Consider the following 57,671-nt stretch of genomic DNA (forward strand, 5'->3'; position numbering starts at 1 on the left):
AGATATGGGGTTGATTATGATGGAAGTGGTTCATTTGCCGCAGCTGATGTAAATGAAAATGTTAAAGTAGTTGTAAATTCTTCAGGAGCTTTTTCTATCACTAATGTTAATGAAAGTTCAAATAGTCCAACACTTGTTACAGGGGGTCAAGGAGCATTACAATTTGGACCTCACAATATGAATTTTAATATCACTGCTTATACAGATGAGAAAGGAACTGTAAGCACTAATGATGCTTTCACAAAGATCTTTAAAGGACTTGATGGTTCTTTTCCTGCTGGAAATCAAGTAAAACAAAGTGAGCTTTTAAAACTTAGCGCTTTTTCAGCTGGACTTGAAATTTATGACTCTTTAGGTTCAAAACACACTTTAGAAGTGCAATTTGTAAAACAAAGCACAACTCAAGATGGGGGTAATGAATGGCAAATGATTATCCGTGTTCCTGAGCCTGCTGAGATCAATACCACAGGAGAGGGTCCAAACAATATCATCGTAGGAACAGCAAGATTTAACAATGATGGTTCTTTATCAAACTATAATCCAAGAACAATCAACTTTTCACCAAATAATGGTGCAGCACCAAATCAACAAATCAAACTTAGCTTTGGAACAAGTGGAAGTAATGATGGTCTAGTAAGCTCAAACTCAGCTTCAACCTTAACTTCTCAAGCAACTGATGGTTATACTTCAGGAAACTTAAAACCTGATGCGATACGCGTTGATGATAAAGGTAATATCTTAGGTGAATTTACAAATGGAAAAACTTTTGCAGTAGCAAAAATCGCTATGGCTTCAGTGGCTAATAACTCAGGTCTTGAAGAAATCGGTGGAAATCTTTTTAAAGTAACAGCAAATAGTGGTTCTATAGTAGTAGGTGAAGCTGGAACAGGCGGACGCGGTGAGATGAAAACCTCAGCACTTGAAATGTCAAATGTGGATTTAAGTCGTTCTTTAACTGAACTTATCATTATACAAAGAGGTTATCAAGCAAACTCTAAAACAATTTCAACTAGCGATCAAATGCTCCAAACTTTGATCCAATTAAAACAATAATCAAGCTTTATCTTTTTTTGGATAAAGCCTTTATCCAAGTTTTCTTGGATAAACTAAATCTTGCTTTGCAAGCCTACTTTTAGTGGTTTTACAATACAAGATTTATACGTAGGCTTGATGCCTTCAATTATTGCTAACTCACCTCTTGGTGAGTTGCAATTTAATTGATACTTTTTTAAGTTAATTAAAAAATATAAAAAGTAAATAACTACAAAAAACCTGCCTTTTAGTTTAAATTTAAACAAATAAAGCAAAAATTAATCTTTTATAAGTATGATAAAAGATTTAATACTTTTTAAGGAAATTATATGCTCTTAAGTAATCCCATTATTATAAGTGTTATCTTAATGACTTTACTTTGTATTTTTCGTTTTAATGTTTTGCTTAGTCTTTTAATCTCTGCTTTAGCAGCTGGAATGCTTGCTCATTTGTCTATGGTGGAGACTATGGATATTTTAATAAGCGGTATGAAAGAAAATTTAAAAACTGCTTTAAGTTATATTTTACTAGGAGCCATTGCCGCTGCTATTTCCAAAACAAATTTAACTGCTTATTTGATTAAAATCGTAAGCCACTTTATTTCGCATAAAAAATACTTTTTGCTAATTTCTTTAACTATTATTTCTTGCTTTTCACAAAATTTAGTGCCTATACATGTGGCTTTTATACCACTTTTAATACCGCCACTTTTAAGTCTTTTTAATCGCTTAAAAATTGATCGTAGAGCGGTAGCTTGTGCTTTAACTTTTGGACTTACCACTCCTTATATGGTGCTACCTGTAGGCTTTGGACTTACTTTCCAAGATCTAATAAAAGATAATATCGCTTCTAATGGAGTGAATGTAAGCTTAAGTGATGTTACCAATACGATGTATTTGGCTGCTTTTTGTATGATACTAGGACTTTTTTTAGCTCTTTTTGTTTTTTATAGAAAACCAAGAGAATATAAAGAGATAGAAATTTCCAAAGTAGATTTTGACAATCTTAAAATGACACGTAAAGAATGGGGTGTTTTAGCAGGACTTATAGTAACTTTAATCTGCCAAATTGCTACTATGAATTTACCTTTATCTGGACTTTTAGGTTTTGTTTTAATGGTAATTTTAGGAGGAGTTGAATACAAAAAAATTGATTTGATTTTTGATGATGGTTTAAAGATGATGGGTTTTATAGCCTTTGTTATACTCGTAGCGGCTGGATATGGAGAAGTTTTAAAACAAAGCGGTGCTGTTAGTGAGCTTGTAAATTCTGTTGTTCCTTTTATGCAAGAGAGTAAATTTCTAGCTATTTTTATAATGCTTTTAATAGGACTTTTAATCACAATGGGTATAGGAACTTCTTTTGGAACTATACCTATTATCACCACTCTTTTTGTTCCTATTTGTTTGGAGTTAAATTTCTCTCTTGCTTTAATAGTCTTTATAATAGGAGTTGCAGGTGCACTAGGCGATGCAGGAAGTCCAGCAAGTGAAACTACAATGGGTGTTAGTGTAGGACTTAATGCTGATAAACAACACGATCACATTAAAGATACTTGTATCCCTACTTTTATCTTTTATAATGGAACTTTATTATTTATTGGAAGCGTGATAGCATTATTTTTATAAAAATTTTTTAAAACTTTTTATAATGGGTATAGGAACTTCTTTTGGAACTATACCTATTATCACCACTCTTTTTGTTCCTATTTGTTTGGAGTTAAATTTCTCTCTTGCTTTAATAGTCTTTATAATAGGAGTTGCAGGTGCACTAGGCGATGCAGGAAGTCCAGCAAGTGAAACTACAATGGGTGTTAGTGTAGGACTTAATGCTGATAAACAACACGATCACATTAAAGATAAATGAAACTTTTTATTTGCTTAGAAGTGTGATAACTATTTTAGGAATTTTAATGCTTTTAATTAAAAGCATTAATTATTCTCTTCCTTATATAAACAATGCTCAAATATAAATTTATGATCATCTGGCAAAGCTTTAAATAAAGCATTAGCTAAATTTCTTATCTCCCAAAGAGCTGATTTTGAACTTCTAAGAGTGATAAAATTTTGCAAGCTTCTTGCATTGATACTTAAAGTAAGCTCTGTTTTATAGCTTTCTGGTAGGCAATATTTAGCAATATCTAAGCTAATACTCTTTTGCAAAATAAGACGTAAATTTTCTAAAGCCTTTATACTAGCATTATCTACCTCTTCGTTGCCACAAAGCACGAGATAACGGCTTGCATTTTCAAAATCTCCTATTTTAAATTCATCTTCATTTCTAAGTTCTTTTAAAGTATAGCGTGTGCTTTTCACACTAGGACTAGTATGACGATGGCGTGCAACCTCTTGCAAACAAGCTCTAGAAATCCCTTGTATATAAAAAGTATAGTTTAAATGCTCTAAAGTAGAAGAATGTTTAAATTGATTGCCTACACGATCGATTAATTCTTTATCTTTTTCTCCTCCACAATCACCTTTTTCAAAACTTTGCCAACAGGTTCTAGTGGCATGAGAGCACACAAAAAGTGGGGTATGATGAAGTAAAGTAATTTGCATAAAAACTCCTTATTTTTTGGAATTTTAACATATATTATCTTTTATTTTTACAATTTTATTTTCAAAACCTCTTTTTATAAGTTCATTCTCTAATGCAAAAATACATTTTAAAAAACTTTGTTTTTGAAGACTTAATAAACCCTCAACCAATCTAAAATACTCCATATATTCTCTAATAAAAAGTAAATTTTTACTCAAAAGTTCTTCTTCATTTTTAACATTTATCACAGAAATTTTAGCCAAACTAAGTTCAAGTTGAAAAGAACTAGGTTGTAAAAGCTCTAAAAGATCTTTAAAATTAAATAATTCTTGTTTTAAATTTTCTAAATCTTTGATTATCTTTTTCGCACATTCTAAATCAATATTATTTTGTTCTATGTGATTTATCTTTTGATTGATTTTATCAATAAATTTTTTACAATTTTTTATACTTTTTATAATTTTTACAAAAGCTTTCAACAAAAACTCACTTTGTTTAGCAAAACTTAATACACCCAAAGGCAAATAAGGTTTTTTTGCATCTTTTAAAAGCTCTTTAATACATAAAGCAAAAGGTTTTTCTATGCTTCCTTCTATCCTTAATCCACCCTCAGTAGCATTATAAACTTCTATACCATAACTTTTTGCTTCATTGATCATTTGTTCTAAAACTTGCTTAAAATAAACCCACGCCTCTTGGGTTTTAGCCTGTGTTTTTCCACCATAAGCTAAGGCTTTTAAACCCCGATAATAACCACTTTCATATTTTGCAGAATGTTTATAATCTTTTGGATGAGAATCCCCTTCATCATTAAAAGCTAAATCTTGACCTATAAAAATAATATTTTTAAAAGCTAAATTTAAAGCTATCACAAAAGATAAATGCGCCACACTAACAGAATAAAAAGCATAAGAAAAAGGTTTTAAATCAAGATAAAAAGCAAAAAGATAATCTCTTGGTATAAGCATAAATGAACGATTATTTTTTTCTAAAAATTCACAAGCCTTAGGAGATACTACTCCTGCTAAAATAAAAGTTATATCTTTATCAAATTCTTTAAAATCATTGTTAAAAAATTCAGCCGTAAAATCAGTTCTTTCTACCATACAAACATAATCAGGCTTAATACCCTCTTTAGCCAAAATAGGATAAGCACTATCAGCACAAAAAATTACAGCTTTTTTGGCATTTTCTTTAAGCAAAGGAAGTTGTTTTGTTAAACTAGGTCCGGTTGATACTATAATAGCATTTTCAAAAAACTTAAAACGTTCTTTAGTGAGATTTTTAAAACTAGGATGTGTGATCATTTTAGGCAAATTAATTATAAAATTTTCTAAACCCATTAAAACATCTTTTGGATCATTTCCATTGGTTAAAATCTCTTTTTTTAAATAAGACATTATAGTTTCATTGACTTTTAAAATATCTTCTTGAAATTTAAAATAATACGCGCTCATTAATTCTAAATGATAAACCTTTGCATATCTTATAAAAATAGGAATAGAATAAAAATTAGCATAATCATTTGCACTCATTTTATTAGTATAAAAAATGATTAATCTTTGCTCTTTTAAAAAATTTGAAAAATCAAATAAATGAAATGCTATATAAAGAATTTCTAATTCTTTTTCAAAAACGATAATATGCTTATGATTTAAATTTTGAAGCAAAGCTTGGAGCAAAACCCCATTTCCAAAACCATAAAAATAAAGTATAGGATAAAGTGCAAAATGATTTTGATATTTTAAAAGCTTTTCATTAATTTCGCTTAAAACATTTTTATAAAGACTCTCACCCCCCCCCCATAAGGTTGATATCTAAATTATGCTCTCCTAAAACAATCTTAAATTTAGAAACTTTAAGCTGGTTTAAATCTTGTTTTAAAATAGGATTTTGCAAAGCTTTTAGATTTTTATTAAAAAGGGCTTTTTGGGTATTTGTAAATTTCATATTTTACCTTAAAAAATTATAAATTCTTACACAAAATTACTTTATAAATAATAAAACAAAAAGTTTTTTTGGGTTATAATAAAACAAAAAATTAAGGTAAATGAATGAAGCTAAAACAAACAAAATATATCTTTGTAACAGGGGGAGTTCTTAGCTCTTTAGGCAAGGGTATAGCCGCAGCATCCATTGGAACACTCTTAAAAAATTCAGGACTTAATATAGGAATTTTAAAAGCTGATCCTTATATCAATGTAGATCCTGGAACAATGAGTCCTTTTGAACACGGAGAGGTTTTTGTCACAGATGATGGAGCTGAAACCGATCTTGATTTAGGACATTATGAGCGTTTTTTAGATGAAAGTTTGTCTCAAAGTAATAATTTTACAACAGGACGTGTTTATCAAAGCGTGATAGAAAAAGAAAGACGCGGGGAATATCTTGGAAAAACTATACAAGTAATTCCTCATATAGTAGATGAAATCAAAGATAGAATAAAAAATGCAGGGAAAAATAAAGATATACTCATTGTAGAGATCGGAGGAACCGTTGGAGATATAGAAGGATTGCCTTTTTTAGAAGCCATACGCGCATTAAAGCTTGAAGTAGGCAAAAATAATGCTATGAATATTCATCTTACTCTTGTACCTTTTATCAAAGCTTCTGGAGAACTTAAAACAAAACCTACTCAGCATAGCGTGGGAGAATTGCGTCGTATAGGTATAAGTCCTGATATGATTATTTGCCGTAGCGAAAAACCTCTTGATAAAGATTTAAAAAATAAAATAGCTATTTCTTGTGGAGTTGAAAAAAATTGCGTTATAGAAAGCATTGATGCTACAAGCATTTATCAAATCCCACTTAATTTTTTAAAACAAGATATTTTAAGTGCTATTGCAAACATTTTAGATCTTAAAAATTTAAAACCTGATATGGAAAATTGGAATAATCTTGTTAAAAGAGTGATTGCTCCAAGTAATGAAGTAAAAATTGCTTTTGTTGGAAAATACATTGATCTTAAAGAAAGCTATAAAAGTTTAACAGAAGCACTAATCCACGCTGGAGCAGCACTTGATACTAAGGTTAATATCAAATGGATAGATAGTGAGAAATTGCAAAATTTAGATTCTTTAGAAGATTTAAAAGATGTAAATGGAATTTTAGTCGCTGGTGGATTTGGTTATAGAGGGGTTGAAGGCAAAATAAAAGCAATAAATTATGCAAGAGAACATAATATCCCTTTTTTAGGAATTTGTCTTGGAATGCAACTTGCCCTAATTGAATTTGCAAGAAATGTTTTAAAATTACAAGATGCTAATTCAAGCGAATTTGATGAAAAATGTCAAAATCCTATTGTTTATTTGATCGATGAATTTATTGATTCTAATGGAACCAAACAAATTAGAACAAGCAAAACTCCATTAGGCGGAACTATGCGTCTTGGTTCTTATGAATGTGAGATAAAAAAAGATAGCTTATTAAGCAAAATTTACAATAATGCTAAATCAGTCAAAGAAAGACATAGGCATCGTTATGAAGCTAATCCAAAATATAAAAAAATGTATGAGGATAAAGGACTTATTATATGTGGTGAAAACAAAGGACTTATTGAAGCTATAGAGCTTAAAAATCATCCTTTCTTTTTAGCAGTGCAATTTCATCCTGAATTTACTTCAAGGCTTGAAAATGCAAATCCCGTAATTTGTGGATTTATAAAAGCAGCATTAAGCAATGAATACAATTAATAAAGAAGATATAAAAAGAATTTTAAAACTGCGTTTTGAAAATGATATGCATAAGAAATTATGCGATTTGCCCTTGCCTTCTTGTTTAAAAGATATTTATAAAGGGGCAAATCGTATCAAAGAAGCTATAGAAAAAAATCAAAAAGTTGCTATAGTAGGTGATTATGATGTCGATGGAATTATTTCTTGTGTAATACTATCTGAATTTTTTGATGATCTTGGTTTTGATTATATGGTCAAAATTCCCAATCGTTTTAAAGATGGTTATGGACTTAATGAAGAAATCATTAAAGAATTAGATTGTGATTTAATTATAACCGTTGATAATGGTATAGCTGCTATTGATGCCGCCAAACTTTGTAAAGAAAAAAATATTGATTTAATCATAACCGATCATCACACGCCTTTACAAACTCTACCTGATGCCTTTGCTATCATAAATCCAAAACAAAAAGATTGCGAATTCCCTAAAATAGAAATTTGTGGCGCACAAGTAGCTTGGTATCTAGTTGCAGCCTTAAAAGAAGTTTGCAAAATAAAATATGATTTATCTAAATTTATAGAACTTCTAGCTATCGCAATTATTGCTGATATGATGGAACTTAGAGATTTAAATCGTGCTCTTGTTAGAAAAGGAATAAAATATATAAACAAATCAAATAGAGCTGCCTTTAAAGCGATAAAACTTTACTATCAAAAAGATAAATTTGGACTTGATAATATAAGTTTTTTAATAGCACCCCTTATCAATAGCGCTGGAAGAATGGATGATGCTAGCATTTCTTATCATTTTTTACATACTAAAAAATTACAAGAAGCGCAAAATTATTTAGAACAAATTGTTAATTTCAATGAAAACAGAAAAGATGAAGAAAAACAGCTTTTTGAAGAATCTCTAAAACAAATTGATGAAAAAGATGCTTGCATCATAGTAGGAGGGGCAAACTGGCACGAAGGGGTGTTAGGGATAGTTGCTAGTCGTCTTGCTAAACATTTTAAAAAACCAGCCTTTGTATTTTCAAAAAATGAAAATAAACTCAAAGGTAGTGCTAGAAGCGTTGGAAAAATAGATATTTTATCTTTAATCACAAAAGTAAATTTCTTGCTTGAAAGCTATGGAGGACACAAAGGTGCAGCTGGATTTAGCCTTGATTTTAAGCATTTAAATGAATTTAGAACTTTAATCTTTGAAGAATGTCTTAAAATTCCCAAAAATGAATTTAATGATGCAGATGAAATTTTAGGAATTTTAGATCCTTTTGAAATTGATTTTGAAATGCTTGAAATTTTAGAATCTTTTGAGCCTTTTGGATATAAAAATCCAAGACCTTTTTTCATTTTAGAAAATTTAAATGTTAAAAATAAAAAACTAATAGGAAAAGAAGAAAAACATTTAAAACTTATATTAAATAAAAACAACAAAACATTGGAAGCTTTATTTTTTAATTTTGACAAAGAACCAAATTTAAATGAAAAAATTACCTTAGTTGGAAGTATTTCAAAGAATGAATACAGAGGTTTAATAGTTCCTCAATTTATCATTAAAGAAATTTTTTAATTTAACTTTTATTTATTATTTGTTAATATAGTCTAATATACTTAACAAATAAGAAAGGAGAGTTAATGAGAAATATTATTTTTATAATAATGTTTTTACTTTTAGGAGTAAGTATGCTAGAAGCAAAACCAAAAATCGTTATACTAGCTACAGGTGGAACTATAGCTGGATCTATAGATAATGAGTTAGAGACAACAGGATATAAAGCAGGGGTATTAGGAATTGAAACTTTAATCAAAGCTGTACCACAAATTAAAGATTTGGCACAAGTTAGTGGGGAACAAATTGCAAATATTGATAGCTCTAATATGGATGATGAAATTTGGCTAAAACTTGCTAAAAAAGCTAATGAACTTCTTAAAAAAGATGTTGATGGCATAGTAATCACCCATGGAACTGATACTATGGAAGAAACTGCTTATTTTTTAAATTTAACTATTAAAAGTGATAAGCCTGTAGTTTTAGTAGGCGCTATGCGTCCTGCAAGTGCTATGAGTGCAGATGGTCCTAAAAATCTTTATAATGCTGTGGCTCTAGCTGCAAACAAAGAAGCCAAAAACAAAGGCGTAATGATAGCAATGAATGATAAAATTCAAGGCGCAAGAGATGTGAGTAAAACTCATACTTTAAATGTCGATGCTTTTTCTTCTCCTAACTATGGAAATTTAGGATATATTGTAGATGGAAAAGTATTTTTTTATAATACAAATTTAAAAGAACATACCAAAAAAACTCCTTTTGATGTGAGTAAATTAAATACTTTGCCAAAAGTTGATATACTTTATACTTATTCTAATGATGGCAACGCTGTTGCTGCTAAAGCTTTATTTGACAATGGAACAAAAGGTTTGGTTATAGCAGGAAGCGGAGCTGGAAGCATCCATCAAAATCAAAAAGAAATGTTAAAAGAACTTATGAAACAAGGTTTAAAAGTTGCTATAAGTTCAAGAGTAGCAGCAGGATCTGTTGCTGTAAGTAAAGAAGATAAAGATTTAGGCTTTATTGATACACAAGGTTTAAATCCACAAAAAGCAAGAGTCCTTTTAATGTTAGCTCTTACCAAAACAAACGATATAAATACTATACAAAAATATTTTGAAAAATACTAAAAAATTTAAAGCCTTTTTTGAAGGCTTTAATATTTAATATTATTAAGCTTTAAAAAATCTCTTAATTTTTCGTATTCTCCTCTTTCCAAAAAGCGGTATTTTCCTGCTTTTAAAACTCCTAAATCAAGCGCTCCAAAAGCCACTCTTTTAAGATCCATCACTTCTAAGTCAAAATGGGCAAAAAAACGTCTTAGCTCTCTATTTTTACCTTCATTAATAACAACTCTAAGCTTAGTATAACCTCCACTTGAGCCAAAAATTTCAAATTCTAAAAAAGGAGCAAAACTCATAGAAGTAATTTTTGTTTTCGCGTGAGCTCCTTTTTTTTCATTTTTAATTTCAAGTCCATTTTGCATAGCCTCTATCACATTTTTACCCACTACGCCTTTAACTTTTAAATAATACTCTCTTTCTAAATCACTATGCATTAAATAAGAAGCTATCACAGGAGAATCGGTGAGTAAAAGCAAACCTTCGCTAGCAAAATCAAGCCTACCAACACTTAAATAATTGCGAAATTGCTTTGGTAAAGTATCATAAATGATTTTTCTGCCTCTATCATCTTTTTTAGAAACAATTTCGCCTTTTTGTTTATGATAGATAATCACACTAAAGCTTGTTCTTTTTTGAAGTTTTTTGCCTTTAATAAAAACTTTATCATCAAATTTTACCTCATCGCTTAAAAGGGCTATTTTGTTATTTATTTTTACTAAACCTTGTTTAATAAGTTCATCTGCCTCACGACGCGAATAATGGCTATTGTGTGATATGAATTTGTTGATTCTCATTTTTTACCTTATTTTATAAAACTTAATCTATAATTTTAACATTTTTATTATTCGCGTTTGCTTTTCGCAATAAAAATCTAAAAAATTAGTAAAAAAATCATTTATTGAATATTAAATATGAAAATATAAAAAACTAACTTATTTGATAAATTACATCTTTTCTTAAATAATAATATAGCCAAAAGTTAAAGAATTGTATTTTGACGTATTAATAAAATTGCAATATGAACTATATTATTTCAATGATTACTCTAAAATAAAAAATATAAACTTTGAAATAAATCATATTTTAATAATTTTTCATATATAAAATTTATTTTAAATAATACAAAAACTATTGTTATTAATTAAAGTAGAAAAAACAAATTATATTTATATAATACAAAAATCATATACCAAAACTATCAAAAAATTGACATTAAATTAGCAAAATAATATTTTATTTCTCTTGATTAAGAACGAAACAGAAAAATTAAGACAATTTAAATCGTTGAAAATATAAAAAATAAATAATACAAATTTGTATCATAATTAATAATTTTAAACTAATCTAAAAATCTCAATAAAAATAATTTAATGGACTTTCTTTTAAGAAGAAAAAAACAAAAGCATAAAATACTTCCAATATAAAAAGCTAAATTACATGAAAAGAATTTATAAAAATAAATCATTAAATTTTAGCAAAATATAAGCTGTAAAAACAAAAATTCAAAGCTCTAAAAAGCTTTGAATAAATTTACATCACAAAAATAGTTGGAACTATAGTTGGGTATTTTTTGATCTTTCTAAAAATATGCTTTCTTAATACCTGTCTGATTTGATTTTCTAAAAATCTTGGATCATTTAAAACCTCATCTTTAACATTACTAAAGAACTGAGCTAAAACTTCAGCCATTTCTTTTGAAAATGCGTGATCTTGTCTATCAGCTACTAATCCATAACTAAAAACTCTAGGCTTATTAACAAGTGTTTTTGAAGCTTTATCAAGTTGAGCTATGATAACAACTATTCCATTATCAGCTAAATTTTGACGATCGATTACTACATCATCAGCGATTTGTTTATTGATTTGATTATCTACAAAAACTTTTCCTGTTTTAACTGTTTTTACACGTTTAATATATTTTTGACAAATCTCAACCTGATCTCCATCACTCATAAGATAAATATTTCTTTCAGGAACTCCGCACTTCATAGCTGTTTCTTTATGCTTGGTGATATGATTGTATTCTCCATGAACAGGTAAGAAAAATTTTGGTTTTATTAGCGTTAGCATAAGTTTTTGCTCTTCTATACTTGCATGGCCACTTACGTGAATTTCGCTAAATTCTTGATATGCCACCTTAGCACCCGCTTTAAGTAAATAATCAAGCACTGCAGAAACATTTGCCTCGTTACCTGGAATGGCTTTAGCTGAAATGATAATTTGATCACTTGGTTTAATTTTTATAAATTTATGCTCATCTGTTGCCATTCTATATAAAGCGCTCATTGTTTCACCTTGGCTTCCTGTAGTTACAATCAAAACTTCATTATCTTTATATTTATTTACCTCATCTGCATCAATAAAAATTTTTCTATCTAGTTTGATATAACCAAGTTCCATTGTGGTATAGAGATTTCTCTCCATAGAACGACCTATAACACAAACTTTTCTACCATATTTTAAACCATAAGTGATAGCTTGATAAACGCGGTGAATATTAGAGCTAAAAGTGCTCATTATCACTCTACCTTTAGTCTTTGAAAAAATTTGATCAAAAGTAGGGCCAACCGAACTTTCACTTTTTGTATAGCCCTCTTTATAAGAATTTGTGCTATCACTTAAAAGACATAAAACTCCATTTTCTCCATATTGTGCTAAACGTCCTAAATCACTAGGATAACCATCAATTGGAGTTTGATCTATTTTAAAATCTCCTGTGTGTATAATAGTTCCTGCTTTAGTTTTTATAGCTAACGCAGAAGCATCAATGATAGAGTGGGTAATATGAATCCATTCTATATCAAACTCACCTATTTCATAAATTTTTCTCTTTTCTACAGGTCTAAACCATTTTCTTTCACTTTTTAAGCCGTGTTCTTCAAATTTATTTGAAATCATTCCCAAAGCCAAAGGAGTTGCATAAATTGGAAATTGAAATTCTTTAAAAAAGTAAGGCACAGCTCCTATATGATCTTCGTGTGCGTGAGTAATAATAATAGCTTTAATTTTGTCTTTAATCTTTCTAACATAGGAGAAATCAGGTATGATAATATCCACTCCGTGCATAGTTCCATCAGGAAAACTCATACCTATATCTACAATAATAGCTTCATTATTTGTCTCAAAAATGGTGATATTACCGCCAATTTCACCCAAACCTCCAAGAGGAGTTATGCGGATTTTATGTTCGCTTGAATTATTATATTTAAGAGGATTTAAACGATTTTCGTGAGAAATACGATTTGCCTCTATACATTCAGCAAGAGCAATCTGCCAATCTTCATTTCCGCTTAATTTAGAAGGAAGATTTTTTCTTTTTTTCTTTTTTTCTTCTTGATTATTTTGAGTACTGACATTTGAGTTTTCTGAATTTTGAATATTTTTTTTCTTTTTATTTCTATATTTATAATGCTTGTTGTTTTTAGAGTTAAAATTTATTTTTTGTTCTTGATTTTCTTGACTATTTTCGCTCATATTCATCCTTTAATTTTTCATAAATTTTAAGGTATGAATCAACGCAAATTTCGTGGGGTCTAGCATTTTCTTTTATATTAAGACTATTTAAAATTTCTAAAACCTTATTTCTATGAAGACTTAAATTTTTAAGAAGTTGTTTTCTTGGAAATTTAAAACAATCTTTTAAAAAAACTTTAAAATCTTCTATATTACAAAGCTCCCTAAATTCTTTCTCCTTTATCAAACTCATCACAGATGAGATAACCTTTGGCTCAGGATCAAAACATTTAGGATCTACATCAAAAAGTATTTTTCTTTTGCAAATCAAAGCACTTAAAACCCCCAAAGAAGAAAATTCTTTCTCTCCTTCTTTAGCACAAAATTTAAGAGCCATTTCTTTTTGTACCATAACGATAAGCCCTAAACAATTCTCATCTTCTAAGGCTTTTAAAACTAAACAACTTGCTATATAATAAGGCAAATTGGCAATCAAAAAATACTTATTTTCATCAAAACTTCCTTTAACCTCACTTGCGTTTTGATGCAATAATCTTAATTTTCCACATTCGATTTCTTTTTGAAATTTCTTTTGCAAAAGTGGTATAAGATCTTTATCAATCTCATATGCCTTAACAAAGGAAATTTTTAAAAGCTCTTGCGTTAAATCACCTAAGCCAGGCCCAATCTCAACAATATTATTTGTTTCTTTGGGTATGGCTTGGATGATTTTATAAACTATTTCTTTACTATTTAAAAAATTTTGTCCGTAATGTTTTTTCGCTTTAATCATAAAAAATTATTTTATCTAAAAATTCTTAATTAAGTCTTTTTAGATAAAATTCTAAAAATAAATTAAGAAAGGATTAAATGATAATTTGTGCTGGAGGTAATGAAAACTTTTCATTTGCCAAAGCTATAGGTATAGGCCTAGTAGAAGCAAGTTGCAATTTAACTAAAATTTGCCAAACTTATAATCCATCAAATCTAGTATTTATAGGAACTTGTGGTTTATATGAAAAAGGTAAAATTTTAGAAATTTATAAAAGCTCTTATGCTTGTAATATTGAATTTTCAAAAATTTCAAATAATTTTTATACACCTGCACAAAATGAAATTTATCTTAAAAATGAAAATGTTTCTCGTGAAACAATTAAAATAAATTCTTCAAATTATATTTGCCAAGATAAAAAAGCCGCTAAAGAATTTGCTAAATTAGGTTTTTTTGCTGAAAATATGGAAGCTTTTGCGGTTTTAAGTGTGGCTAAAAATTTTAATATTTTTGCAGAATGTATTTTATGTGCAACCAATTTTTGTGATGAAAATGCACATAATGACTTTATAGCAAATCACCAAAAAGCTAAAGAAAATTTAATACAATATTTAAAAAAATATAATTATCTTTAAAATTCAAGGAATAAATTTTGAAAGAAACTATAAATATTTTAGATCTTTTGCCCGAAGAATTAGAAGAAAGCATCAAACCAATGTTTCGCGTGAAACAAATTTATCAATGGATATATCAAAAATATGCTAATAATTTTTTAGAAATGAGTTCTTTACCAAAAAATCTAAGAGAAGAAATGAATGAAAAATATTATTTTAATCCTCTTAAAACAATCTATAAAGAACAAAGTAAAGATGGAAGTATAAAATATCTTTTTGAACTCAAAGATGGCTTAAGAATAGAAAGTGTGCTTTTGCCAATGAAAGAAGAAAAATTTAATGAAAAAGGTATAAAAATTGCCAATGCTAAATATACTATTTGCGTTTCTTCTCAAGTAGGATGTAAAAGTGGTTGTAGTTTTTGCTTAACAGCAAAAGGTGGCTTAAAAAGAAATTTAAGTGCTGGGGAAATAGTAGCACAAATTCTTTGCATCAAAAAAGATAATCAAATTCCTTATGAAAGACGTGTTAATATAGTATATATGGGGATGGGAGAACCTCTTGATAATCTTAATAATGTTTCAAAAGCCATTAAAATACTATCTCATAACAATGGATTATGCATAAGTCCTAGACGCCAAACTATAAGCACAAGTGGTTTGGCAAATCAAATCAAAAAATTAGGAGAAATGAATTTAGGAGTACTACTTGCTATATCCTTACACGCTGTAAATGATACTTTACGCAACGAACTGATGCCTATAAACAAAGCTTATAATATAGCTTCTATTATGCAAGCTGTACGTGAATTTCCTATAGATCAAAGAAAAAGAGTTATGTTTGAATATCTTTTGATTGATAATATTAATGATAAAATTGATCATGCAAAAGAACTTGTTAGACTTTTAAATGGTATTAAAGCTAAAGTAAATTTAATACTTTTTAATCCGCACGAAGGAAGCTTTTATAAGCGTCCGAATTTAGAAAATGCTATCAAATTTCAAGATTATATAAGCTCAAAAGGAATAACTTGTACCATAAGAGAGAGCAAAGGACTTGATATTTCAGCAGCTTGCGGACAATTAAAAGAAAGAAAGAAAGAAAAATGAGTTGGCTTGATATTATAGAACTTATTTTTATATCTTTGGTTATTATAATAGGTTTTTGTGGAATGGTTTGGGTAATTGTAAAAGATAATAAAAATTAGTTTTTAATATGATTTTTGCAGTATAATAAGCAAAAAAGGTTTATTATGCCAATAAAACAATATAAATTTCATCCCGATGATACTAAATTTGATAAAAAAATGGTTGAAATTACAGAAAAAAAAGGTTTTAAAACTGCTGTATTTTCAATGGCTGCAATGACAATGCTAGGAAGTGTTGTTATTTCTTCAGCTCTTCCTGCCATTAATAAACATTTTGATATACTTTTAAAAAATCAAAGCGGAATTTTAACAGAATTTACGCTTGCTCATCTTGATATTTTAACACGTCTTGTTTTAACAATACCGGCTATTTTTGTAGTAATACTTTCTCCAATTGCTGGAATATTAATGGATAAATTTGGAAAACTTAAATTTATTTTTCCAGCTATGATAATTTGGACAATTTCAGGAGTAGCTGGATTTTTCTTAAATGATATTTATGCCATTCTTATTTCAAGAGCCGTATTTGGAATTGCAACGGCTTTTATAATGACAGGAGCATCAGCTTTGCTTGGAGATTATTATAGTAGGGGTGGATTTAATCGTCGCGAAAACGCTCTTTCTTGGCAAGGATTTTTTTGTGCTGCTGGAGGAGCCATTTTTATTTCTATCGCGGGTTATGTTTCTAGCTATTCTTGGCGTTATCCTTTTTTGGTTTATGGACTTGGAATTTTAATCACAATTTTAGCTTATATGTATCTATTTGAACCTAAAAAATTTAAATTTTATAATCATAGTAAAATAGAAGCAAAAATAAATTATTGGCAATTTTTTCCTATATATTTTATAGGATTTTTTATTATGGTAATTTATTATATATCTCCAACCCAACTTCCTTATTATATAGAAGATCACTTAGGGCTTGATCCAAAATATATAGGAATTTCTATGTCAGTTTCTGCCCTTTTTTATGGACTATTTTCTTTAAGTTATAAATATTTGATGAAATTTATAAATATAAAACAAATTTATATCTTAACTCTTTTCATCGTAGGAAGCTCCTTTATGCTTTTATATTTTATCCATTCCTTTAGTGCAGTAATGCTTGCTTTAGCACTACTTGGAACAGGTGGAGGAATTATGCTTGTTAATAATACAGCTTATTTATTTTCTATTTGTCCATCAAATGCTAGGGCTAGGGCTTATGGAATTTTAGCAAGTTTTATATTTTTAGGACAATTTTTAAGCCCTATAATCTCTCAACCTATAGTAAGACAAATAGGACTCATTGATGCATTTTTAGTATGGGCTATTGTAATTTATTTTGTAGCTATTTTATTTTTATTTTTTAAACAAAAAAGAGAAGTGGCATAAAAATATATTTACAATAATAAGAAGTTGATACATTTTTTTAAGTTATATTGACTAAAAAATGTATTATACATATTAAAAACCTTCAATACTTTTCACCAATCATTACTTTCACTGATAACTTAAAGAATATCTTTAAGTTTTAAAAAGAAAAAATAATAAAACTACTAAAATCTAAAAACTTTATCTTATAAAATCATACTTAAGCAAGAAAACATTTTAAAATAACTATAATTTTATTTGATACAATAGAATAAAACTACCATTTAAAAACCTTTAATACTAGCAAAAAAGATTATACCAAGTTTATTAAAGTATCCCTACTATATAGCTAACCAAAAAGATTTTAAAATTAGAAAAAGATTAAAGATATTTTTCTAATTTTTTAATAATATCCATAATAATTTATTGCTTTTCATCTTCACTTAAATTATCTTTGGTATTTTTAATAAAATATAATCTTATTATATATTGGTCAAAGTACTTCATTATCTCCTAATATGGGTAAAGCGCAATGCTAAAAACCTTCAAATTTGCAGCAAGATGAATAGTGTCGTACTAGGGCTTATTACACAATTGATTTTAATAAGCTTTGCTAATTAAAATATCATCATTATTTTTAAAATTACAATTTCCTTGGATAAATTTTTATCATATCCATAAAATTCGTTTATAAAATGATCATAAACCAAATCGTAATTAGGCATTACAATATAATGTCTTAATAAATTTGTTTAAATTTTTTGCTAATTTTAAAAAAGGAATAGTATCTAAAGTGGTATTTTTAAAGCAATACTAAAAGGATTAAACACTATAAAACGTTTAATTTTATTTTGATTTAAAAAATTCTTAATTAAATTTTTATGTGCTATTTTGGTTTTATCTATGTTTTAAATTCTAAATTTTTAATCTTTTTATCAAAAATTCTAGTGTTTATTTTCCTAGCATAAAAAACCAACCTATCTCTTTTGTTCTTTTATTAAAGACGTTTAAGAAGTTTTATCCAAAGTGTTTTGATTTTAAGTATTGTATAACTTTTAGTATTACTTTTGATAAAAAATCAGTTAAAAAAGCATTTGCTTTATATGAAATATATAATCTAAACTATATCGATTAATTTTTTCTAAATTTTCTTATTTTATGGGATTTTCTAAAATTTCAATATAATTGACAAATTCCAAACTCTTTAAAAGAAATAAAGTGTTATTTCTTGCAAAAACAATAATTTGTGCATTATAAATATATTTAAAGCATATCTAAACTTGCTATCATAAGACATCGGGTTTTAATGACACCTCTCCCCATTGAAATCTTTTTCATTATCACTCCTTTAAGATAACTTAAGCTAAAAATTTTAGCTTAAAACCAAAAACTACAATAGAATTCAAATTTCAAAATCTTAGAAATTTAATTTATTATTATTTTAAATCTAAGACTTATAAATATCTTTTTAATTTTAAAAGTATTTCGTTTATAATCTCTAAAATATCATATGTACTCAATTCTTCTTTAGTTTTATTTAGCAAAACATAATCCTTGTTAAAAGTTTCCCAAAAAATTATATCTTTTTCACTAAATAAACCTATGCTTGATTTTTCCAAATTTGAAGCAAGATGAATCACTCCTGTACTAGGAGATATAACACATTTTGTTCTTTTGATAAGCTCGCAAATATTTAAAATATTGTCATCATTTTTAAAGATATAAATTCTTTGTGGATTTTCTTTAAAAAATGTCTTAAATTCTCGTATAAAATCTTTATGAACAGCTTCATAGCTTGGTATAATTATATAAATATCTTTGAATTTAGAAATAATTTCTTGGCAAAGCCTTAAATAATCTACTAATTTTAAAGTATAAAAAGCTGAAATAGAAAAAGGGTTAAGAAGTATTAAATTTTTATCTTTTATATTATTTTGATCTAAAAAATTATTTATGATATTTTTATTATAAATATTTGTTTTAATTTTTATATCAAAATTTAAATTTTTAATTTCTTTATCAAATAATTTAGGATTTATTTTTCTTGCATAATAAAGCATTTTAAATTCATCGTTTCTATTTTTATAAAATCTTTTAATAAAAGAAACAAAGACACACTTGCATTTTAAAGAAAAAATAGAAATAGGACGATTTCTAGTAATCACTTTTTTAGCATTAGTATTTATCAAAAATTTAAGTATAAAAGTTTTAGCATGAAAAGAAATAATAAAATCTAAATTATACTTATTAATTTTCTCTTTTATGATAGGATTTTCACTAGAAGTTAATGAAGGAATTTCTTCAAATTCATCAATAAAATCAAAACAAGATATTAAATCTTTTAAATTACTTTTTCCAAAAAAACTATTTCCGCCCTATAAATATGTTTTATCACATATAAAGCTTTTAAAGAAATTAAACTATCTCCTATACCATAAGGACAAAAAAATCCTATTACCCCCCCCCGTTAGTTTATTTTTCATTTCAACTCCTTAATTATTAAAATATAATTTCTTATAAGTTTTAATTATAAAAAATTTAAAAATTCTTTTTTCATATCTTTTTTGGAGATTATATCAAAAAATTTATTTTTGTATTTGAATTTCAAACGATAAGAATGCAAAAGCAAACGCTTAGCTCCGCAAAATTCTATCCTTTCTTTTTCTTCCATTTTTTTATCTAAAATTCTTTCAATTTGATCTTTGTTTAATCCGTATAAAGGGTCTCCTAAAATTTTATGTTTCACGTGAAACAAATGAAGTCTTATTTGATGTTGTCTTCCTGTAAAAGGCTTACAAAGTAAAAGAGTTGCATTAAATTCTGGATAGAATTCTAAAATTTCAAATTTAGTAAAAGAATGCTTTCCATTTTCACAAATGCACATTCTAGTTTTTACATCATCATAATTTTTAACCAAATCCATTTTTGTATCAACACTGAAATTTTTATTTATTAATCCTTGTGCTAAAGCTAAATATTCTTTTTGAATTTCTTTTTTTTCAAACATAGTTTTAAAATCTATTTGAGAATTTTTATGTTTTGCTACAAGTATAAGTCCGCTTGTTTCTTTATCAAGTCTATGGGCTACACAAGCTTTATTACCCCACAAATGCCAAATTTCATCACTTAGGCTATACTCACAATGCCTACCATTAGGATGAGTTAATACTCCACTTGGTTTTTCAAGTACGGCAAAATCTTCATTTTCAAAAACAATTTCTATACCTCTTGGTTTATTTTCATAAACTATAAGTTCAATTTCGCCATTTAAAAATTCATTTTTTTTATTAACCAAATTTCCATTACAAAAAAGTCTTTTTTTATCTATAAGTTTTTGAGCTTCATTTATAGAAATTTTTAAGTTTTCCATAAGAACTTCAAATGCCTTTTTTCCATTATTTGATAGCTTAATTTTCGTATAAGGCAACTTTAACCTTTTTTAAATTTTTTTAGATAAAATCATATTTTTTTATTAATAAAATTATAACCAAAAAGGTTTAAAATGGTTCAAAGATATAGCAGAGAAATAATGGCTAAAAAATGGGACTTAAGGGCTAAATATGACGCTTGGCTTAAGGTAGAATTAGCCGCAGTTAAAGCTTGGAATAAGCTTGGAATTATAAATGATGTAGATTGTAAAAAAATTTTAGAAAATGCTAAATTTGATATTAATAGAATTGATGAAATCGAAAAGACTACCAAACACGATGTCATAGCTTTTCTTACAAATGTTAGTGAAAATTTGGGAGAAGAAGGTCGTTTTTTACATTATGCAATGACAAGTTCTGATTGTATTGATACTGCTGTAGCTTTACAAATAAAAGAGAGTTTAGAAATAATTTTAGAAGATTTAGAACAACTTTTAGATGCAATTAAAAAACGTGCCTTAGAGCATAAAAACACTCTAATGGTAGGAAGAAGTCACGGAATTCACGGCGAACCTATAACTTTTGGTTTAGTAATGGCAATTTGGTATGATGAAATAAAAAATGCAAAAGATCTCTTGCTTCACGCAAAAGAAGTAATTAGTTATGGAAAAATTAGTGGAGCTATGGGAAATTTTGCTCACGCTCCTTTGGAATTTGAAGAAGAGGTTTGTAAAATTTTAAATTTAAAACCAGCCCCTGTTTCAAATCAAATAATTCAAAGAGATCGTTACGCACAAGTAATTTCAGCTATAGCAATTTTAGCCTCAAGCTGTGAGCAAATTGCTGTAGCAATTAGACATTTTCAAAGAACAGAAGTTTATGAAGCTGAAGAATATTTTTCACAAGGACAAAAAGGAAGCTCAGCTATGCCACATAAAAGAAACCCTGTTTTAAGTGAAAATATTACAGGACTTTGTAGGATTTTAAGATCCTTTGTAACACCAGCTTTAGAAAATGTTGCTCTTTGGCATGAAAGAGATATAAGCCATTCAAGTGTAGAAAGATTTATCTTACCTGATGCTTTTATTACTGCTGATTTTATGTTAAATAGACTAAAAGATTTGATTAATAATCTTTTAGTTTACCCTAAAAATATGATGAAAAATTTAAATCTTACAGGTGGATTAGTTTTTTCAGGAAGAGTTCTTTTGGAATTACCACTTAAAGGTTTAAGTCGTGAAGAAGCTTATAAGATTGTCCAAAGAAATGCAATGAAAGTTTGGAATGATTTACAAGATGGAAAATCTGCTCTCAATGAAAAAAATGAAAGTTTATTTTTAATTGCTCTTTTAAATGATAAAGATTTAAGATCAAAACTCAATGAAGAAGATATTAGAAAATGTTTTGATTATTCTTATTACACAAAAAATATTGATGCAATTTTTGCAAGAACATTTAAATAATTTTAAAGGTTGATTATGAAAGTTATTAAAAGAAATGGACGCACCGAGGAATTAGATATCTCAAAAATTAAAAAATGTACTTCTGATGCTGTTAAAAATTTAGAAGGGGTAAATCTAAGCGAATTAGAACTTGATGCAAAAATTCAATTCCGCGATGGAATAACTACTGAGGAAATACAAAAAACTTTAATTAAAACAGCAGTAGATAAAATAGATATTGATTGTCCTAATTGGACTTTCGTTGCAGCTAGACTTTTTTTATTTGATCTTTATAAAAAAGTAAATGGCATGAATCGCTACAATCATTTAAGAGAATACTTTGAAAAAGGAGAAAAAGAAGGTAGAATCTTACTGGGACTTAAAGAAAAATATGATCTTGATGATTTAAATGATTATATAAAACCTGAAAGAGATATGCAATTTACTTATCTTGGTATTAAAACCCTTTATGATAGATATCTAATAAAAGATAGCAAAGGTATGCCTATAGAACTACCTCAACAAATGTTTATGGCTATTGCAATGTTTTTAGCTCAAAATGAATTTAATCCTACAGAATGGGCAAAGAAATTTTATGATCTTATTTCTAAATTTGAAGTAATGCTAGCTACTCCTACTCTTTCAAATGCTAGAACCACACGTCATCAACTTAGCTCTTGTTATATAGGAAGCACACCTGATAATATAGAAGGAATATTTGACTCTTATCAAGAAATGGCTTTGCTTTCTAAATTTGGTGGTGGTATAGGCTGGGATTGGTCTAAGGTACGTGCTATGGGTGGAAGCATAGATGGGCACAAAAATGCAGCTGGCGGAATCATACCTTTTTTAAAAATTACTAATGATATAGCAGTGGCGGTTGATCAACTAGGAACTAGAAAAGGAGCAATTGCAGTTTATATAGAACCTTGGCATATGGACATTAGTGATTTTATAGATTTACGTAAAAATTCTGGAGAAGAAAGAAGAAGAGCACATGAACTTTTTCCTGCATTATGGATTAACGATCTTTTTATGAAAAGAGTCAGAGCCAATGATAAATGGACTCTTTTTGATCCTGCTGATACTGCTGATTTATGTGATTTATATGGGGAAGAATTTGAAAAAAGATATGAAGAATATGAAAAAGATGAAAGCATTGTTAAAGAAATCATAGAAGCAAAAGAACTTTGGAAAAAAATATTACTTAATTATTTTGAAACAGGTATGCCTTTTTTATGTTTTAAAGATAACGCCAATAAAGCCAACCCAAATGCGCACTCAGGTATTATTAGAAGTTCAAATTTATGCACAGAAATCTTTCAAAACACTGAACCAAACTATTATCAAATTAAAGTTGTTTTCGAAAATGGTAAAGAAAAATATTTTCATGAAGAAGAAATAGTTACTGTCAATGGAAATTATCAAAAACCGGCTAAAAAAATAAGTACTTTAGATAACATAGATGGTGATAAAGTTTATATAGTTGAAAAATTTAAAAATGATGGCAAAACAGCAGTTTGTAATCTAGCAAGTATAAATTTAAGTAAAGTTTATACACAAGAAGATATAAAACGTGTTGTTCCAACTGCTATAAGAATGCTTGATAATGTAATTGATCTTAATTTTTATCCACATAGAAAAGTAAAAGATACAAATTTAAAATCTCGTGCCATAGGACTTGGAGTAATGGGAGAAGCTCAAATGCTCGCAGAATCTAAAATTTATTGGGGAAGTGATGAGCATTTCAATAAAATTGATGAAATAATGGAACAAATTAGTTATGAAGCAATTAATACAAGTTCAAATTTGGCCATAGAAAAAGGAGTTTATCCTGAATTTAAAGGATCAAATTGGAGCAAAGGAATTTTTCCAATAGATCTAGCAAATCCAAAGGCCAAAGCCTTAACACTAAAAGAAGGATTATTTGATCAAAGTATGTGTAATTGGGATAAATTGAGAGAAAAAGTTAAAAAAGATGGAATGAGAAATGGATATTTAATGGCTATTGCTCCTACTTCTTCAATCTCTATTCTAGTAGGAACAACGCAAACTATAGAACCTGTTTATAAAAGAAAATGGTTTGAGCAAAATTTAAGCGGAATGATACCTGTAGTTGTTCCAAATTTAAATTTAGAAACTTGGCAATATTATACTCCAGCTTATGAACTTGATCAAAAAATTCTAGTAAAAGCTGCTGCTATACGAGGAAAATGGATAGATCAAGGACAAAGTCTTAATATATTCTTGTCTCTTGATAAAGCAAGTGGTGGATATCTTAATGAAATTTATCAATTAGCTTGGGAATTAGGGATTAAATCAACTTATTATCTAAGAAGTGAAAGCCCTGACAGTGAAAAAGTTAATGTTGCAGATAGAAGCATAGAGTGCGAAGGTTGTCAATAATGGCTTAAAGCCATTATTGTTCTGATGAGCAAGTAGCATTGAAGTCTTGCATAGCATCATTATTAATATCTTTCATAGGATAATTGCAACTTATTCTAATCTTTCCTTTAGTATCTTCCATATTTTGATCAGCAAAAGCATTAAATATAAAAATACTTGATAAAACTAAAAAAGAAATTAAAAATTTCATTTTATTCTCCTTATTTATGTATTAAGTGTTATTTATATTATAAAATTAATTTTTATAATTTATGTAGTTTTAATTATTTAAACTATCATAATAGTTACCAAATGAAACATACTAATATTTGATTTATTTACTATTCATTCAAAAGTTAACACATATTTTAAAAAGCTCTAAGCTTTTTTTTTGTATCTTTATTATTTTTAAAAATCAAAAGGATGAAAATGTTAAATTCTATACAATTAAAAAACGAGATAAAAAATGTATAAAAATAACTCACTTGCGGAACTAACTTTTAGAGGAATGCTTCTAGGAAGTATTTTAACCATTATTTTTACAGCTTCTAATGTTTATTTAGGTCTTAAAGTAGGACTTACTTTTTCATCTTCAATTCCCGCTGTAGTAATATCTATGGCAGTATTAAGTTTTTTTAAAAATTCAAATATTTTAGAAAATAATATGGTTCAAACTCAAGCTTCTGCAGCCGGAACTTTATCTTCTGTTATATTTGTTATACCTGGGCTTTTTATGTGTGGTTATTGGACCGAATTTCCACTTTGGCAAACTTTTTTAATTTGTCTTTGCGGAGGAGGTTTAGGAGTTTTATTTACCATACCTTTAAGAAGAGCTATGGTAACTAAAAGCAAACTAGTATATCCGGAAGGAAGAGCAGCAGCTGAAATTTTAAAAGTAGTCAATCAAGATCAAAGCAATAAAAAAAGCAAAAACGGCGTAAAAGAAATAATTTCAGGTTCTTTTATTGCAGCTTTTGTTAGTCTTTTAAGTAGTGGTTTTAAGATATTAGCTACTGAAAGTAATTTTTCATTTATATGGAATAAAATGGCTTTTGGTTTTTCTACTGGTTATTCTTTAGCACTTTTAGGGGCTGGATACCTTGTAGGACTAGCAGGGGCATTGGCACTTTTTTTAGGAATGTTTTTAGCTTGGGGAGTTTTTACGCCTTATCTTTCAAATTTAGATTTCGATAGTGCTAAAAGTGCAACAGAATTGGCTACAAGTGTTTGGTCAGCAAAAGTAAGACTTATAGGAACAGGAGCTATAGCAATAGCCGCACTTTGGACTTTAATAGAACTTTTAGATCCTGTAATAAAAGGATTAAAAGAAATTATCAAAAACACCAAAATTTCTAATACTCAAAGCCTTGATCCTAAAGATACTGATCTCTCTTTAAAAAGTATTTTTATCCTATTTATTCTTATGACTATAGGACTTTTTATTGCTTTTTATAATTTCGTAACTGATGCAAATTTAAGTCTTTCAAATCATATTATTTTTGCTATATCTGGAACTTTAATTGCAATTTTAATTGGTTTTTTTGTTGCGGCAGCTTGCGGCTATATGGCAGGACTTGTAGGATCTTCATCTAGCCCTATTTCAGGAATTGGACTTATAGGTATAATTGTTTCTTCTTTGGTAATTTTATTTTTAGGATCACAAGAGAAAATTTTTACAGATGCATCATTATCTAAATTTGCTATTGCTTTAGCTATTTTTACAACTAGTGCGATTTTAGCAACAGCTGCTATATCAAACGATAACTTACAAGATCTAAAAACAGGACATTTGGTTGGAGCTACTCCTTGGAAACAACAAGTTTCTTTACTTATAGGATGTATATTTGGGGCTTTAGCTATAGTTCCTGTGTTAAATTTATTATATCAAGCTTATGGTTTTAAAGGTGCTATGCCAAGACCTGATATGGATATTTCTGCTGCTTTAGCTGCTCCTCAAGCTAATTTAATGAGTACAATAGCACAAGGAATTTTTAATCATAATATAGCGTGGAATTACATTATATTTGGAGCTTTAATTGGTGTTGCTATTATAATTATTGATAAAATTTTAAAAAAATATCAAAAATCTCTACCTCCTTTAGCAGTAGGTATAGGTATTTATCTGCCCCCAGAAGCAATCATACCACTTATAGTAGGTGGGATTTTAAATTATTATGTAATGAAATATCTTAAGAAAAAATATGCACACAATTCTCACAAAGAAGAAAAAATTGCAAAATGCGAGCAAAAAGGAATTTTATTTGCTTCAGGACTTATAGTTGGAGAAAGTATTTTTGGAGTTATCATAGCAGGTATTACAGTTTTTTCTGTAAGCAATCAAGGAAGCGAAGAACCTTTGGCTCTGAATTTAGGTTTCACAGATAATGGAATTTTAGCATCTATTGTTTTTATAGCTGTTATGTTATATTTTGTAAAACGTATAGTAAAAAAGGACTAAGATGGAAAATCTTCACGCTTTAATACTTGGAATCATAGAAGGTTTAACCGAATTTTTACCTATATCCTCAACAGGACATATGATTTTGGGAACTACTATATTAGGATTAGAGCAAAATGAATTTTTAAGAAGTTTTTTAATTATAATTCAACTTGGTTCTATCCTTGCTGTTTTATTTGTATTTTGGAATAACCTTTTTCAAAATATTAAACTATGGGTTAAACTTGCTGTAGGATTTTTTCCTACTGGAGCTATTGGATTTTTTCTTGTCAAGCATTTAGATCTTTTGTTTAATGGCTATGTAGTTGTCATAATGCTAATACTTGGAGGTATAGTATTTATTATTATAGAAAGATTACATAAAAATAAAAATTATCAAATTAACTCCTTAGATGAAATATCTTTTAAACAAGCTTTTTGTATTGGGCTTTTTCAATCTTTAGCTATGATTCCTGGCACCTCAAGAAGTGGGGCAAGTATTATTGGAGGGCTTTTATTAGGATTTAATCGTAAAATCGCAGCTGAATTTAGTTTTTTGCTTGCAATTCCAACCATGATCATAGCTACAGCTTATAGTATTTACAAAGAACCTCACATTTTTAACACTAATGAGACTTTAATTCCTTTAATCATAGGATTTATAACAGCGTTTTTTGTTGCTATTTTTGTTATAAAAATCTTTTTGAAATTTATTTCAAAATTTAGTTTTATTTCTTTTGGAATTTATAGAATTTTTTTAGGATTTATATTTTTATATTTATATTATTTTGGAATTTTAGATGCTCAAAGCCATTTCTAATTTTTTAAAAATAAACTTAATTTTAAAAAATATTAAGCTTTATAAAGTTAAAATTAAGTTTTTAATCAAAACTTACAGAGTAAGTAAGCAAAGGCAATAAATGGAACAAGAAATCATCGCTTTTTTACAACAGGATAAAATCATTGATACACAAAGTACAAATTGCAAAGATTTAAAAGCTATATATTTTGATAATTCTAATGAAAGTTTAGAAGTAATACGTCACTCTTGTGCACATTTAATGGCTCAAGCGATTAAAAGTCTATATCCTGAAGCTAAATTTTTCGTAGGACCTGTAATAGAAGATGGTTTTTATTATGATTTTCGCGTAGAAAATAAAATCAGTGAAGAAGATTTGATAAAAATAGAAAATAAAATGAAAGAACTAGCAAATTTAAAGCTAGATATTACAAAATATGAAATCTCTAAAAAAGAAGCTTTAATTAAATTTAAAGATGATGATCTTAAACAAGAAGTTTTATCAAAAATCCCAAATGAAATTGTAAGTATTTATAAACAGGGCGAATTCGAAGATCTATGTCGTGGTCCTCATTTGCCAAATACTAAATTTCTTAAATTCTTTAAATTAACAAGAATCGCAGGGGCTTATTTAGGTGGCGATGAAAAAAAAGAAATGCTAACACGCATTTATGGAACTGCTTTTGCAGATAAAGAAAGCTTAAAAGAATATTTGCATATTATAGAAGAAGCTAAAAAAAGAGATCATAGAAAACTAGGAAGCGAACTTAAACTTTTTACTTTTGATGATGAAATAGGTGGAGGGCTTCCTATTTGGCTTAGTAATGGAGCAAGACTTAGAAGCAAATTAGAACAAATACTTTATAAAGCTCATCGTTTAAGAGGATATGAACCTGTGCGTGGTCCTGAACTTTTAAAAGCAGATGCTTGGAAAATTAGCGGACATTATGATAATTATAAAGAAAATATGTATTTTACTCAAATTGATGAACAAGAATATGGAATAAAACCTATGAATTGTGTAGGACATATTAAAGTTTATCAAAGTGAAGTTAGAAGCTATAGAGATTTGCCTTTAAAATTTTTTGAATATGGCGTTGTACATCGTCATGAAAAAAGCGGGGTTTTACACGGATTATTAAGAGTTAGAGAATTTACTCAAGATGATGCACATATTTTTTGTATGCCAAGCCAAATCAAAGAACAAGTACTTGAAATTTTAAATTTTGTTGATAAGCTAATGCAACTCTTTAATTTTTCTTATGAAATGGAAATTTCAACCAAGCCTGAAAAAGCTATCGGTGATGATGAAATTTGGGAAATCGCAACAAAAGCTTTAAAAGAAGCTTTAGATGAACAAGGTTTAAAATACAATATCGATGAAGGTGGCGGAGCATTCTATGGTCCAAAAATTGATATTAAAATTACTGATGCCTTAAAAAGAAAATGGCAATGTGGAACCATACAAGTTGATTTTAATCTACCTAATCGTTTTAAATTAGAATATACAAATCACGAAAATGAGAAAAAACAGCCCGTAATGCTTCATCGTGCAATTTTAGGATCTTTTGAAAGATTTATAGGAATTTTAACCGAACATTGTGGAGGAGAATTCCCATTTTTCATAGCACCAACTGCAGTAGGTATAATACCAATTTCAGATAATCACAAAGCTTATGCTAAAGAAATTTATAAAATGCTTTTAGAATTAGGTATAGATAGTGAAATTTATGAAAAAAATGAAAGTTTAAGTAAAAAAATTCGCACTGCTGAGAAACAAAAATTACCAATGATTTTAGTTTTAGGAGATGATGAGGTCTCAAAAAGAAGTGTTGCTCTAAGAGATAGAAGAACCAAAGAACAAAAGAATTTAAGTTTAGATGAATTTATAAATTTAATCAAGGAGAAAATAAGTGAGGTATATTTTTGAGTAAAGAAAAAGAAATATTGCTCAATGATGAGATAAGAGCAGATGAAATAAGATGTATAGGTGATGATGGAAAAGTTTATGGGATAATTAGTAGCGATGAAGCCTTAGAAATAGCAAATCGCTTAGGGCTTGATCTTGTTATGATAGCTCCAGATGCAAAACCACCAGTTTGCAAAATAATGGATTTTGGAAAATTTCGCTATCAACAAGAAAAAAAACAAAAAGAAGCAAAGAAAAAACAAAAAATTATTGATATAAAAGAAATTAAACTTTCAGTAAAAATCGCTCAAAATGATATTAATTATAAAGTTAAACATGCTCTTGAGTTTTTATCACAAGGAAAACACGTAAGATTTCGTGTATTTTTAAAAGGACGTGAGATGTCAAGTCCCGAAGCTGGTATTACTCTACTTGAAAAAATTTGGACTATGGTAGAAAATGTAGCTAACCGCGATAAAGAGCCAAATTTTGAAGGTCGTTATGTAAATATGCTTGTAACACCAAAGAAATCTTAATGGTTTTTTAAATGCCAAGAAAAAATTTAATAGAAAATAAAAATCAACATAAAGCAAAGAATTTATATTCAAAAAAAGATAACTTAAATATAAACTTAGCTATGCAAAAAACTAAAGAATATTTAGAAAAAAATTTTCATTAAATAGATATGAGAGGGGGTTGCGAATTTTATAGATGGTAAATATTATTTTGAAATAGAGAAAAAAATAGAAATTTCTTTTATGATTAATAATATTAAATCAACAAAAATTCGCGTCCAATTTGATATGAATTTTATAGATAATACTATAAAACCAGATGGTGGAGTATTATTTTTATGATGAGAATTATAAAAAAGTTCTATTGATTACAGAAGCTAAAAGACAAGGAGCTAATGATACTAGAAAAAAGAAGGCAAAAGCAAACAAGTTGCTGGAAATGCTATAGAAAGACTAGGAAAAAATTTAATAGGTATTAAAGCCATGTTAAATCATGAAAAAATAACTCCTTTTGTATGTTTTGGCTGGGGATGTGATTTCGCAAGCAGTGAAAAATCCGTTTTAGCAAAATTAAATGTTTTAAATGAATTTTACTATCTAAATAAAACTTATATTTTTAAAGCAGATGGCAATAGTGATCATAATTATTTTTCTCCTGTTAGTATGTATTTTATAGAAAATAAGTGGGAAGTAAATGAAATGTTTGAAATTATGAAAGAAATTGCTAAAACATCTTTAAGGTATTATATCTTTTAATATGGCTACTGAAAACCCTAACTTTTTAAAAGAGCAAATCATTACTTATCTTGGTAATAAAAGAGCACTTTTAGGCTTTTTAGAACAAGGATTTAATTTTGCTAAAAAAGAATTAAAAAAAGATAAATTTAGCTTTTGTGATATCTTTAGTGGTTCAGGTATAGTCAGTCGTTTTGCAAAAGCACACTCAAATTTTATTATAGCTAATGATTTAGAAAATTATTCAAGAATTATTAATGAATGCTATCTTAGCAATAAAGATGAAAATTTAAATAAAACTATAAAAAAATATCATAAAAATCTAACTCAAAACTTAAGACTTCAAAAAGGTTTTATTAGTAAGCTTTATGCTCCAAAAGATGAAAATTTTATCCAAAAAGATGAAAGAGTTTTTTATACTATTAAAAATGCAATGTATTTAGATACTTTAAGAGCAAAAATTGATAATGATATTCCAAAAGAATTTAGACATTTTTTTATAGCACCTTTAATCTATGAAGCAAGTGTTCATTCTAATACAAGTGGAGTTTTTAAGGGTTTTTATAAAGGAAAAAATGGTATAGGAAAATTTGGAGGAGAAGCTGGCAATGCTTTAAAACGAATTAAAGGTGAAATAGAACTTAAAATGCCTATTTTTTCAAATTTTTCTTGTGAATTTAAGGTTACACAAAAAGATGCAAATATACTTGCAAAAGAACTTGATAATATAGATGTAATTTATCTTGATCCCCCTTATAATCAACACCCTTATAGCTCTAATTATTTTATGCTAAATTTAATTGCAAATTATAAAGAACCCAAAGAAATTTCAAATATAAGTGGAATTCCAAAAGATTGGAATCGTAGTGTTTATAATAGTCAAAAAAATGCTGAAAATGCTTTATTTGATCTAATTTATAATTTAAAAGCTAAAATCATTTTATTATCTTATAATTGTGAAGGCTTTGTAAAAAAAGAAAATTTTTTAAAACGTTTACAAAATCTTGGAAAATGCTTTTTATTGGAACAAAAATATAATACTTTTAGAGCTAGTAGAAATCTTAAAAATCGCTCTATTTATGTCAATGAGCAACTTTATATTTTAGTTAAAAATTAATATTTCATCCTTAAATTTGCTCCGTGTGTTAAAGCTATAGCAATAGCATCTGTAATATCTAAAGGTTTAATATCTTTTGAAATTCCTAAAAGTCTTTTTACCATAAAAGCAACTTGTTCTTTTGTCGCTTTTGCTTTTCCTGTTATTGCTTTTTTAATTTGTAAAGGAGTATATTCTTTAAATTCACCATGAATTTGTAAAATTTTTAAACTTAAAGCTCCACGAAATTGTGCAAGTTTTAAAACTGTTTTTGGATTATAAGCAAAAAATATATCCTCTATAGCTACCTCATCAAATTGATGATTTTTAAAGATTAAATCTAGTCCTTCACAAAGCTCTGTAATTTGATATTGAAGTGTAGAAGGTTTAATCTTTATAAGTCCTGCTTCTATAAGAGTATTTTTATTTTTATCACTTTCTATAATAGCATAACCACAAAAACGAGTTCCTGGATCAATTCCTAAAATTTTCAAAATAAACCTTAAAAATGTGAAATTCTTTTCTAAAGATGTGAATAATTTTAACCTTTTTTTATAAAATTAAAGATAAAATTTAAAAAATATATTAGATAGGATTCAATGGATATAAATAAAATACTTGATTTTTTAAAAAAAGAACTTTCAGAAAATGAGTATGAAAATTATATTTTACCTCTTAAATTAAATGAAAAACAAAGCAAAGCAGATCTTTTAGTTTTTAATGCTTCAAATGAATTTCTAGCTAAATTTACTCAAACAAAATACGCTCAAAAAATTTCTTATTTTTATGAAGTACAAACTGGTATCAAAGCAAAAGTTATTATTCAAACACAAAATACAAAAACCCATTCTAAAGCTAGTAAAATAGATATAATGCAAATTAAAACACAAAGCACTATATTAAATCCCTCTTTTACCTTTGATAGTTTTGTTGTAGGAGATTCGAATGAATATGCCTATGTAACCTGTAAAGCTGTAGCTAACAAAGATAAATTAGGAAAACTTTATAATCCTATTTTTATTTATGGAGCAACTGGGCTTGGTAAAACTCATTTACTCCAAGCTGTTGGCAATACTTGTTTAGAACTTGGCAAAAAAGTTATTTATGCTACAAGTGCAAATTTTGTTAATGATTTTACTTCTCATCTAAGCAATAAAACTATGGAAAAATTCCACGAAAAGTATAGAAATTGTGATGTATTACTCATTGATGATGTTCAATTTTTAGGAAAAACAGATAAAATTCAAGAAGAATTTTTTTTCACTTTTAATGAAATTAAAGATAGATTAGGTCAAATTATTATGACTTCAGATAATCCACCAAATATGTTAAAAGGTATCACAGAAAGATTAAAAAGTCGTTTTGCAAATGGAATAATTGCTGATATTACACCGCCTGAACTTGATACAAAAATGACAATTATAAGAAAAAAATGTGAATTTAATGAAGTAAATTTAAATAATGAAGTTATTAATTATATTGCAACTTCTATGGGAGATAATATAAGAGAAATTGAAGGTATGATTACAAATCTAAATGCTTATTCAAGACTTATTAACCAAGAAATAACTTTAGATATAGCAAAAAGTTTAATGAAAGATCATATCAAAGAGAAAAAAGAAAATATTACTATAGAAGATATACTTAATATTGTTTGTAAAGAATTTAATATAAAACCAAGTGATATAAAATCAAACAGAAAAACAAAAAATATAGTAACTATAAGACGCATTGTGATTTTTTTAGCAAGAGAGCTTACAACTATGTCTATGCCTCAACTTGCAATGTTTTTTGAAATGAAAGATCACACAGCAATTTCACATAATATTAAAAAAATTAATGAACTTTTTTTAGAAAATTTAGAACTTAAAAATAAAATTGAAGAACTTAAAAATAAAATTTTAACAAAAAGTCAAAGTTAAGTGAAAAAATGTGAATAAAAATGAAAAATTAAAAAAGAAAAAACTATGATAAAATAAATTTTTAAAACACTTTTTCACATTTTCAATATGCTTATTATTATGATGAAATTAAATTAAAAAGGAGAAAAAATGAAATTAAGTATAAATAAAAATACTTTAGAATCTGCTATTATTTTATGTAATGCTTATGTAGAAAAGAAAGATTCTAGTACTATCACTTCTCATTTACTTTTTGAAGCAAATGAAGATAAACTTACAATCAAAGCAACTGATTTTGAAATAGGAATAAATTATAAAATCAGAAAAATTCGTATAGAATCTTCTGGTTTTGCAACAGCAAATGCAAAAAGCATTGTTGATGTAATCAAAAACTTAAACAATGAAGAAGTTACACTTGAAACTATCGATAATTTTTTATTTATAAGACAAAAAAGCACAAAATATAAATTACCAATGTTTAATTATGAAGATTTTCCAAATTTCCCACAAACAGAAGGTAAAAATAAATTTGATATTGATTCTAGTGATTTAAGCAGATCTCTTAAAAAAATTCTCCCAAGTATAGATACAAATAATCCAAAATATTCTTTAAATGGTGCTTTTTTAGATATAAAAACTGAAAAAATCAATTTTGTAGGAACAGATACAAGAAGATTAGCTATTTATACTTTAGAAAAAAATAATGAACAAGAATTTCACATTTGTATCCCTAAAAAAGCTATTACAGAAATGCAAAAACTTTTTTATGAAAAAATCGAAATATTTTACGATGAAAATATGCTTATAGCTAAAAATGACAATTTTGAATTTTTCACAAAACTTATTAATGATAAATTCCCAGATTATGAAAAAGTTGTGCCAAAACAATTTAAACAAGAAATTATTTTACAAACTGAAGATTTTATAGATTCTTTAAAGAAAATTAGCGTAGTAACAGAAAAATTAAAAATTCATTTCCTAAAAAATAAAATTATATTTGAAGGTATTAGTCTTGATAATATGGAAGCAAAAACAGAGCTTGATATAGAACTTAATTTAGAAGAAGAATTTGCTCTTAGTGTTAAAATTAAATATTTATTAGATTTTCTATCTTCTATTGAAGAAAATGAATTTAAAATCAGTATCAATGAACCAAATTTAGCTTTTGCTGTAAGTTCAGGAAAACTTGAAATGGTTATTATGCCAATGATTTTATAATTTTTAAAAATCATAAATTTAACTAAAAGGAAAAATATGCAAGAAAATTATGGCGCAAGTAATATTAAAGTTCTAAAAGGTTTAGAAGCTGTTAGAAAGCGTCCTGGTATGTATATAGGAGACACCAATATAGGTGGTCTTCATCATATGATTTATGAAGTAGTAGATAATTCTATTGATGAAGCTATGGCAGGGCATTGTGATACTATTGATATTGAAATTACAACTGAAGGAAGTTGTATAGTAAGTGATAATGGTAGAGGAATTCCTGTAGATATGCACCCTACAGAAAATATGCCAACTTTAACTGTTGTTTTAACTGTTCTTCACGCAGGGGGAAAATTCGATAAAGATACTTATAAAGTTTCAGGTGGTTTGCATGGTGTTGGGGTTTCAGTTGTAAACGCTCTTTCTAAAAAACTTGTAGCCACAGTCGAAAGAAATGGAGAAATTTATCGTCAAGAATTTTCAGAAGGTAAAGTTATTAGTGAATTTGGTGTAATAGGAAAAAGTAAAAAAACAGGAACAACCATAGAATTTTGGCCTGATGATAAAATTTTTGAAGTAACAGAATTTGATTATGAAATCTTAGCTAAAAGATTTCGTGAACTTGCATATTTAAACCCAAAAATTACTATAAATTTTAAAGATAATCGTATAGGAAAATACGAAAGCTTTCATTTTGAAGGTGGAATTTCTCAATTCGTTACAGATTTAAATAAAAAAATAGCTTTAACTAAACCAATTTTTTTCAGTGTAGATGAAGAAGATGTAAATGTTGAAGTAGCTTTACTTTATAATGACTCTTATAGTGAAAATTTGCTTTCTTTTGTAAATAATATTAAAACTCCAGATGGTGGAACTCACGAAGCAGGCTTTAGAATGGGTTTAACACGCGTAATAAGTAATTACATAGAAGCTAATGCAAGTGCTAGAGAAAAAGATAGTAAAATTACTGGAGAAGATATTCGTGAAGGACTTATAGCTATAGTAAGTGTTAAAGTTCCTGAACCACAATTTGAAGGACAAACTAAAGGAAAACTAGGTTCAACTTATGTACGTCCTATAGTTTCAAAAGCTTCTTTTGAGTATTTAACTAAATATTTTGAAGAAAATCCTATAGAAGCAAAAGCTATAATGAATAAAGCCTTAATGGCAGCACGCGGTAGAGAAGCAGCTAAAAAAGCAAGAGAATTAACACGTAAAAAAGAAAGTTTAAGTGTAGGGACTTTACCTGGTAAATTAGCTGATTGTCAAAGTAAAGATCCAAGTGAAAGTGAAATTTATCTTGTAGAAGGGGATTCTGCAGGGGGTTCTGCAAAACAAGGTAGAGAAAGATCTTTTCAAGCAATTTTACCTTTAAGAGGTAAAATTTTAAATGTTGAAAAAGCAAGACTTGATAAAATTTTAAAATCAGAACAAATTCAAAATATGATTACTGCTTTTGGTTGTGGTATAGGAGAAGATTTTGATATCTCAAAACTTAGATATCATAAAATCATCATTATGACAGATGCTGATGTTGATGGATCTCATATACAAACTCTACTTTTAACTTTTTTCTTCCGTTTTATGAAAGATTTAATAATAAATGGTCATATCTATTTAGCTCAACCTCCTTTATATCGTTATGAAAAAAGAGGACAAAAGAAAAAAGAAATTTATTTAAAAGATGAAAAGGCTTTAAATGATTTTTTAATTGAAATGGGTATAGAAAATTCTAACTACCAAGGTATAGGACTTAATGATTTAAAAGATTTTTTAAAAATCGTTTCAGCTTATCGTTCTATACTTAAAGAACTTGAAAAAAGATTTAATATCATTTCAGTGATTAGATATTTAATTGAAAATCCAGATTTAATTAAAAATTCAAATGAAGAACTTTTTAACATTATAAAAGTTTATCTTGAAAAATCAAATTATAATATTTTAAATTCTTATATCAATGAAAATGAAATTCGTATTTTTGTTCAAACTGAAAATGGACTTGAAGAACTTTTAATCAATGATGATTTATTTACTCATCCTTTATATGTTGAAGCAAATTTTATCTTTGATAAGATTAAAGAAAGAGATTTGAAATTTGAAAAAGATATTTTAGAAATTTTAGAAGAAGTAGAAAGTAATGCTAAAAAAGGAGCTGATATTTATCGTTATAAAGGTCTAGGTGAGATGAATCCTGAACAACTTTGGGAAACAACTATGGATCCTAGTGCAAGAAGACTTCTTAAAATTACTATCGAAGATGCACAAAGTGCTGATGATACTTTTAATCTCTTTATGGGTGATGATGTAGAGCCTAGACGCGATTATATCCAAGCTCACGCTAAGGATGTCAAGCATTTAGATGTGTGAGAATTTAGAGATAATTTATGAAAAAATATAATTTTTTAGATTTAATTATAGAAGTTTTAAAAGAAAGTAAATTTCCTTTAAGTGCAAATGAAATTTGGCAATATGCTTTAGATAAAGGTTTTGAAAAAAAACTTCAAACTTATAAAGATGGAAATTTAAGTAAAACTCCAGTTGCAAGTTTAGCTGCTAAAATTTATGTAAATTTAAATAGTAAAAATTCTCTGTTTTCAATAGTTTCTAAAAGACCAACAAAATTTTGGCTTAAAGAAAGAGAAAATGAGCTTGATTTAAAAAATATTGAAAATATATCAACTAATAAATTTTCAAATTTATTGATTCAAAAAGAAGTTAAATTTAAAGAAAGGGATTTACACCCTTTACTTGTTAAATTTTTATTTGAAAGTGAAAATTTTAATCTTTATTCTAAAACTATTTTTCACGAAAAGTCTCAAAAAGGTAAAAGTGGTGAAAATGAATGGATTCATCCTGATATAGTCGGTGTGCATTTTCCTTTTAAAGATTATGAAGATGAAACTTTTACACTTTGTAAAAATTTAAATCAAATTTCTTATAAAATTTATAGTTTTGAGTTAAAAGTCAAACTTGATTTTTCTAATTTAAGATCAAGTTATTTTCAAGCTGTAAGTAATTCAAGTTGGGCGAATGAAGGATACTTAGTTGCTTTAGAATTTGATGATGAAATTATGAAAGAACTTTGGAGACTAAATAATGCTTTTGGAATAGGTTTTATAAAGCTTAATACAGATATTAATGATTCTAAAATAATTATTAAAGCAAAAGAAAAACAGAATTTAGATTTAATAACACTCGATTTATTAGTGAGCAAAAATGAAGATTTTAAAAATTTCATACAAAATTTAAGTAAAGATATTAGTATAAGTGATATTGAACGTATTGGATATAAATTTTATGATGAAATTTACAATGATGAAAAAATGCAAAAATATTTAAAAGATAAAAAAATTATTTAATGATTTTTTTAATAGCTGGAGAATCACATACTGGAAAAACCTTACTCGCTCAAAAACTTTTAGAACTTTATCATTATCCTTATATAAGCTTAGATCATTTAAAAATGGGATTTTTAAAAGGAATTTTTCCTAAACCTTTTGAAGTTGATGAAGATATAAAAATCGCTAAATTTTTATATCCTATTATTAGAAGTATCATAAAAACTAATTTAGAAAATAATCAAAATCTTATTTTAGAAGGAATTTATCTTTATCCTAAATATATTAATCTTTTAAAAGAAGAGTTTAAATCTAAAATAAAACATTTAAATTTACTTTTTTCTAAAGAATATATTCTAAAAAATTATGAGTTGATTTATGAAAAAGAAAGTGTAATAGAAAAACGTTTAGTAAGTGAAAAAGTAATTCTAAATGAACTTATAAAAGATCATCTAAAATTAAAAGAAGAATGTTTAAAATACCAATGTAATTTTTTAGAATTTAAAGAAAATTATGAATTAGAGTTTGAAAAAGCCTTAATTTTTTTTAATTAGTTTTTGTATAATTTTACTCTTAGAAAAAATACTATTAGCAGATAAATATTCGTCTATATTTGTAATTAATTTTAAAATTAATAAACTAAAATTATTTAAAAGGAGTATAAATAATGCGTTATGGTGAAAAAGAGATAAAAGAATTTGATGTAGATAAACACTTAGAGCTTTGGCCAAATGATGCTAAAAGTGATTATGTGATTAAGATTACTTTGCCTGAATTTATGTGCTGTTGTCCAAGAAGTGGGTATCCTGATTTTGCGACAATTTATTTTGAATATATTCCAGATAAACTAGTAGTTGAACTTAAAGCTATAAAATTATATATTAATTCTTTTATGTATAGAAATATTTCTCACGAAGCAAGTATCAATGAAATTTACAATACTTTAAAAGATAAATTAAAACCAAAATGGATTAAAGTTGTAGGGGATTTTAACCCACGTGGTAATGTACATACTATCATAGAATGTCGAAGTGATATGATTGTGCCAAAGTAAATTTAAAAAATGGATAAAAATTAAATCTAAAAATAATAAATTTTTATCTATTTAATTCAAATTCAATTATTAAATTTTTATACTTTAATCGTACTAATTAAGATTATTTTTTAAATAATAAAAAATAAATTTTATATAAAATACTTTTTATTTTTAAAAATTTATTACCAATTATAAAGTAATAATTTTAATTTTTATCCTTATTTAAAGGATAAAAATTAAATATTTTTATAAATTCTCTTGACAAGCAAAATATGAATTTATTATACTTTCGTTTTATTTTTAGTTAGTTTTTAAACTAACGAGTTCTTTTAAAAGGAAAAATTATGGAAAGAATTAGGCTTAAGCTTAAAGCTTATGACCACAGAGTCCTAGATAGAACAGTTGCAGCGATTGTAGAAGCTGTTAAAAGAACAGGTGCAGATATTAGAGGTCCAATACCATTACCTACTAAAATTAAACGATATACAGTTTTAAAATCCCCACATATTAATAAAGATTCTCGTGAGCAGTTTGAAATTAGAATTCACGCACGTTTATTAGATATAGTGGCTGCTACTCCTGATACAGTTGATTCTTTAACTAAGCTTGATTTAGCTCCAGAAGTTAATGTTGAAGTTAGAGCTATGGGTAAAAAAGGATAGAATATGGAATATATTGTAGAAAAAATAGGTATGAGTAGAACTATCACAAGTCCTAGTATTGCCGTAACTTTATTAAAAGTTGTGAATACTAAAGTTTGTGAAATTGATAATGGTAAAGCATTAGTTGCTTATCCTAAAGGTAAAAGAAGCAACAAATGTATAAAAGGTCAACAAAAAAAATACAATCTTTCAGCTGAATTTAACCGCTTTGCAACTTTAGAAGTGGCAAATACAGAAATAGGTGATTTAGATGAAACTCCTTTGAATGAAGCAAAAATTTTAAAAGTAAGTTTTAATTCTAAAGGACGCGGTTATAGCGGTGTTGTTAAAAGACATAACTTTGGTGGTGGTCCGGCATCTCACGGAAGTAGATTTCATAGACGCCATGGATCAATTGGTAATAGAGAATGGCCAGGTCGTGTTCAACCAGGGATGAAAATGGCAGGACATTATGGAAATGAAAAGGTTAGTGTTAAAAACGAAGTTGTATCCTATGATGCACAAAATAAAATCTTAGTTGTTAAAGGTGCAGTACCAGGATATAATGGTGCCATGGGTAAAATAAGGATTGCAAAATGAGTAAAATAACTATTTTAGATGAAAAATTTGATAGAGCTGGAGAATTAGATCTTCCTGCCAAATATGCAGAAGTAAATCCACACAATCTTTATTTATATGTAAAATCTTATCTTGCTAGTCTTAGAGCAAATACTGCTCATACAAAAGGTAGAAGCGACGTAAGTGGTGGTGGTAAAAAACCTTGGAGACAAAAAGGAAGAGGTGGAGCAAGAGCTGGTTCTACAAGAACAAATGTTTGGGTAGGAGGTGCTGTAGCTTTTGGTCCTACTAATAATAGAAATTATTTCCAAAAAGTTAATAAAAAGCAAAAAAGATTAGCACTTGAGAGAGCTTTAGAAGAAAAAGCTTCAAAAAATTCTCTTTTTGTAGTTCCTTCATTAACTATAGAAAGTGGTAAAACTAAAGATGCTAATGCTGTTATTAAAAAATTAGGGCTTAAAGATGCTTTAATTGTTAAAGATATGCTAGATGAAAAAACACTTTTAGCTTATAGAAATTTGTCAAATTGCTATGTTGTTGATATAAACGAAGTTAATGCATATCTTGTAGCTGTTTTTAATGCAGTTATTTTTGAAAAATCAGCATTAGATTCAATTACAAAAGAAGGATAATTATGGCAGATATTACAGATATTAAAACTATACTTTATACAGAAAAAAGCTTGAATTTACAAGAAAATGGTGTCGTAGTTATTCAAACTTCAACAAGAATGACTAAAACAAGTTTAAAAGTAATATTAAAAGAATATTTTGGCGTAAATGCACAAAGTATTAATTCTTTAAGAACTAATGGAAAAGTGAAACGTTTTAGAGGTCGTACAGGACAAAGAAACGATTATAAAAAATTCTATGTAAAGCTACCTGAAGGTGTTAGCTTAGAAAATATGGAGGCTTAAAATGGCAATTAAAACTTACAAACCATATACTCCAAGTAGAAGATATATGACAGGTTTAAGTTCTGAAGATATTACAGCAAAACCAAGCGTAAGATCTTTGCTTGTAAAACTTAAATCTCATTCGGGTCGTAATAGTTATGGAAGAATTACAAGCCGTCATAAACAAGCTGGAGCTAAAAAACTTTATAGAATTATAGATTTTAAACGTCGTAAATTCGGTATAGAAGGTAAAGTTGAAGCTATAGAATATGATCCTTATAGAAATTGTAGAATTGCTTTGATTTCTTATAAAGATGGAGAAAAAAGATATATTATTCAGCCAAAAGGTCTAAATGTTGGAGACATAGTAGCTTCAGCAGAAAGTGGGCTTGATATAAAGCCAGGCAATGCTATGAAGCTTAAGAATATTCCTATTGGAACTATAGTTCATAATATAGAATTAAAGCCAGGCAAAGGTGCTCAAATGATACGTTCAGCAGGAGCATATGCACAACTTATGGGTAAGGAAGAAAAATATGTTATTTTAAGACTTGCTAGTGGTGAGATGAGACAAGTTTTAGCTGAATGTATGGCAAGTATTGGTGAAGTTGGAAATGAAGATTGGGCTAACATTACCATAGGTAAAGCAGGTCGTAATCGCTATAGAGGAATTCGTCCTCAAACTAGAGGTTCTGCTATGAACCCAGTTGATCACCCACACGGAGGGGGAGAAGGTAAGAAAAACTCAGGACGTCATCCTGTGACTCCTTGGGGTAAACCTACTAAAGGTGCAAAAACACGTCGTAAAAAAGCAAGTGATAAATTAATAATTTCAAGAAGAAAAGGAAAATAAGATGGCTAGATCGTTAAAAAAAGGTCCTTTTGTAGATGATCATGTGATGAAAAAAGTCATCGCTGCAAAAAAGAATAATGATAATAAACCTATTAAAACTTGGTCAAGAAGAAGTACAATTATTCCTGATATGATAGGTTTAACTTTTAATGTTCATAATGGAAAAAGTTTTATTCCTGTTTATATTACAGAAAACCATATTGGTTATAAACTTGGCGAATTTGCACCAACAAGAACATTTAAAGGCCATAAAGGCTCTGTTCAAAAGAAAATAGGTAAGTAAGGGATAAGATATGAGTAAAGCTTTAATTAAATTCATAAGATTGTCTCCAACTAAGGCAAGACTTATTGCAAGAGAGGTTCAAGGTATGAATGCTGAACTTGCAATGGCAAGTTTAAAATTTATGCCAAATAAAGGTGCTAAATATATTGCTAATGCTATTTCAAGTGCAGTAGCTAATGGTGGTTTTGAAGCCAATGAAGTTATAATTAAAAGTTGCCGTGTTGATGCAGGTTCTGTTCTTAAAAGATTTAGACCACGTGCTAGAGGAAGTGCAAGTCGTATTAGAAAACCTACTTCTCATATTTTAGTAGAGGTTGCTAAAATAGAAAAAGAAACAAAAAATAATAAAAGCACTAAAAAAGCAACAGCAAAGAAGGAAAGCTAAATGGGACAAAAAGTAAATCCGATTGGTTTAAGATTAGGAATTAATAGAAATTGGGAATCAAGATGGTTTCCTAGTAAAACAAGTTTGGTTGAAAATATTGGTGAAGATTACAAAATCAGAACTTTTTTAAAAAGAAAACTTTATTATGCAGGAATTAGTCAAATTTTAGTTGAAAGAACAGCTAAAAGATTGCGTGTGACTGTTGTAGCAGCAAGACCAGGCATAATTATTGGTAAAAAAGGTAGCGATGTTGATGTTTTAAGAAAAGATCTTCAAAATTTAATTGGTAAAGATGTTAATATCAACATTAAAGAAGAAAGAAAAGCAGGAGCTTCAGCTCAACTTGCAGCAGAAAGTGTTGCAACTCAATTAGAGAAGAGAGTAGCCTTTAGAAGAGCAATGAAAAAGGTTATTCAAGGAGCGCAAAAAGCAGGAGCTAAAGGAATTAAAGTTTCTGTTTCAGGCCGTTTAGGCGGAGCTGAAATGGCAAGAACAGAATGGTATTTAGAAGGTCGTGTGCCACTTCATACTTTAAGAGCAAAAATTGATTATGGTTTTGCAGAAGCTAGAACTACTTATGGAAACATAGGAGTAAAAGTATGGATCTTTAAAGGTGAAGTATTACAAAAAGGAATGCAACCTGAAAAAACTGAAGAAAATGCTCCAGCTAAAAAAACAACAAGACGAAGAAGGAGTAAATAATGTTAATGCCAAAAAGAACGAAATATCGTAAAATGATGAAAGGGCGTAATAGAGGTTATGCTTGCAGAGGAACAGAATTTACTTTTGGTGAATTTGCATTAAAGGCCACTGAAGCAGGTCGCATTAATTCACGTCAAATCGAAGCTGCGCGTATAGCTTTAACTCGTTTTGTTAAAAGACAAGGTAAAACTTGGATTAGAGTTTTTCCTGATAAGCCTTTAACTAAAAAACCTTTAGAAACTCGTATGGGTAAAGGTAAAGGTGCAGTTGAAGAATGGGTAATGAATATTAAACCAGGACGTATTATTTATGAAATGGCAGGAGTTAATGAAGAAATGGCAAGAAAAGCTTTAACATTAGCTATGCATAAATTACCTTTTAAAACTAAGTTTGTTACAAGAGAGAGCCAAAATGAAATATACTGAAATTAAAGATAAAAATGCAGCCGAGCTTGCAACAATGCTAAAAGAAAAAAAGGTGCTTTTATTCACTTTAAGACAAAAGCTAAAAACTATGCAACTTACTAATCCAAATGAGATTAGACAAGTTAAAAAAGATATTGCTAGAATAAGTACGGCAATTAGCGTTTTAAAACAAGGATAGAATATGGCATTTAAAAGAGAAATTCAAGGTATTGTTGTTAAGATTGCTGGGGATAAGACAGTAAGTGTTTTGGTTGAAAGAAAAGTTGTTCATCCAAGATATAGAAAAATTGTTAAACGATTTAAAAAATATTTAATTCACGATGAAAGAAATGAGGCTAAAGTAGGAGATGTTGTGGTAGCTATAGAATGCAGACCTCTTTCTAAAAGAAAATCATTTCGTTTAAAATCTGTATTAGCTACAGGAGTTTAATAATGATTCAAAGTTTTACAAGACTTGCAGTTGCTGATAATAGTGGTGCAAAAGAACTTATGTGTATTAAGGTTTTGGGTGGTAGCAAAAGAAGATATGCTACAGTAGGCGATGTAATTGTTGCATCTGTAAAAAAAGCTTTACCAAATGGTAAGGTTAAAAAAGGTCAGGTTGTTAAAGCAGTCATAGTTCGCACTAAAAAAGAAATTCATAGAGAAAATGGATCTTTAATTCGTTTTGATGAAAATGCTGCTGTAATACTTGATAGCAAGAGAGAGCCTATTGGAACACGTATTTTTGGACCAGTAGGAAGAGAAGTTAGATATGGTGGCTTTATGAAAATTGTTTCACTAGCACCGGAGGTATTATAATGGCGGTTAAATTTAAAATTAAAAAAGGTGATAATGTAAAAATCATTACAGGAGATGATAAAGGTAAAACAGGAAAAGTATTAGCAGTTTTTCCAAAAAAATCTCAAGTGATTGTTGAAGGTTGCAAAATAGCTAAAAAAGCTGTAAAGCCAACTGAGAAAAATCCAAATGGTGGTTTTATCAATAAAGAAATGCCTATGGATATTTCCAATGTAGCAAAGATTGAGGGGTAGAATTTATGATGAGATTAAAAGAAAAATATGATCAAAACATAAAAGCTGCTTTAGTTAAAGAATTTGATATTAAAAATCCTATGCTTATACCTAGTATCGAAAAAATTGTTATTAGTGTAGGAGCAGGAGAATTAGCTAAAGATCAAAAAGTATTGCAAAATATTGCAGATACTATTTCTTTAATTGCTGGACAAAAAGCCGTTATAACTAAAGCAAAAAAATCTGTTGCTGGTTTTAAAGTGCGTGAAGGTTTTCCTGTAGGTGTTATGGTGACTTTAAGAAAAGATAATATGTATGCTTTTTTAGATAAGCTTATTTCTATTGCTTTACCAAGAGTAAAGGATTTTAGAGGTTTAAGCAAAGATGGCTTTGATGGACGTGGAAATTATAATTTTGGTCTTGATGAGCAATTAATGTTTCCAGAAGTTGAGTATGATAAAATTTTAAGAACTCACGGCATGAATATTGCTATTGTTACAACAGCACAAAACGATAAAGAGGCACACAGATTATTAGAACTTATAGGTGTGCCATTTGCAAAAGGAAGATAAAAATGGCTAAAAAATCAATGATTGCTAAAGCAGCACGCAAACCTAAATTTAAGGTTCGTGGATATACAAGATGTCAAGTTTGTGGGCGTCCTCATTCAGTTTATAGAGATTTTGGAATTTGCAGAGTTTGTCTAAGAAAAATGGGCAATGAAGGATTAATTCCAGGTCTTAAAAAAGCAAGTTGGTAAGGAAAAGATAATGATCAATGATATAATTTCAGATTCACTTACTCGTATTAGAAATGCAAGTATGAGAAAGCTTGAAACTACTAAGCTTTTACATTCTAATGTTATAGAAGCTTTAGTGGGTATTTTTCAAGCAAAAGGTTATATTGAAAGTTTCAATATTATTGAAGAAGATAAAAAGAAATTTGTTAATGTAGTTTTAAAATACGATGAAAAAGGACAAAGTGTTATAAACGAAATTAAAAGAGTTTCTAAACCAGGTCGTCGTGTTTATAAAGGTAAAGATGAAATTAAACGTTTTAAAAATGGTTATGGAACTATAGTAGTTAGCACAAGCAAAGGTGTTTTGCCAAACGATGAAGCTTTTAAAGCAGGAGTAGGTGGCGAAATTTTATGTACCATTTGGTAATCTTACTTTTTATGGCATTGGGTATCCATTCTTTAAAAAGTAGAAATATCCTAGACAAATAAAAAGGAAAAATATGTCTCGTATAGGTAAACAACCAGTTTCTATTCCAGATGGGATAGAAGTTACAATAGAAGGAAATTTCTTAAAATTTAAAAAAGGAAATTTAATAAAAGAGCTTGATACAAAAGCTAATGTTAATGTTGAAATTAAAGATAAGCAAATTATTTTCTCTCCAAAGGGTGAAGACAGACAAAGTAGAGCTTATTGGGGAACTTATAGAGCGCTTGCTTATAATGTGATTGTGGGAATGACTCAAGGTTTCTCAAAAACTCTTGAAATCAATGGTGTTGGTTATAAAGCAGCATTAAAAGGTAAAGTATTAGAATTAATACTTGGTTTCTCACATCCTATTAATTATGATATTCCAGAAGGTATTGAAATTGTAGTAGATAAAAATAATATCATTGTAAAAGGAAGTGATAAGCAAGTTGTTGGACAAGTTGCTGCTCAAATTCGTGAGTTTAGACCACCAGAGCCATATAAGGGTAAAGGCGTTAAATATTCTGATGAGCGTATTATCCGTAAAGCTGGTAAAACATCTAAGAAGTAAGGATAGGGTATGAGAATAAATATATTAAAAAGAAAAATTTCTTTAAGAATTAAAAGAAAAAAGAGAATTAGAGCAAGAATTTCAGGAACTGAAGTTTTACCTAGAATTTCTGTGTTTAAATCAAATAAAACCCTATATATACAAGCTATTGATGATGTTAAAGCTGTAACTTTAGCAGCAATTGATGGACGTAAGATAAATGTAAAAGCAAATAAAGAGGGTGCTAAAAAAATAGCTGCTGAATTTGCAAAAATTTTAAAAGCTAAAAAAATCGAACAAGGTATTTTTGATAGAAATGGTTATGTTTATCATGGTGTAATTGCAGCTTTAGCTGAATCTTTAAGAGAAAATGGCATTAAGCTATAACCCAAAGGAGGATCGATGGAAAAATATAATAGAGAAGAATTTGAAGAAGTAATCGTCGATATTGGCAGGGTTACTAAAGTTGTTAAAGGTGGTAGAAGATTTAGATTTACTGCTTTAGTTATAGTAGGAAATCGTAAAGGTTTAGTAGGTGTAGGCTATGGAAAAGCTAAAGAAGTTCCTGATGCTATTCGCAAAGCTGTTGATGATGCCTTTAAAAATATGGTTGAAGTAAAAACTAAAGGTTCTACTATCGCTCACGATGTTGAAGTTAAATATAATGCAAGTAGAATTTTACTTAGACCAGCAAGCGAAGGAACGGGAGTTATAGCAGGTGGTTCAACACGTCCTATTGTGGAACTTGCGGGTATTAAGGATATTTTAACTAAATCTTTAGGTTCAAATAATTCAGCTAATGTGGTTCGTGCTACAATCAAAGCTTTAACAATGTTAAAAGGATAAGAAGATGAATTTAACAAAAGCAGCGGGTTCAACGCATAAAACTAAAAGAATTGGCCGTGGTCAAGGCTCTGGTATGGGTAAGACTGCCACCAAAGGAGGAAAAGGCCAAACTGCAAGAAAAGGTTATAATGAAAAAAGAGGTTTTGAGGGAGGACAACAACCACTTCAAAGAAGATTACCAAAAGTAGGTTTTACTTCTAGAGTGGAAAAACCTTATGTAATTAATGTTGAAAAAATTGTAGCTATTAAAGAATTAAGCGAAATTAGCTTTGAAAGCATTAAAAGCATACATAAAATTTCAAAAGCTGTTAAAAAAATAAAATTAATTGGAAAAAGTGCTAAAGATTTAGCTTCTAAAATTAAAGATCAGAATATAAGTATTAGTGGAATAAAATAATGAATAAAGCATTGACGAATAAAATTTTAATTACCTTAGCGTTTTTATTCGCCTATAGGGTTTTAGCTTATGTGGCTGTTCCTGGCGTCAATGCTGATGTAATTGCAGAATTTTTTAATAATAATCAAAATAATGCCTTAGGTTTGTTTAATGTTTTTAGCGGAGGAGCAGCTGAGCGATTTTCTATTATTTCTTTAGGGATTATGCCTTATATTACAGCTTCTATTATTATGGAACTTTTAGCTGCCACCTTTCCAAATATTGGAAAAATGAAAAAAGAACGTGATGGTATGCAAAAATATATGCAGATTATCCGTTATGCAACTATTTTTATAACTTTAGTTCAAAGTGTGGGTGTGGCTATAGGTTTGCAAAGTTTACACGGACGCGGAGGCGTTAATGCCATTATATTAGAGGATACAAATACCTTTATAGCTCTTTGTGCTATTTCTATGCTTGCAGGAACTATGCTTTTGATGTGGATAGGAGAGCAAATTACACAAAAAGGTGTTGGTAATGGTATTTCTTTGATTATTTTTGCTGGAATTGTTTCAGCTATTCCAAGAGCTATAGAAAATACTGTGGGTCAAATTAATTCAGGGGAAATGAATTTTTTAAGTGCATTTGTTATCTTTGTTTTGATACTTTTAACTATAGGTATTATAATTTATGTAGAATTAGGAGAGCGTCGTATTCCAATTTCTTATTCGCGTAAAGTTGTAATGCAAAATCAAAATAAACGTATTATGAACTATATTCCTATTAAATTAAATTTAAGCGGTGTTATACCTCCTATTTTTGCAAGTGCGATTTTAATGTTTCCAGCTACAATTTTACAATCAAGTACCAATTCTTATTTACAAGCTATTAATGATTTTTTAAATCCAAATGGTTATATATTTCATATTCTAACATTCTTTTTTGTTATTTTCTTTGCTTATTTTTATTCTTCTATAGTGTTTAATTCTAAAGATATAGCAGAAAATCTTAAAAAGCAAGGAGGGTTTATACCAGGAATTAGACCTGGAGAAGGAACGGCAAATTATTTAAATGAAATTGCATCAAGACTTACTTTATCAGGTTCTATTTATCTTGGGCTTATAGCCACTTTACCTTGGGTTTTAGTTAAATTTATGGGAGTACCTTTTAATTTTGGAGGTACTTCTGTTTTAATTGTTGTTCAAGTTGCCCTTGATACAATGAGAAAAATTGAAGCTCAAATTTATATGAGCAAATACCAAACTCTTAGCGCAGTAGGTTTATAGACAAAGGAATTTTTCTTTGTCTATAATTTATCAAAAATATTTAGCAATCTTTATCTTGCACAATACTTGATAAAATTATTTTTTATTATTTGATCAATTAATTTTTATAAGCCTTAATACTTTTTAGTTTATATAAGCTTAAAACTTTTACGATGAAGTCTGCAAGGTCCAAATTTTTGAATCAATTCTTTATGCTTTTTTGTGCCATAAGCTTTATTTTTTTCAAAATTATAATAAGGAAATTCTTTAGCCAAAAAATTCATCACCTTATCTTTACTGACTTTTGAAAGTATGCTAGCTGCACTTACTTGAGGAATTTTAGAATCAGCTTTTATAAGAGTTCTTATACCATTTATACCATAATTTGTATTGCCATCGTATAAAAAGTCATTATCTTTACTAAAATGTCTTTTTATAAGCATTAGGCCTATTTTTAAACAAGAGCTAAGCCCTAGAGTATCAATTTGTTCTGATGAAAAGCTAAGTATTAGATAGTTTGAATTTTTAATGATTTGCGTATAAAGTTCTTCTCTCTTTTTTTCGCTTAGTCTTTTAGAATCACAAAGTCCTTTTATATTTTTGTGAAGTTTACAAGCTGATAAAAACATAGGACCAGCTAGAGCCCCGCGTCCTGCTTCATCTATACCTATTAAATTATTGCTTATTGTAAGTTCATCTTCTTTAAATAAATTCATAAAAATATTGTAGTGAATTTTATATTTTATTTTCTTTAGTGTTAAAATTAAAAATTGATTATGAGTTTTTATATTTTTTAATTCTATGAGATTAAAATCTGTTTATGGAATTTTAATAAAAATAGTATTAATTTTTAGTTTTTAAAATTAATTTTTTGTAAATTATAAAGCATTATAAGCACTAAATTAAAAAGTTTAAAACCCTAAAATAGGGTTTTAATTATTCAACGCTAATAGAATCTTTAATATTTGAAAATATTTTTTCACTAATACCATTTACTTTTTTAATATCTTCTATGCTTGTAAAATTTTGATCTTTTCTATAGGTTATAATAGCTTTAGCTCTTGATTCACCTATACCATTAAGAGTTTTTAATTCTTCGATATTTGCTGTATTAATATTAATTTTGGCAAATAATGCATTTAAAAGAATAAAAAATAAAAATCCAATCTTTTTCATTTTTTTATCCTAAAAATTCTCTTTTAAAATATTCTTTTGGAGCTCTGCATAAAGGACAAGCAGCAGGAGCTTTTTTACCACGATGAATATGACCACAAACCTCACAAACCCAAAGTTCTTCTACTTCGCTATTAAAAAATTCTTCTTCTTCTAGCATTTTTTTAAGAGCTAAATACTCTCTTTCATGTTCGATTTCTACTTTTCCAATAGCTGTAAACAATCTTGCTATTGCTTTTTTGCCTTCATCTTCTGCAATTTTTGCAAAATTTGGATACATAATACTATGTTCATAATTTTCGCCTTCTGCAGCGCTAATTAAATTTTTTGTTGTAACTTCTAAAGGCTTTCCATCAACGATTTCGTGATAAGCTTTAAATTCAGCTCTTGCATGCCATTTTTCATTTTCAGCCGCTTCTCTAAAATGTTTTGCTATTGCGTGCCAACCTTCTTCTTGTGCTATATCTGCAAATAAATCATATTTATTTCTAGCCATTGATTCGCCTGCAAATGCTTTCATTAAATTAACCGCAGTTAAATCTTTTGTTATGCATTGCATTTCTTCATTACAACAAACTAATTTACCACCACCAACATTTTGAACTTCAACTTCATTGCCACATTTATTGCATTTGTAAGTTTCATATTGTCTCATTGTTTGTCCTTCGTTTATATAGTGTTAAACTTTATGATTTTATAACAAAAAAATTCTTTTGTCAATTAATAATTTTTATTACTTAATTAATATATTTATAATATTTTTATTATAAAATATTAATTTTTAATTTTAAAAATATTTAATTTTAAAATTAATATTATAAAAAATTTAATTTTATTATTTAAGAAAGAGGTTATTTTTATAATGAAAAAGCTGATATTTTTAGTTTTTATTTCAATTCTTTATGCAGATGATATGATAACTCCTATATCTAAGGTCTCTTACAATAAAGAAAAGGCTATTTTGGGAAAGAAGCTTTATAATGATACAAGTTTATCAAAAGATGGAACAGTATCTTGTAATACTTGCCATAGAATTGATAATTTCGGAGTTGATAATAAAGAATTTTCAACTGGAGTGAAAGGGCAACTTGATAAACCTTTTAATACTCCTACTACTTTTAACTCGGTATTTAATTTTGTTCAGTTTTGGAATGGTAGAGCCAAAGATTTAAAAGAACAAGCTAAAGTACCATTTTTTAATCCTATAGAAATGGGTTTAGAATCAGAAGAAGAACTAATTCAGAAAATTAATACCAATACTTTATATGTTGATGATTTTAAAAAAATTTATGGCAAGGTTAATATAGATAATATAATGGATGCTATAGCAGAATTTGAAAAAACATTAATTACTTTAAATTCACCTTTTGATAGATATTTGCAAGGTGATAGTACTGCTATATCACAAAAAGCAAAAAGAGGATATGAAGCCTTTAAAAATAATGGTTGTATAGCTTGTCATCAAGGAATAAATATTGGAGGTAATATGTATCAAAAAATTGGAATTTTTGAAGAATATCCTAATCAAGAAGTTTTAGGAAGGTATGAAATAACTAAAAATCCTGAAGATAAAATGGTTTTTAAAGTTCCAAGTTTAAGAAATGTTGCAAAAACAGCTCCTTATTATCATGATGGGTCTATTCCAACTTTAGATGCTTGTGTTCAATTTATGGCTTATTATCAACTTGGTAAATTTTTAGATCAAGAAACTGTTGATGAGATTGTAGCTTTTTTAGAAAGTTTAACAGGAGAATATAATGATCAAATCAAATAAAAGTTTTTTCTTGTATCAATTTGTTTGCTTAGCTGTAATTGTTTTTGTTTTTGTTTTGGCATTATTGTTTTTTATTTTTAGCAATCATTTGAATTCTAAGAGAAATGAGCAAGTTGCAAATTTATTAAATAGATTAGAAATTTTAGATTCTAGGATTGATCAAATTTTTGAAAAGAGATTTAATTTTGTTAATTATGATTCAAGTGTAAGTTTGGTTAAAGAATTTGAAGATTCTTTAACCAAACTTCGTAATTTCTCAATAGATGTTTCAGAAATTGATAATATTTTTAAAACTAAAGTAGAGCAATTAGAAAAATTTAAATCAGCAAATTCTATCGCAATTAATTCAAAAATTTATCTTTATGAATTAAATAAAAATATATTAACAGAATATTTAAACAATCAATTAACAGAGTATCCTAAAATACCTGAAGTTCTTAAAAATACAAATGAAATTTTAACAGTTTTAGCAACGCAAAGCATTTTAGAAAAAACCACTTTAGATATTCTTAGAAAATATATCAATAATTTAAAAAATATAAATATAAAAAATGAAGAGCTTAGTTTATTTTTAAAACATTTTCAAATGATTGTCGATCAAATTTATATTATGCAAGTAAATTCTTCAATGTATTTAGATAATACCTTGGAGACAAAAATTATTGATTTTAAAAATATGACCAATGAAAAATTAGCAACAAAAATGCTTAATAATCTTTATTTTGCTTTAGCTATAGTTTGTATCACTATTGTTTTATTGGGATTATTTATATTAATAACACTTAAAAAAGTTGTTATTCCTATTTCTATTTTAGAAAAGTTAAGTGCTAATCTTGCTGGAAATGAGGCAAATTTAAAAGCAAGATTAAATATTAACCCAAAAAGTGAATTGGGAAAAAGTGCAGGTTATATTAATACTTTTATTTCTACTGTTGAAAATTCCGTTCTTGAGGCAATTCATAGTGCAGAAATGTCTTATAAGAATTCAAAATTACTTAAAAATAATGTAAGTTTATTAGAAGAGAGTTCAAATTCTCAAAATGAACAAATTAAAAGTGTAAGAGGTATCACAAAAGCTCTAGATAGTCATATAGATTTAGCCCATAATCTTGCCCAAGAAAGTATTAATAATATGCAAGATATGAGTATATTAATGAATAAAGTAGAATCAACTTTATCAGATCTTGTAGGTTTGATAAATGAAAGCAATGAGAAAGAACAAAATATTGTTAAAAATATGGATTATTTAACTCAAACTGCTGATAATATTATTTCTATTACAAGCTCCATAAGGGATATTGCAGATCAAACCAATCTTTTGGCTTTAAATGCTGCCATTGAAGCTGCTCGTGCAGGAGAGCACGGAAAAGGTTTTGCTGTTGTGGCTGATGAGGTAAGGCAGTTGGCTGATAAAACAAGTAAATCTTTGGTTGATATTAACACAACTGTTCAAATGATAGTGCAACAAATTAATGATAATAAATCTTTAATGGATACTATTCATGATTCTATGAAAGAAACTTCTCTTAAAACAAATGATTTGCAAAAAGAACTTGTAAATTCCATGTATAAATTAGAATCAAGTAAGCAATCAGCTCAAACAATGAAGGATAAAAGCGTTGAAATAAAAGATAAAATGTTAAATTTAGGGGGTAATATTGATAAGGTAAGCGAACTTGCTAACTCGGTTAAAGAACTTTCAATGGAAATAAATACTATTTCAGAGGATGTATTAGAAGGCGCTTCAAAGCTTTCTGAAAAATTAGGAAGTTTTAAGTAATTGATAATAAAATATTTTAATTTTTTTAATAAGGAGGCGTTATGGAGTTTTTAGAGCTTTTATTGGTATTGATTGCTTTAATCTTAATGATTAAAAAACCAGAAAAAGAAAAACTTGCTTTTACTTTGGTAATAATAGCTTGGTTAATGATGGTTTTTTTCTATGTTGGTCACAAAACTGGTGCACTTTTAACTATAATGAATTTATAAAGAAAGGGCTAAAATGAACGAGATTAATAAAACAAAAAATTTTTATACTTTAATGTGTTTAGCGGGTTTTTTAATCATACTTTTACCCGTTGGAATTGCGAATATGGTTTTTGGCTATATATTGGGTGATAGTCCTTGTACTCTTTGCTGGGGTCAAAGAGAAGCTATGATTTTTATAGGAGTAATAGCCCTTTTTATAGTCCGTTATGGTATAAAAGGAAAATATTTAGCTGCTCTTTTAATTATGACTGCTATTGGTCTTTATCAGTCCTTTGCTCACTATGGAAATCACGCTCATCGCGATTTAGATCAAGGTTTTGGATTAGCTGTTTTTGGAATTCATACATATTTTTGGGCTGAAGTTGTATTTTGGGCTGTTGTATTATTGTTAGGTGTAATTTTTGCTTTTGCTCCTAAATTTAGTGCTTTTGAAAAAGAATTAAATGGGGAACAATTTAGAAGATTTACTAAATTTAGTTTTACTGCTGTATTAATTAGTGCTTTAATTATAGCTTCAAATGTTTTTCAAGCTTTTGTAAGTACCGGAATTCCTCCATATGTGGGACAAGGAGATCCAGTAAGATTTACCTTAAATCCAAAATATGTTATTTGGAGCACAGAAGGCTGGAATGGCTTATGGCAAAATATATCTTTTTTAGGAAAACGTGATGTTAAGGCACCTGATTATGCTTTTGCTCCTGCAAGTGAAAAATTAGGGATTAAATTTGATAATAACATTAATAATTCTCCATTTGCTAAGATTGATAATGAATTAAGTATTGTAAAAGAAGAAACTATATCATTTTATAAGCCTATAAATACGCTTGATTATATTAATAATGAATTTATAGCAAGTTCTAAATGGGATGTTGCTTTTCTTGATGATAATTTTAAAATCAAAGAAAGTTTCGAACTAGATCCTTATTTTTCAGCTACTATTGATCCTATCATAGGAATTATTCCTTATATGAATGATAAATTTATTCTTATGGGTTCAAATAAATCATTTTTAAGATTTAAGAAAAATCCTAATGCTAATGATGCTTTGCAATATGCTGATTTTATAAAAGGTTCAAACAATTTTGAAGGTCAAGGAAAAGGTTTAGGTCGTGGAAGATTGGATACTGTAAGATCTAAATTTAATCATGTATTAAGTATGACCGCTGATAATAATTATTTTTATCTTGCAACAACTCCAAACAATAAAGATGCAAAAACTTTTGTTATTTCTAAATTTTCTTTAAAAGATTGTGTATTGTCTGGAGAATTTACACCTAAATCTGAGCTCAAGGAAGGAAAAACTTTAGGAGATCTTTATATAACTTCAATGACTTATAAAGATGGTTTGATTTATGCATTAAGTAAAAATCATAATGTTATTGCAGTGATTGATCCGGAAAAAGAAGAAGTGATAAAAGTTATTTCTTATCCACAAGTTATTACAAATGCAAGAAGTATTTTCTTTAAAGATGGATCAATAAATATTCTATCTTATCAGAATAACGAAAATAAACTTTATGTTTTAAATTAATGATAAACCCTAGTTTTCTAGGGTTTATTTTTTAGTTTTAATTTTATTAATTTATAGCCAAAATCATCAATATATTCATTAAAGCCTTCAAAGCCCATTTTTTTATAAAATTTTATAGCATTTAAATTTTCTTTATTAACTTCAACTTTTTGTATATTAAAATCATTTAGAACTTTTTTTATAAGTTTTTCTCCGTATTTTTGACGAAAATATTGAGGATCAATAAAAAGCATTTTTATAATATCCTTATAAAATCCTAAAAAGCCTACTAAGTTGTTGTTTTTATAATAAAATAAAAATTGAAGTTTTTCTAGTCCATTATTTTTTAGATAGTCTTTTATGATATTGAAATTTTTTTTATCTAAAAAGTGATGAGTAGCTAAAACGCTTTTTTCCCAAATATCAAGTAAAGATTTTTTTTCATTTTCATTTAGCTTTTTTAAATATTTTATTTTGTTTGAATAAGGAATTTTATCTTCTAGATTGGCTTGATTAAATCCTTTTAAGCGAAGCAAACAACTATCACATTCACCACAAGCTTCATTTTCATTTTCATAACAAGACCAAGTAAGTTCTAAAGGGATATTTTTTTTCAAAGCCAAAGAAACAATTTGCTCTTTTTTTAGATTGATTAATGGGGTTATGATTTCAACTTTATAATTTTTGCTTGTTCCTTCATTAATAAATTCTTTTGTTTTTTTTATAAATTGAGCTGTGCAGTCTGGATATCCGCTACCATCTTCTTCGACTACTCCTATAAAAATAGCTTCGCATTTTTCTTTTTCTGCTAAAGAGCCTGCTATGCTTAAAAAAATTCCATTTCTAAATGGCACATAGGTAATAGGTGGTGTATCGTTTGAGTGAAGTTCATTTTTTGGTATAGATAAATTTGTATTTGTTAAAGCATTTCCTCCTATTTCTTTTATAAAAGAAGTATCTAAAATATAAGATTTTTCTACTCCTAGGTTTTTACAAATTTGTTTAAAACATTCTCTTTCTTTATTTTGTGTGCGTTGATTATAATCAAAATGCAAAGCTATTATTTTAAAACCTTGTTCTTTTGCCAAATAAGCACACGTAGTGCTATCCATTCCCCCGCTTATAATGCAAAGTGCTCTTTTATCCATTTATATCCTTTTGCTTTTTATGATTTTATCATTTTTTTAATTATTAATAAAAAAAGTATTTTGTATTTATAGATGATTATAATATTATAAATTTTTGTTTAAGCATTTGTTATTGAATTTTATTGCTATTAAAATAAAAGAAGTAAATTATTTATTTAACGATGATTTTCAAAGAAGAAAATGATAAAATCATCTTAAAAATTATAAAGGATATAAATGATTAGCATAAATTTAATAGAACATATTTTTAAAGCTGCATCAATTAGTAGATGGAATGATTATCCAAGAATGACAAATTTGGTTGAGCTTGATAAACAAGCGCATAAATTTATTATTGCTTATTTTATTGCTAAAATGGAGCAAAATATTAATATGAGAGTTATTATCGAGGGTGGAATATTTGAATTTTTAAGCCGTGTTGTTGTAACTGATATACGTCCAGATGTTTATCACGAGATATTAAGACAAAAAAAAGATGAGATTAATAAATGGGTATTGAGCAAAGTAGAACCTATGATAGGTCATATTGAAAATGGAGAATTTTTAAAACGTTTTGAAGAATATTTAAAAGCTAATACTTATGCTAAAGAAAAATTGATTTTAAAAGCAGCATCTTATTTTGCAACAAAG

At 27.8% G+C, this 57,671-nt stretch carries 63 protein-coding genes and 3 pseudogenes (1 of these 66 running past the window's edge); 51 read left to right on the top strand and 15 right to left on the bottom strand.

The genetic code is table 11. From position 1 onward, the window contains the following. The 3 genes and pseudogenes from flgE to GQV94_RS01065 all read left to right on the top strand — a co-directional run. Positions 1-1,053: flagellar hook protein FlgE (gene flgE / locus GQV94_RS01055; protein ID WP_200169141.1), on the top strand; the 1,053-nt coding region annotated here is incomplete at its 5' end. Between the two features lie 308 nt (positions 1,054-1,361). Continuing rightward, positions 1,362-2,660, top strand: coding sequence for a Na+/H+ antiporter NhaC family protein (locus GQV94_RS01060; RefSeq protein WP_200169142.1), 1,299 nt, complete (start codon positions 1,362-1,364; stop codon positions 2,658-2,660). A 13-nt stretch (positions 2,661-2,673) separates the two neighbouring features. Then, positions 2,674-2,898: pseudogene (locus tag GQV94_RS01065) on the top strand (Na+/H+ antiporter NhaC family protein); the annotation flags it as partial. Between the two features lie 65 nt (positions 2,899-2,963). On the opposite strand, the gene thyX reads toward GQV94_RS01065, so the two are convergent. Genes thyX through GQV94_RS07715 form a run of 3 tightly spaced genes read right to left on the bottom strand, consistent with a single transcriptional unit; the run spans position 2,964 to position 5,520 of the window. Further along, entirely contained in the window at positions 2,964-3,590 is a 627-nt protein-coding gene (gene thyX / locus GQV94_RS01070) for an FAD-dependent thymidylate synthase (protein ID WP_200169143.1), read from the bottom strand. Positions 3,591-3,614: 24 nt separating this feature from the next. Beyond that, on the bottom strand, positions 3,615-5,387 hold the full coding sequence (locus tag GQV94_RS01075) for a motility associated factor glycosyltransferase family protein (RefSeq protein ID WP_325099635.1): 1,773 nt from the start codon (positions 5,385-5,387) through the stop codon (positions 3,615-3,617). Beyond that, positions 5,362-5,520 (bottom strand): hypothetical protein, encoded by a 159-nt coding sequence (locus GQV94_RS07715; protein WP_234126277.1) that lies wholly within the window; start codon positions 5,518-5,520, stop codon positions 5,362-5,364. The genes GQV94_RS01075 and GQV94_RS07715 overlap by 26 nt, the downstream gene beginning before the upstream one ends. Positions 5,521-5,624: 104 nt before the next feature. Between GQV94_RS07715 and GQV94_RS01080 the strand changes: the two genes are divergently transcribed. From GQV94_RS01080 to GQV94_RS01090, 3 genes are all read left to right on the top strand, one after another. Next, entirely contained in the window at positions 5,625-7,262 is a 1,638-nt protein-coding gene (locus GQV94_RS01080) for a CTP synthase (protein ID WP_200169144.1), read from the top strand. After that, a complete protein-coding gene (gene recJ / locus GQV94_RS01085) occupies positions 7,249-8,820 on the top strand; it encodes a single-stranded-DNA-specific exonuclease RecJ (RefSeq protein ID WP_200169145.1) in 1,572 nt (523 codons plus the stop codon). The genes GQV94_RS01080 and recJ overlap by 14 nt, the downstream gene beginning before the upstream one ends. Before the next feature lie 113 nt (positions 8,821-8,933). Then, the gene (locus GQV94_RS01090) at positions 8,934-9,929 is read left to right on the top strand and encodes a type II asparaginase (protein WP_200169311.1); all 996 of its coding nucleotides are present in this window, start codon (positions 8,934-8,936) and stop codon (positions 9,927-9,929) included. A 26-nt stretch (positions 9,930-9,955) separates the two neighbouring features. Here the strand turns inward: GQV94_RS01090 and GQV94_RS01095 are convergent, their stop codons facing one another. From GQV94_RS01095 to rsmA, 3 genes are all read right to left on the bottom strand, one after another. Next, positions 9,956-10,717: a pseudouridine synthase gene (locus tag GQV94_RS01095; protein WP_200169146.1), complete on the bottom strand. Its 762-nt coding sequence runs from the start codon at positions 10,715-10,717 to the stop codon at positions 9,956-9,958. A gap of 736 nt (positions 10,718-11,453) precedes the next feature. Then, complete coding sequence (locus GQV94_RS01100; protein WP_200169147.1) at positions 11,454-13,403, bottom strand: ribonuclease J; 1,950 nt, start codon at positions 13,401-13,403, stop codon at positions 11,454-11,456. Beyond that, positions 13,384-14,169, bottom strand: coding sequence for a 16S rRNA (adenine(1518)-N(6)/adenine(1519)-N(6))-dimethyltransferase RsmA (gene rsmA / locus GQV94_RS01105; RefSeq protein WP_200169148.1), 786 nt, complete (start codon positions 14,167-14,169; stop codon positions 13,384-13,386). The genes GQV94_RS01100 and rsmA overlap by 20 nt, the downstream gene beginning before the upstream one ends. Positions 14,170-14,246: 77 nt before the next feature. On the opposite strand from rsmA, the gene GQV94_RS01110 reads away from it, so the two are divergent. The 3 genes from GQV94_RS01110 (at position 14,247) to GQV94_RS01120 (ending at position 17,283) form a co-directional block, all read left to right on the top strand. Then, entirely contained in the window at positions 14,247-14,783 is a 537-nt protein-coding gene (locus GQV94_RS01110; protein ID WP_200169149.1) for a phosphorylase family protein, read from the top strand. A 17-nt stretch (positions 14,784-14,800) separates the two neighbouring features. Then, entirely contained in the window at positions 14,801-15,871 is a 1,071-nt protein-coding gene (gene rlmN / locus GQV94_RS01115; protein ID WP_200169150.1) for a 23S rRNA (adenine(2503)-C(2))-methyltransferase RlmN, read from the top strand. A 143-nt stretch (positions 15,872-16,014) separates the two neighbouring features. Then, complete coding sequence (locus tag GQV94_RS01120) at positions 16,015-17,283, top strand: MFS transporter (RefSeq protein WP_200169151.1); 1,269 nt, start codon at positions 16,015-16,017, stop codon at positions 17,281-17,283. Positions 17,284-18,716: 1,433 nt separating this feature from the next. Here GQV94_RS01120 and GQV94_RS01125 read toward each other — a convergent pair. Next, positions 18,717-19,451 (bottom strand): glycosyltransferase family 9 protein, encoded by a 735-nt coding sequence (locus GQV94_RS01125; protein ID WP_200169152.1) that lies wholly within the window; start codon positions 19,449-19,451, stop codon positions 18,717-18,719. 338 nt (positions 19,452-19,789) lie between these two features. Next, positions 19,790-20,689 (bottom strand): RluA family pseudouridine synthase, encoded by a 900-nt coding sequence (locus GQV94_RS01130; protein WP_200169153.1) that lies wholly within the window; start codon positions 20,687-20,689, stop codon positions 19,790-19,792. 75 nt (positions 20,690-20,764) lie between these two features. On the opposite strand from GQV94_RS01130, the gene purB reads away from it, so the two are divergent. Both purB and GQV94_RS01140 read left to right on the top strand, forming a co-directional pair. Further along, positions 20,765-22,093: an adenylosuccinate lyase gene (gene purB, locus GQV94_RS01135; RefSeq protein WP_200169154.1), complete on the top strand. Its 1,329-nt coding sequence runs from the start codon at positions 20,765-20,767 to the stop codon at positions 22,091-22,093. A gap of 15 nt (positions 22,094-22,108) precedes the next feature. After that, positions 22,109-24,478, top strand: a complete 2,370-nt coding sequence (locus GQV94_RS01140; RefSeq protein ID WP_200169155.1) for a ribonucleoside-diphosphate reductase subunit alpha — start codon at positions 22,109-22,111, stop codon at positions 24,476-24,478. Between the two features lie 13 nt (positions 24,479-24,491). Here the strand turns inward: GQV94_RS01140 and GQV94_RS01145 are convergent, their stop codons facing one another. Further along, a complete protein-coding gene (locus GQV94_RS01145; RefSeq protein ID WP_200169156.1) occupies positions 24,492-24,668 on the bottom strand; it encodes a hypothetical protein in 177 nt (58 codons plus the stop codon). 255 nt (positions 24,669-24,923) lie between these two features. Between GQV94_RS01145 and GQV94_RS01150 the strand changes: the two genes are divergently transcribed. The 7 genes from GQV94_RS01150 (at position 24,924) to GQV94_RS01175 (ending at position 31,969) form a co-directional block, all read left to right on the top strand. Continuing rightward, positions 24,924-26,915, top strand: a complete 1,992-nt coding sequence (locus GQV94_RS01150; RefSeq protein WP_200169157.1) for an OPT family oligopeptide transporter — start codon at positions 24,924-24,926, stop codon at positions 26,913-26,915. 1 nt (position 26,916) lies between these two features. Continuing rightward, the gene (locus GQV94_RS01155) at positions 26,917-27,714 is read left to right on the top strand and encodes an undecaprenyl-diphosphate phosphatase (protein WP_200169158.1); all 798 of its coding nucleotides are present in this window, start codon (positions 26,917-26,919) and stop codon (positions 27,712-27,714) included. A gap of 100 nt (positions 27,715-27,814) precedes the next feature. Next, on the top strand, positions 27,815-29,623 hold the full coding sequence (thrS, locus tag GQV94_RS01160) for a threonine--tRNA ligase (RefSeq protein ID WP_200169159.1): 1,809 nt from the start codon (positions 27,815-27,817) through the stop codon (positions 29,621-29,623). Continuing rightward, a complete protein-coding gene (infC, locus tag GQV94_RS01165; RefSeq protein WP_200169160.1) occupies positions 29,620-30,138 on the top strand; it encodes a translation initiation factor IF-3 in 519 nt (172 codons plus the stop codon). Before thrS ends, infC begins: the two co-directional genes overlap by 4 nt. A gap of 11 nt (positions 30,139-30,149) precedes the next feature. After that, positions 30,150-30,281 carry a hypothetical protein gene (locus tag GQV94_RS07875; protein ID WP_267904818.1) on the top strand — a complete coding sequence of 44 codons (132 nt, stop codon included), beginning with the start codon at positions 30,150-30,152 and terminating at the stop codon, positions 30,279-30,281. A gap of 319 nt (positions 30,282-30,600) precedes the next feature. Then, entirely contained in the window at positions 30,601-30,873 is a 273-nt protein-coding gene (locus GQV94_RS07725; protein ID WP_234126282.1) for a restriction endonuclease, read from the top strand. Between the two features lies 1 nt (position 30,874). Beyond that, positions 30,875-31,969 (top strand): DNA adenine methylase, encoded by a 1,095-nt coding sequence (locus GQV94_RS01175; protein ID WP_200169161.1) that lies wholly within the window; start codon positions 30,875-30,877, stop codon positions 31,967-31,969. On the opposite strand, the gene ruvC is transcribed toward GQV94_RS01175, so the two are convergent. Further along, the gene (gene ruvC, locus GQV94_RS01180) at positions 31,966-32,442 is read right to left on the bottom strand and encodes a crossover junction endodeoxyribonuclease RuvC (protein ID WP_200169162.1); all 477 of its coding nucleotides are present in this window, start codon (positions 32,440-32,442) and stop codon (positions 31,966-31,968) included. The two genes, GQV94_RS01175 and ruvC, sit on opposite strands and share 4 nt — an antisense overlap. 105 nt (positions 32,443-32,547) lie before the next feature. On the opposite strand from ruvC, the gene dnaA reads away from it, so the two are divergent. The 27 genes from dnaA (at position 32,548) to secY (ending at position 49,468) form a co-directional block, all read left to right on the top strand. Beyond that, positions 32,548-33,870, top strand: a complete 1,323-nt coding sequence (gene dnaA / locus GQV94_RS01185) for a chromosomal replication initiator protein DnaA (RefSeq protein ID WP_200169163.1) — start codon at positions 32,548-32,550, stop codon at positions 33,868-33,870. A 129-nt stretch (positions 33,871-33,999) separates the two neighbouring features. Beyond that, positions 34,000-35,067 (top strand): DNA polymerase III subunit beta, encoded by a 1,068-nt coding sequence (gene dnaN / locus GQV94_RS01190; protein WP_200169164.1) that lies wholly within the window; start codon positions 34,000-34,002, stop codon positions 35,065-35,067. Between the two features lie 36 nt (positions 35,068-35,103). Then, positions 35,104-37,422, top strand: a complete 2,319-nt coding sequence (gyrB, locus tag GQV94_RS01195) for a DNA topoisomerase (ATP-hydrolyzing) subunit B (RefSeq protein WP_200169165.1) — start codon at positions 35,104-35,106, stop codon at positions 37,420-37,422. Positions 37,423-37,439: 17 nt separating this feature from the next. Next, the gene (locus tag GQV94_RS01200) at positions 37,440-38,414 is read left to right on the top strand and encodes an HTH domain-containing protein (RefSeq protein ID WP_200169166.1); all 975 of its coding nucleotides are present in this window, start codon (positions 37,440-37,442) and stop codon (positions 38,412-38,414) included. Then, the gene (locus tag GQV94_RS01205) at positions 38,414-38,947 is read left to right on the top strand and encodes an adenylate kinase (protein ID WP_200169167.1); all 534 of its coding nucleotides are present in this window, start codon (positions 38,414-38,416) and stop codon (positions 38,945-38,947) included. Before GQV94_RS01200 ends, GQV94_RS01205 begins: the two co-directional genes overlap by 1 nt. Positions 38,948-39,060: 113 nt before the next feature. Next, positions 39,061-39,447, top strand: coding sequence for a preQ(1) synthase (queF, locus tag GQV94_RS01210; RefSeq protein WP_200169168.1), 387 nt, complete (start codon positions 39,061-39,063; stop codon positions 39,445-39,447). Positions 39,448-39,773: 326 nt separating this feature from the next. Beyond that, on the top strand, positions 39,774-40,091 hold the full coding sequence (rpsJ, locus tag GQV94_RS01215) for a 30S ribosomal protein S10 (RefSeq protein ID WP_200169169.1): 318 nt from the start codon (positions 39,774-39,776) through the stop codon (positions 40,089-40,091). A gap of 3 nt (positions 40,092-40,094) precedes the next feature. Continuing rightward, a complete protein-coding gene (gene rplC, locus GQV94_RS01220; protein ID WP_200169170.1) occupies positions 40,095-40,670 on the top strand; it encodes a 50S ribosomal protein L3 in 576 nt (191 codons plus the stop codon). Continuing rightward, on the top strand, positions 40,667-41,281 hold the full coding sequence (rplD, locus tag GQV94_RS01225) for a 50S ribosomal protein L4 (protein WP_131163229.1): 615 nt from the start codon (positions 40,667-40,669) through the stop codon (positions 41,279-41,281). The genes rplC and rplD overlap by 4 nt, the downstream gene beginning before the upstream one ends. A gap of 2 nt (positions 41,282-41,283) precedes the next feature. Continuing rightward, positions 41,284-41,565 carry a 50S ribosomal protein L23 gene (locus GQV94_RS01230; protein WP_131163230.1) on the top strand — a complete coding sequence of 94 codons (282 nt, stop codon included), beginning with the start codon at positions 41,284-41,286 and terminating at the stop codon, positions 41,563-41,565. Between the two features lies 1 nt (position 41,566). Further along, entirely contained in the window at positions 41,567-42,397 is an 831-nt protein-coding gene (rplB, locus tag GQV94_RS01235; protein ID WP_200169171.1) for a 50S ribosomal protein L2, read from the top strand. A gap of 1 nt (position 42,398) precedes the next feature. After that, on the top strand, positions 42,399-42,680 hold the full coding sequence (gene rpsS / locus GQV94_RS01240; RefSeq protein WP_131163232.1) for a 30S ribosomal protein S19: 282 nt from the start codon (positions 42,399-42,401) through the stop codon (positions 42,678-42,680). Between the two features lie 10 nt (positions 42,681-42,690). Next, positions 42,691-43,065: a 50S ribosomal protein L22 gene (gene rplV, locus GQV94_RS01245; protein WP_200169172.1), complete on the top strand. Its 375-nt coding sequence runs from the start codon at positions 42,691-42,693 to the stop codon at positions 43,063-43,065. Continuing rightward, positions 43,066-43,767 carry a 30S ribosomal protein S3 gene (gene rpsC / locus GQV94_RS01250; protein ID WP_131163234.1) on the top strand — a complete coding sequence of 234 codons (702 nt, stop codon included), beginning with the start codon at positions 43,066-43,068 and terminating at the stop codon, positions 43,765-43,767. Continuing rightward, entirely contained in the window at positions 43,767-44,192 is a 426-nt protein-coding gene (gene rplP / locus GQV94_RS01255) for a 50S ribosomal protein L16 (RefSeq protein WP_200169173.1), read from the top strand. The genes rpsC and rplP overlap by 1 nt, the downstream gene beginning before the upstream one ends. Continuing rightward, on the top strand, positions 44,179-44,370 hold the full coding sequence (gene rpmC / locus GQV94_RS01260; RefSeq protein WP_131165627.1) for a 50S ribosomal protein L29: 192 nt from the start codon (positions 44,179-44,181) through the stop codon (positions 44,368-44,370). Before rplP ends, rpmC begins: the two co-directional genes overlap by 14 nt. Before the next feature lie 3 nt (positions 44,371-44,373). Further along, positions 44,374-44,622: a 30S ribosomal protein S17 gene (rpsQ, locus tag GQV94_RS01265; protein WP_200169174.1), complete on the top strand. Its 249-nt coding sequence runs from the start codon at positions 44,374-44,376 to the stop codon at positions 44,620-44,622. Between the two features lie 2 nt (positions 44,623-44,624). Then, positions 44,625-44,993 (top strand): 50S ribosomal protein L14, encoded by a 369-nt coding sequence (rplN, locus tag GQV94_RS01270; RefSeq protein ID WP_131163238.1) that lies wholly within the window; start codon positions 44,625-44,627, stop codon positions 44,991-44,993. Beyond that, positions 44,993-45,226: a 50S ribosomal protein L24 gene (gene rplX, locus GQV94_RS01275; RefSeq protein WP_131163239.1), complete on the top strand. Its 234-nt coding sequence runs from the start codon at positions 44,993-44,995 to the stop codon at positions 45,224-45,226. The genes rplN and rplX overlap by 1 nt, the downstream gene beginning before the upstream one ends. Before the next feature lie 5 nt (positions 45,227-45,231). Next, positions 45,232-45,777 carry a 50S ribosomal protein L5 gene (gene rplE, locus GQV94_RS01280; protein WP_200169175.1) on the top strand — a complete coding sequence of 182 codons (546 nt, stop codon included), beginning with the start codon at positions 45,232-45,234 and terminating at the stop codon, positions 45,775-45,777. Positions 45,778-45,779: 2 nt separating this feature from the next. Next, entirely contained in the window at positions 45,780-45,965 is a 186-nt protein-coding gene (locus tag GQV94_RS01285) for a type Z 30S ribosomal protein S14 (protein ID WP_131163241.1), read from the top strand. A 10-nt stretch (positions 45,966-45,975) separates the two neighbouring features. Next, on the top strand, positions 45,976-46,371 hold the full coding sequence (rpsH, locus tag GQV94_RS01290) for a 30S ribosomal protein S8 (RefSeq protein ID WP_200169176.1): 396 nt from the start codon (positions 45,976-45,978) through the stop codon (positions 46,369-46,371). A gap of 73 nt (positions 46,372-46,444) precedes the next feature. Continuing rightward, the gene (gene rplF / locus GQV94_RS01295; protein WP_200169177.1) at positions 46,445-46,981 is read left to right on the top strand and encodes a 50S ribosomal protein L6; all 537 of its coding nucleotides are present in this window, start codon (positions 46,445-46,447) and stop codon (positions 46,979-46,981) included. A gap of 9 nt (positions 46,982-46,990) precedes the next feature. Then, positions 46,991-47,347, top strand: coding sequence for a 50S ribosomal protein L18 (gene rplR, locus GQV94_RS01300; RefSeq protein WP_200169178.1), 357 nt, complete (start codon positions 46,991-46,993; stop codon positions 47,345-47,347). 15 nt (positions 47,348-47,362) lie between these two features. Continuing rightward, positions 47,363-47,806 carry a 30S ribosomal protein S5 gene (rpsE, locus tag GQV94_RS01305; RefSeq protein WP_131163245.1) on the top strand — a complete coding sequence of 148 codons (444 nt, stop codon included), beginning with the start codon at positions 47,363-47,365 and terminating at the stop codon, positions 47,804-47,806. A 4-nt stretch (positions 47,807-47,810) separates the two neighbouring features. Next, complete coding sequence (rplO, locus tag GQV94_RS01310) at positions 47,811-48,203, top strand: 50S ribosomal protein L15 (RefSeq protein WP_200169179.1); 393 nt, start codon at positions 47,811-47,813, stop codon at positions 48,201-48,203. Further along, the gene (secY, locus tag GQV94_RS01315; protein WP_200169180.1) at positions 48,203-49,468 is read left to right on the top strand and encodes a preprotein translocase subunit SecY; all 1,266 of its coding nucleotides are present in this window, start codon (positions 48,203-48,205) and stop codon (positions 49,466-49,468) included. The genes rplO and secY overlap by 1 nt, the downstream gene beginning before the upstream one ends. Positions 49,469-49,596: 128 nt before the next feature. Here secY and GQV94_RS01320 read toward each other — a convergent pair whose 3' ends face one another. The 3 genes from GQV94_RS01320 to GQV94_RS01330 all read right to left on the bottom strand — a co-directional run bounded on the left by GQV94_RS01320 (position 49,597) and on the right by GQV94_RS01330 (position 51,275). Next, positions 49,597-50,163: a ribonuclease HII gene (locus GQV94_RS01320; RefSeq protein ID WP_200169181.1), complete on the bottom strand. Its 567-nt coding sequence runs from the start codon at positions 50,161-50,163 to the stop codon at positions 49,597-49,599. Between the two features lie 220 nt (positions 50,164-50,383). Continuing rightward, a complete protein-coding gene (locus GQV94_RS01325) occupies positions 50,384-50,623 on the bottom strand; it encodes a ComEA family DNA-binding protein (protein WP_200169182.1) in 240 nt (79 codons plus the stop codon). 4 nt (positions 50,624-50,627) lie between these two features. Next, the gene (locus GQV94_RS01330) at positions 50,628-51,275 is read right to left on the bottom strand and encodes a ferritin family protein (protein WP_200169183.1); all 648 of its coding nucleotides are present in this window, start codon (positions 51,273-51,275) and stop codon (positions 50,628-50,630) included. Between the two features lie 207 nt (positions 51,276-51,482). Here GQV94_RS01330 and GQV94_RS01335 point away from each other — a divergent pair, with 207 nt between their 5' ends. The 5 genes and pseudogenes from GQV94_RS01335 to dsbI all read left to right on the top strand — a co-directional run bounded on the left by GQV94_RS01335 (position 51,483) and on the right by dsbI (position 55,914). Continuing rightward, positions 51,483-52,394, top strand: a complete 912-nt coding sequence (locus tag GQV94_RS01335; protein WP_200169184.1) for a cytochrome-c peroxidase — start codon at positions 51,483-51,485, stop codon at positions 52,392-52,394. Next, positions 52,378-52,998, top strand: a pseudogene (locus GQV94_RS07920) (DAHL domain-containing protein); the annotation flags it as partial. The gene GQV94_RS01335 and the pseudogene GQV94_RS07920, both read left to right, overlap by 17 nt. 633 nt (positions 52,999-53,631) lie before the next feature. Then, positions 53,632-54,174: a methyl-accepting chemotaxis protein gene (locus GQV94_RS07925; protein WP_373563780.1), complete on the top strand. Its 543-nt coding sequence runs from the start codon at positions 53,632-53,634 to the stop codon at positions 54,172-54,174. 41 nt (positions 54,175-54,215) lie between these two features. Beyond that, positions 54,216-54,383: a disulfide bond formation protein Dba gene (gene dba, locus GQV94_RS01345; RefSeq protein WP_200169185.1), complete on the top strand. Its 168-nt coding sequence runs from the start codon at positions 54,216-54,218 to the stop codon at positions 54,381-54,383. 13 nt (positions 54,384-54,396) lie between these two features. After that, on the top strand, positions 54,397-55,914 hold the full coding sequence (gene dsbI / locus GQV94_RS01350) for a disulfide bond formation protein DsbI (RefSeq protein ID WP_200169186.1): 1,518 nt from the start codon (positions 54,397-54,399) through the stop codon (positions 55,912-55,914). Between the two features lie 17 nt (positions 55,915-55,931). On the opposite strand, the gene GQV94_RS07895 is transcribed toward dsbI, so the two are convergent. Beyond that, positions 55,932-56,384: a GNAT family N-acetyltransferase gene (locus GQV94_RS07895; protein ID WP_325099451.1), complete on the bottom strand. Its 453-nt coding sequence runs from the start codon at positions 56,382-56,384 to the stop codon at positions 55,932-55,934. After that, positions 56,370-57,041: pseudogene (queC, locus tag GQV94_RS07735) on the bottom strand (7-cyano-7-deazaguanine synthase QueC); the annotation flags it as partial. The pseudogene queC and the gene GQV94_RS07895, both read right to left, overlap by 15 nt. A 216-nt stretch (positions 57,042-57,257) precedes the next feature. Between queC and GQV94_RS01360 the strand changes: the two are divergent. Next, on the top strand, positions 57,258-57,671 hold the 5' end (the start) of the coding sequence (locus GQV94_RS01360) for an HD domain-containing protein (RefSeq protein WP_200169188.1). Its footprint extends 819 nt past the window's final position; only the first 414 of its 1,233 coding nucleotides appear in the window; it begins with the start codon at positions 57,258-57,260; the stop codon falls past the right edge of the window.

The sequence above is a fragment of the Campylobacter sp. TTU_617 genome (assembly GCF_016599045.1).
Taxonomy (GTDB): Bacteria; Campylobacterota; Campylobacteria; order Campylobacterales; family Campylobacteraceae; genus Campylobacter_D.

Coding starts and splice junctions, on each gene's coding strand:
- GQV94_RS01060 (WP_200169142.1), top strand. CDS start 1,362: ATGCTCTTAAGTAATCCCATTATTATAAGTGTTATCTTAATGACTTTA.
- thyX (WP_200169143.1), bottom strand. CDS start 3,590: ATGCAAATTACTTTACTTCATCATACCCCACTTTTTGTGTGCTCTCAT.
- GQV94_RS07715 (WP_234126277.1), bottom strand. CDS start 5,520: ATGAAATTTACAAATACCCAAAAAGCCCTTTTTAATAAAAATCTAAAA.
- GQV94_RS01080 (WP_200169144.1), top strand. CDS start 5,625: ATGAAGCTAAAACAAACAAAATATATCTTTGTAACAGGGGGAGTTCTT.
- recJ (WP_200169145.1), top strand. CDS start 7,249: ATGAATACAATTAATAAAGAAGATATAAAAAGAATTTTAAAACTGCGT.
- GQV94_RS01090 (WP_200169311.1), top strand. CDS start 8,934: ATGCTAGAAGCAAAACCAAAAATCGTTATACTAGCTACAGGTGGAACT.
- GQV94_RS01095 (WP_200169146.1), bottom strand. CDS start 10,717: ATGAGAATCAACAAATTCATATCACACAATAGCCATTATTCGCGTCGT.
- GQV94_RS01100 (WP_200169147.1), bottom strand. CDS start 13,403: ATGAATATGAGCGAAAATAGTCAAGAAAATCAAGAACAAAAAATAAAT.
- rsmA (WP_200169148.1), bottom strand. CDS start 14,169: ATGATTAAAGCGAAAAAACATTACGGACAAAATTTTTTAAATAGTAAA.
- GQV94_RS01110 (WP_200169149.1), top strand. CDS start 14,247: ATGATAATTTGTGCTGGAGGTAATGAAAACTTTTCATTTGCCAAAGCT.
- GQV94_RS01120 (WP_200169151.1), top strand. CDS start 16,015: ATGCCAATAAAACAATATAAATTTCATCCCGATGATACTAAATTTGAT.
- purB (WP_200169154.1), top strand. CDS start 20,765: ATGGTTCAAAGATATAGCAGAGAAATAATGGCTAAAAAATGGGACTTA.
- GQV94_RS01140 (WP_200169155.1), top strand. CDS start 22,109: ATGAAAGTTATTAAAAGAAATGGACGCACCGAGGAATTAGATATCTCA.
- GQV94_RS01145 (WP_200169156.1), bottom strand. CDS start 24,668: ATGAAATTTTTAATTTCTTTTTTAGTTTTATCAAGTATTTTTATATTT.
- GQV94_RS01150 (WP_200169157.1), top strand. CDS start 24,924: ATGTATAAAAATAACTCACTTGCGGAACTAACTTTTAGAGGAATGCTT.
- GQV94_RS01155 (WP_200169158.1), top strand. CDS start 26,917: ATGGAAAATCTTCACGCTTTAATACTTGGAATCATAGAAGGTTTAACC.
- thrS (WP_200169159.1), top strand. CDS start 27,815: ATGGAACAAGAAATCATCGCTTTTTTACAACAGGATAAAATCATTGAT.
- GQV94_RS07875 (WP_267904818.1), top strand. CDS start 30,150: ATGCCAAGAAAAAATTTAATAGAAAATAAAAATCAACATAAAGCAAAG.
- GQV94_RS07725 (WP_234126282.1), top strand. CDS start 30,601: ATGTTAAATCATGAAAAAATAACTCCTTTTGTATGTTTTGGCTGGGGA.
- GQV94_RS01175 (WP_200169161.1), top strand. CDS start 30,875: ATGGCTACTGAAAACCCTAACTTTTTAAAAGAGCAAATCATTACTTAT.
- dnaA (WP_200169163.1), top strand. CDS start 32,548: ATGGATATAAATAAAATACTTGATTTTTTAAAAAAAGAACTTTCAGAA.
- dnaN (WP_200169164.1), top strand. CDS start 34,000: ATGAAATTAAGTATAAATAAAAATACTTTAGAATCTGCTATTATTTTA.
- gyrB (WP_200169165.1), top strand. CDS start 35,104: ATGCAAGAAAATTATGGCGCAAGTAATATTAAAGTTCTAAAAGGTTTA.
- GQV94_RS01200 (WP_200169166.1), top strand. CDS start 37,440: ATGAAAAAATATAATTTTTTAGATTTAATTATAGAAGTTTTAAAAGAA.
- GQV94_RS01205 (WP_200169167.1), top strand. CDS start 38,414: ATGATTTTTTTAATAGCTGGAGAATCACATACTGGAAAAACCTTACTC.
- queF (WP_200169168.1), top strand. CDS start 39,061: ATGCGTTATGGTGAAAAAGAGATAAAAGAATTTGATGTAGATAAACAC.
- rpsJ (WP_200169169.1), top strand. CDS start 39,774: ATGGAAAGAATTAGGCTTAAGCTTAAAGCTTATGACCACAGAGTCCTA.
- rplC (WP_200169170.1), top strand. CDS start 40,095: ATGGAATATATTGTAGAAAAAATAGGTATGAGTAGAACTATCACAAGT.
- rplD (WP_131163229.1), top strand. CDS start 40,667: ATGAGTAAAATAACTATTTTAGATGAAAAATTTGATAGAGCTGGAGAA.
- GQV94_RS01230 (WP_131163230.1), top strand. CDS start 41,284: ATGGCAGATATTACAGATATTAAAACTATACTTTATACAGAAAAAAGC.
- rplB (WP_200169171.1), top strand. CDS start 41,567: ATGGCAATTAAAACTTACAAACCATATACTCCAAGTAGAAGATATATG.
- rpsS (WP_131163232.1), top strand. CDS start 42,399: ATGGCTAGATCGTTAAAAAAAGGTCCTTTTGTAGATGATCATGTGATG.
- rplV (WP_200169172.1), top strand. CDS start 42,691: ATGAGTAAAGCTTTAATTAAATTCATAAGATTGTCTCCAACTAAGGCA.
- rpsC (WP_131163234.1), top strand. CDS start 43,066: ATGGGACAAAAAGTAAATCCGATTGGTTTAAGATTAGGAATTAATAGA.
- rplP (WP_200169173.1), top strand. CDS start 43,767: ATGTTAATGCCAAAAAGAACGAAATATCGTAAAATGATGAAAGGGCGT.
- rpmC (WP_131165627.1), top strand. CDS start 44,179: ATGAAATATACTGAAATTAAAGATAAAAATGCAGCCGAGCTTGCAACA.
- rpsQ (WP_200169174.1), top strand. CDS start 44,374: ATGGCATTTAAAAGAGAAATTCAAGGTATTGTTGTTAAGATTGCTGGG.
- rplN (WP_131163238.1), top strand. CDS start 44,625: ATGATTCAAAGTTTTACAAGACTTGCAGTTGCTGATAATAGTGGTGCA.
- rplX (WP_131163239.1), top strand. CDS start 44,993: ATGGCGGTTAAATTTAAAATTAAAAAAGGTGATAATGTAAAAATCATT.
- rplE (WP_200169175.1), top strand. CDS start 45,232: ATGATGAGATTAAAAGAAAAATATGATCAAAACATAAAAGCTGCTTTA.
- GQV94_RS01285 (WP_131163241.1), top strand. CDS start 45,780: ATGGCTAAAAAATCAATGATTGCTAAAGCAGCACGCAAACCTAAATTT.
- rpsH (WP_200169176.1), top strand. CDS start 45,976: ATGATCAATGATATAATTTCAGATTCACTTACTCGTATTAGAAATGCA.
- rplF (WP_200169177.1), top strand. CDS start 46,445: ATGTCTCGTATAGGTAAACAACCAGTTTCTATTCCAGATGGGATAGAA.
- rplR (WP_200169178.1), top strand. CDS start 46,991: ATGAGAATAAATATATTAAAAAGAAAAATTTCTTTAAGAATTAAAAGA.
- rpsE (WP_131163245.1), top strand. CDS start 47,363: ATGGAAAAATATAATAGAGAAGAATTTGAAGAAGTAATCGTCGATATT.
- rplO (WP_200169179.1), top strand. CDS start 47,811: ATGAATTTAACAAAAGCAGCGGGTTCAACGCATAAAACTAAAAGAATT.
- secY (WP_200169180.1), top strand. CDS start 48,203: ATGAATAAAGCATTGACGAATAAAATTTTAATTACCTTAGCGTTTTTA.
- GQV94_RS01320 (WP_200169181.1), bottom strand. CDS start 50,163: ATGAATTTATTTAAAGAAGATGAACTTACAATAAGCAATAATTTAATA.
- GQV94_RS01325 (WP_200169182.1), bottom strand. CDS start 50,623: ATGAAAAAGATTGGATTTTTATTTTTTATTCTTTTAAATGCATTATTT.
- GQV94_RS01330 (WP_200169183.1), bottom strand. CDS start 51,275: ATGAGACAATATGAAACTTACAAATGCAATAAATGTGGCAATGAAGTT.
- GQV94_RS01335 (WP_200169184.1), top strand. CDS start 51,483: ATGAAAAAGCTGATATTTTTAGTTTTTATTTCAATTCTTTATGCAGAT.
- GQV94_RS07925 (WP_373563780.1), top strand. CDS start 53,632: ATGGATTATTTAACTCAAACTGCTGATAATATTATTTCTATTACAAGC.
- dba (WP_200169185.1), top strand. CDS start 54,216: ATGGAGTTTTTAGAGCTTTTATTGGTATTGATTGCTTTAATCTTAATG.
- dsbI (WP_200169186.1), top strand. CDS start 54,397: ATGAACGAGATTAATAAAACAAAAAATTTTTATACTTTAATGTGTTTA.